Here is a 40,629-nt window from a genome sequence, read left to right as displayed (position 1 = left end):
GGGGGGCGGGGGGGCGGCACCACACGGGGGGGGGGCGCGGCAACTTACCCCCCCCCCGCGGGCGGTCGCCGCGACCTCCGCGCGCCCCCGCCCGGCGAGTGCGGCGACGAGCCGCCACCCCCACACCGGAGCCGGGTCCGGGCCCAGCACCGGGCACCGGGCCGCCCAACCCACCCGGGGCCGGAGGCCGCGGGGCGGGAGGCCGCGGGGCTGGAGGCCTGGCCGGAGCCCGGCGACCAGGGCCGTATCAGCCGGCGGGTCCTCAGACGCGCGCGCCCCGCGTCGGAGGGGGTCCGAGCGGGGCGGGCGCGTGCGGGGGGGGCCGCGATATCCGGTGGCGGCGGGTGCCGTCGGCGTGGGAGGCTTCCCGCACACCGAAGGGGTGTAGCTCAGATGGCCAGAGCGCCGGTCTCCAAAACCGGATGCCGCAGGTTCGACTCCTGTCACCCCTGCCAGCGGCGCGCCGGCGCCGGATCCTCAGACGGATCCGCGCCAGCCGCCCGTCTGCAGGCCGCCGCGGTCCTCGATGAACGTCTTGAACCGTTCGAGGTCGCCGGCCACCTTGCGCTTGACGAAGCCGAGCTTGTCCCCCGCCTGTTCGGTCAGGCCCTCGGGGGCGAAGTCCATCTGGAGCATGACCTTCGTCCGGGTCGCGTCGAGGCGGTGGAACGTGACGACGCCCGCCTGGCGGGCCTCGCCCTCGACCGTCGTCCACGCGACGCGTTCGTCCGGGATCTGCTCGGTGATGACGGCGTCGAACTCGCGCCGCACCCCGCCGATCTCCGTGACCCAGTGGGTGAGCGTGTCCGTGCGCTGCTCGATCCGCTCCACGCCGTCCATGAAGCGCGGGAACGTCTCGAACTGGGTCCACTGGTCGTACGCGGCGCGCACCGGGACCTCGACCTCGACCGACTCCTCCACCTTGGACATGGCGACACCTTTCTCTCGTGCTGCGGCTGTGCGTGATGTGCGTACGTACGTGATGCGCGTACGTACGTGATGCGCGTACGTACGTGATGCGCGTACGTACGTGATGCGCGTACGTACGTGATGCGCGTGCCGGGCGGGGCCGGCGGCCGGTCAGACGCCGCCCATGCCGCCCGGGAAGGGCCACGACGTGCGGTAGTACTGGCCGACCTCCTCGCGGTACTGCCGGTCCGCGAGGTGCTTGTCGGAGACGAACTCGGGCGAGTCCTTGACCTGTTCCTTCGTCAGGGCGAGGTGGAGGGTCTGCTCCTCCAGGTCGACGCGGGTCACCGCCCGCGCCGGGATCAGGACCTCCTTGCCGAAGATCCAGACGCCCGTGTCGACGACGAGATAGGAGTCGTCGACCTCGTCGGAGTGCTTGTCCACCTTGCCGATGTGCCCGTCGGCGGCTTCGACCCGCCACCCGGTGAGGTCGGTCCCCGCCAGGTGGCCGGACTCGGTGCTGAAGGACCACAGATGGTCGGTCATCGCTGTCACTCACTCCTCTGTCGCTGGTTCACGGGGGGGGCGCGGCGCCGGACGTGCGGGCCGCGTCAGAGCAGGTCACGACGGTCGTCGTCGGTGACCGTCGGCGCCACCGGCGGGACCACCATCCGGCGCCGGCGCAGCACACTCGTGTAGACGGCGGTCCCGAGCAGGCCGACGGCCATCAGGATCAGGCCGACCAGATCGAGGTCGACGGCTTCGATTTCCCAGTCGGCGGCGAACGTGAGGATCGCGCCGACGGCGATCATGATGATGAACAGTCCCAGACCCATGGTTGGTTGCTCCTCCCCTGCGGGTTGGACACTGTCCGCGTACCCGGGACCTACGGGGTCATTCCGCCTCATTCCTCTTTACTGCGGGGCAAGTTGACGGACCGGCGGGTGTCTCCGGACCGGGGGCCGTCGTGTTCGGGCGGGGTGGGGGCGACCGTGGGGCTGCCCGGGGCCGGGGAGCCGGTCGCGGGGCCCGACGGGGCGGGCGGGGCGGTGGACGGGGCCTGGGGCGCGGTCCGCGGGCGCTCGTCCGGTTCCTCCGTGCCGGGCTGCCGCGGCGGCGTCGGGGCGACCGTGGGGCTGTGCCGCGGCGGGCGGGGGCTGTCGGGTCCGGACGTCTCGTGGTGTCGCGTGTCGTCGTCGCTCATGCGGGTCCGCGTGCCCTTCGCCCCGGACGGCAAACCGGGCATCCGGGACGGTCCGGCGGCCCCGGGGCCCGTACCGGCGCATGATGGGAGGGGTCGCCGGGCTCGGCCGGCGACCGGCGGCGAAGGGCGGTGCCGGTGGAAGGCGACACCTTGGGCGAGGTCCTGGCGGACGTCCTGGCCGCGTCCCACCGGCTGGCGCCCCGCGCGATCCCGCTGCTGGTGGCGGACGCCGGACGGCGGCTGGGGCTCTCCGGGGCGCGGGTCTACTTGGCCGACCTCCAGCAGCGGGCCCTGGTGGCGCTGCCGCCGCCCGAGCAGGCCTCCCGGCTCGTGGCGGGCGCCGGGGCCGTGGAGCTGGAGACGCTGCCCGTCGACACGTCGCTCGCGGGACTCGCGTACCGCACCGAGTCGGTGCGGCTGGGCCGGCCGGACGCCGACGGCGGCGAACGCACGGGCTGGATCCCGGTGGTGGACGGCGTCGGCCGGCTGGGGGTCCTGCGGGTCACCGCGCCGGACCTCGACGCGCCGCTCCTGCGCCGGAGCGAGGCCCTGGCCGGTCTGACCGCCCTGGTCCTCGCGACCAAGCAGCCGTTCGGCGACGTCCTGGCCGCGACGACCCGCACCCGGCCGATGAGCCTCCAGGCGGAGCTGCTGTGGGCGTTCATGCCGCCGCGGACCATCGGCACGGCGGCGGTGACGTCCAGCGCCGTCCTGGAACCCGCGTACGACATCGGCGGCGACGCGTACGACCACAGCCTGGCCGGGGACGTGCTGCACCTGACGCTGCTGGACGCCATGGGCCACGACCTCGCGTCGGGCGGGTGCAGCGCCGCGGCGCTGGCGGCCTGCCGGTCCACCCGGCGGGCCGGCGGCGGACTCGGCGACATCGCGGCGGAGATCGACCGCACGCTGGAGCGCTGGATCCCGGAACGACTGCTGACCTGCGTGATCGCCGACCTCGACACCGCCACCGGCCGGCTGGCCTGGATCAACTGCGGGCATCCCGCGCCGCTGCTGATCCGCGACCGGGGCATCGTGACCGGCGCCCTCGACACCGACCCGCACCCGCCGCTCGGCCTGGCCGGCCACGGCGTCGGTCCGCCGCCCGTCCACACGGCCCAGCTGGAACCGGGCGACCGGGTGCTGCTGTACACCGACGGCGTCACCGACGCGCGCTCCGCCGCCGGGGAGCTGTTCGGGGAGCGGCGCCTGGCCGACATCGTGGTCCGCGCCCTGACCGAGGGCCTTCCCGCGCCCGAGGCGCTGCGGCGCCTGATCCAGCACCTCCTCGTGCACCAGGACCAGCGCCTCGGCGACGACGCCACGATCCTCCTCGCCGCCTGGCACCCCGACTCCCGGTGACGTCAGGCCCCGGGCCGCCGGCCGTCGTGCCGCCGCGTCCTCACTCCGGGGTGAGCGGCGGTACGCGTTCGGCCGGGGGCGGGGGGCCGGGCGGGGTGCCGTCGCCGAACGGCCGGCCGCCGAGGGCGTCGCGGTGGTGCGGGATGAGCCAGCCCCGGAGGTCGGGGCCGGCGGGGACGATCCCGGTCGGGTTGATGTCGTGGTGGACGACGTAGTAGTGCGCCTTGATCTGCGCGAAGTCGATCGTGTCCCCGAACCCGGGCGTCTGGAACAGGTCCCGCGCGTACGCCCACAGGGCCGGCATCTCGGTCAGCTTCCGGCGGTTGCACTTGAAGTGGCCGTGGTAGACGGCGTCGAAGCGGACGAGGGTCGGGAACAGCCGGACGTCGGCCTCGGTGAGCGTGTCGCCGACCAGGTACCGCCTGCGCGTCAGGCGCTCCTCCAGCCGGTCGAGCCGGTCCCACAGCCTGCGGTACGCCTCGTCGTAGGCCGCCTGGGTGCGGGCGAAGCCGCACCGGTAGACGCCGTCGTTGACGTCCCGGTACACCGCGCCGGCCACCTCGTCGATCTCGTCGCGCCACCGTTCGGGATACAGCTCCGGGGCGCCGTCGCGCTGATGGGCGGTCCACTCGGAGCCGAGGTCGAGGGTGATCTGCTCGAAGTCGTTGGTGACCACCCGGCCGGTCGGCACGTCGACGATCGCGGGCACGGTGACGCCCTTCGCGTACCCGGGTGAGCGGGCCTCGTACGCCTCCCTCAGCCAGGTGATCCCGAGGACCGGGTCCCGGCCGCCGGGGTCGCGGTGGAAACACCAGCTGCGCTCGTCGTGCAGGGGCCCGGCGACGCCCATCGGCAGGACGTCCTCCAGGCCCATGAGGCGCCGCACGATCGCGCTGCGGTTCGCCCACGGGCAGGCGCGGGCGATGATCAGGCGGTAGCGGCCGGGTTCCACGGGGAAGCCGTCCCGCCCGTCGGCGGTGATCCGGGTCGTGAGGTACGTGCGGTCGCGCTCGTACGCGCCCTCGCCGCTCATCGCTCCGCGCCCTCCTCGCCTCTTCCGGGGCCCTCCGGCGCGGCGGGTGACCAGCGGGCGCTCACCCGTCCGCTGCCGGGGGCCAGCCCTTCCCAGCCGCCGGGCAGCTCGATCACCACCACGCCCGAGGTCGGGAACCCGTCCCGCACCTGCTCCAGCAGGTCCGGAGGGCCGCTCCCGCACAGGCCGGCGGCCAGCTCGTGGATGCCGGGGTTGTGGCCGACGAGGGCGACGGCGCGCAGGCCGCGGCCCCGCTCCCGCTCCCGCAGGACGGACACCAGCTCCGCCGGCGGAGTCTTGTAGAGGCGCGGGTCATGGTCGGCGGGCGGCGGGTCGTCCAGCTCGAACGCGGCGAGCTCCCAGGTCTCGCGGGTCCTGCGGGACGGCGAGCAGAGCACGAGGCCGAGGTCCGTCGCGTACCCGGACTCCGCGAGCCACCGTCCGGTCCGGGGCGCTTCCCGGCGGCCGCGCATGCCGAGCGCGCGGTCGAAGTCGTCGATCCGCGGGTCCTTGCGCACGGCCTTCGCGTGCCGCACCAGCACCAGCCGAACCCCGTCGCCTCCCGGCACCGCCCGCGAGGGCCCGGACTCCTCCGCCATGGCGCGCTCCTTCCACCCGCGTACGACCCGCCTCGCCGGGCCCGCGTACGGCCCGTCTCCGCTCCGGGACCTGCGCCTACCCCGTCCGGCCGCCGGCACGCGCCGCGGGTCCGGGGCCGGGGACCGCGGCTGTTCAGCCCCCGTAATGGACGGTACATTTGCGGTCTCAAGTTCCGCGTTCTGAAACAGGGGAGGGCCGGGCCGCACGGCTCCGCCGGGTGGGCGCAGCCTTCGGTGAGAGGTCCCTCCGGAGAAGGGAATCCGATGAGCCCCACCCTGGCCGACGAGATCCGAGGCCGGCTCGGAGAGCTGAGTCCGGCGGAGCGGAAGGTCGCCCGGGTGCTCCTGGCGGGGTATCCCGCCGCCGTGTTCGAGACCGTCGCGACGATCGCGGAACGGGCCGGGGTGTCGGCGCCCACCGTGCTCCGCTGTGCCGGGCGGCTCGGGTACCGGGGCTTCCCCGACCTCCAGGCGGCCCTCCGCGCGGAGCTCGACGCGCGCAACGCCTCGCCCATCACCCTCTACACGGCGGCCGAGCCCGCGCGGCGGGAGCCGGACGCCGCCCCGCCGGACGCCTCCGCGACCTCGCTCGGCGCGCGGGCCGCCCTGGTGCGGCAGGCGGTCGCGCAGACCTTCGACGAGGTGGCGCCGCACGAGTTCGAGGACGCGGTGGCGCTCCTCGCCGACCCCCGGCGCCGGGTCCACCTGGCGGGCGGGCGCTTCACGCACCTGCTCGCCGAATATCTGGGCCTGCACCTGATGCAGTTCCGGGACCAGGTGGGCCTGGTGCCCCACAAGGACGTGGAGCGCACGTCGTTCCTCACCCAGCTCGCCCGGCGGGACGTCACCGTCCTCTTCGACTACCGGCGTTACGAGGCGGACAAGACCCTCATCGCCGAACTGGCCCGGGAGCGCGGCGGCAAGGTCGTCGTCTTCACCGATCCGTGGCTCTCCCCCGCCGCCGCCCACGCGGACGTCGTGCTCACCACACAGGTCTCCTCCGACTCCCCGTACGACAGCCTGACCCCTGCCATGGCGGTCGTCGAGTCGCTGGTCGCCGCCGTCCTCGACCGGATCGGCGGCGACGGCCACGAGCGGATGAAGGAGGCCGAGCGGGTGGCCCGGCGCACCGGGCTGCTGTGAGGCGGGGCCGCGCGGCGGCCCACGGGGTCAGGGCGCGGGCGCGATGTCGATCCGCAGGCCGAGGAGGGTGCCGGGGCCGCCGGCGCCGTCGGTGTACGCGGCGAAGCCGGGTGCCTTGGTGAAGGTCACCGTGAACCGGGGTCCGGTCTCGTAGGTCGTCGCGGTCGCGCTGCGCTGCGCGCGGGTGGCGGCGAGCGCGCGGGCGGTGGTGCGGAAGGCGTACGGGACGCCGTCCGGGTTCGCGGTGGAGTGGAAGACGTCGCCGTTGGCCGGCACGGGCGTCGTGGCGGTGGGGGTGAGGGGCCGCTTGCCGGGGGCGACGCGCGGGGTCCAGGTGCGGGCGTCGTACCGGTCGCCGTCGGTGAGGTGGCTGTACCGGGCGCGGCGCAGGGTCCAGCCGTGCGCGGAGTTCCGCGCGCGGGCGTCGCGGAGGTCGAGGACGGTGACGCCGTTCGGGCCGAGGACGGTCAGGTGCTCGTGCGGGGTGCCGGGCCGGTCGACGATCAGGGCGGTGTTCTCCTCCAGGCCGTAGACGCGGTCGTGGCCGGTGTCGGCGGCGAGGCGCAGGGCGCGGCCCTCGCGGCCGTAGGCGCCGGTGTGGGTGTCGACGAGTCCGGAGCGGAGGAAGCCGAAGCCGCCGTGCGGGAGGTGGCCGAGGCGGGTCGGGTCGTCGAAGTAGCCGGGGGCGCTGCCGTCCCTGAGTCCTTCGTACGACTCGCCGCCGGTGACCATGTGGGGGCCGGAGGCGATCTGGGCGCCGGCGGAGGACCCGGCGACGACGGCTCCGTCCGCGAGCTTGGCGCGGATGGCGGCGAGGACCCTGGAGTCCTTGCGTCCGTCGCCGCGCAGGAGGGTGGTGACGTAGCGGTACTGGTCGCCGCCGCCGAAGAAGAAGCCGGTCATGGATTCGACCTGGGCGACGACGGCGTCGGAGTCGGCGTCGGCGACGTGGTCGATGTCGAGGGGGATCCACTGGGCGTCGGCGGCGCCGTGCCGCTTGAACACGCCGGCGTAGTAGGCGCCGTTGCAGGCGGAGTTGCTGCACCGGTCGGGGTCGCCCGCGTGCGGGTCCTGGCTCTCGGGGACGGAGGCGGCGGTGATGACGCCGATGCGGGCCTCCGGGCCGCCGGCGCGCTCGATGATCTCGCCGTAGACCCGGGTGTTGTTCTCCTTCAGCGCTCCGCCGACGAGCACGAGGGAGCCCGTACGGGCCCGGTCCGGGCCGGGTCCGGCGTGGGCGGCGGAGGCGGCCGTGGCGCCGGACGCGGCGGTGAGGAGGGCGACGGCGAGGGCGCCGGCAAGGACGGTGCGGCGGGCGGGGTCGGGCGGAACGCGCATGGGTGCCTCCGGTCGGGAGAGGGGCGGTGGGGTTCTTCTGCCTGCCGGGCGGACCGGACCCGTACCGGTCCGCCCGGCTCGGCCGTTGCCGGGCGGGGGGACAGCGCCCCCGCGCTCCGGGGCCGTTCAGCCGCTGCCGGCCTCCCCGAGGGAGGCGATCAGGTCGGCGAGGAGGGCGACGCGCTGGGGGACGCTGGTGACGTCGAGCCACTCCTGGGGGGTGTGGTCGGCGCCTCCGACGGGTCCCAGGCCGTCGAGGACGGGGACTCCCGCGCCGGCGATGAGGTTGGCGTCGCCGACTCCGCCGGTGGCGGCGGCGCCCAGCTCGATGCCGGCCGCGTGCGCGGCCCGGCACGCGTGGTCGAACATGCGCCGGGAGGCGGGGGTGTCCTCCATGGGCGGGCAGAGGTCGAGCTGTTCGACCTCGACGGTGACACCGGGGACGCCGGGATGACCGGCGGCTTCGCGGATGGCGCGGGTGACGCGCTGGATGTCGGCCGTCGTGGCGGCGCGGACCTCGATGCGCAGTTCCGCCTGGGGACAGACGATGTTGGCGCGCGTTCCCGCCCGCACGACGCCGACGTTGACCGTCACGTCGTCCCAGTGCCCGTTGAGGGCCTGGAGGGCGACGGTGAGGTGGGCGGCGGCGAGCGCCGCGTTCGCGCCGCGCTCCGGTTCGATGCCGGCGTGGGCGGCCCGGCCGGTGACGGTGAGGCGGAAGTCGGCGACGCCCTTGCGGGCGATGACGAGGTCGCCGTTCTCCCGGGCGCATTCGAGACCGAGTCCGTAGTGCACGCCGGCGGCCGTCGCCTCGATCAGCGGCCGGCTGGCGGGCGAGCCGATCTCCTCGTCGGGGGTGGCGAGCACGACCAGCTCGTCGTACGCGTCGACGCCGCACTCCCCCAGGATCTCCAGGGCGGTGAGCCCGGCGAGCAGGCCGCCCTTGTCGTCGCTGACGCCGGGACCGTACGCCGTGGAGCCCTCGATCCGGAAGGGGCGGGCGGCGGCGGTGCCGTCCTCGAAGACGGTGTCCATGTGGCCGGCGAGGAGGACCCTGCGGCCGCCCTCCGCCTCGGGAAGTCCGCCGCGCTTCCGGCCGACGAGCGCGTCGCCGGTCCGCTGCCCGTCGGGCCCGGCCGGGAAGCGGACGCGTTCCACGTCGAAGCCGAGCCGTACGAGCCGGCGCTCGATCCAGTCGGCGACCCGGTCGACGCCGTCGGCGCTGTAGGAGCCGGAGTCGAGGGAGACGAGCTCCGCCAGGTCGCGCAGGTAGCCGGCGCGGCGGGCGCGGGCCAGGCCGAGGAGGTCGCCGAGCCGGTCCTGGCGGCGGGTGGGGGTGCTCACAGGACCTTCGACAGGAAGGCGCGGGTGCGCTCCTGCTCCGGCTCGACGAGCACGCGGCGGGGGTCGCCCTCCTCCACGACGACTCCTTCGTCCATGAAGACGGCGGTGTCGCCGACCTCGCGGGCGAAGCCGATCTCGTGGGTGACGACGACCATGGTCATGCCGTCCGCGGCGAGCTGCCGCATCACGTCCAGGACGTCGCCGACGAGTTCGGGGTCGAGGGCGGAGGTGGGCTCGTCGAAGAGCATCAGCTTGGGCTTCATGGCGAGCGCGCGGGCGATGGCGACGCGCTGCTGCTGGCCGCCGGAGAGCTGGGCCGGGTAGTGGCCGGCGCGGTCGCCGAGCCCGACGCGCGCGAGCAGGTCGTGAGCGTGGGCGCGCGCTTCCGTGCGGGGGACGCCGGCGACCTTGACGGGGGCCTCCATCACGTTCTCGACGGCCGTCATGTGGGGGAAGAGGTTGAACCGCTGGAAGACCATGCCGATGTCGCGGCGGCGGTCGGCGACCTCGCGCTCGCGCAGCTCGTGGAGCCTGTCGCCCTGCCGGCGGTAGCCGACGAGTTCGCCGTCGACGGTGAGCAGGCCGCCGTCGACCTTCTCCAGGTGGTTGATGCAGCGCAGGAACGTCGACTTGCCCGATCCGGACGGGCCGAGGAGGCAGCAGACCTGGCCGCGTTCGACGGTGAGGTCGATGCCCTTGAGGACCTCCAGCTTCCCGAAGTGCTTGCGGACGCCTTCGGCGCGCACCATGGGGGTGCTCATCGGCTCTGCTCCTTGCTGTTCTTGCCGAACCGCTCCGCGGTGCCGCCGAGGAGGCGCCGGAACGGCGAGACGTGCCCGGCGCGGGTGGTGCCGCGTCCGTACCGCCGCTCCAGCCACGCCTGCGGCACGCCGAGGAGGGTGACGAGGGCCAGGTACCAGATGCTGGCGACCACCAGCATGGGGATGACCTGGTAGTTCTGGGCGTACACGTCCTGGATGTTGGACATCAGGTCGTGGGCGGAGATGACCGAGACCAGCGCGGTCATCTTGAGCATGTTGATGGTCTCGTTGCCCATCGGCGGGATGATGACCCGCATGGCCTGCGGCAGCACGATCCGGCGCATGGTGAGCGCGGGCCGCATGCCCAGCGAGTGCGCGGCCTCCGTCTGGCCGGGGTCGACGGACTGGATGCCGGCGCGGACGATCTCGGAGGCGTACGCGGCCTCGTTGAGTCCGAGGGCGAGGAGGGCCGCGACCGCGGGCGTCAGCAGGGTGTTGGTCTCGGCCTGGAAGAACGTGACGTCGGTGAAGGGGATGCCGATCTTCACGTACGTGTACAGGGCGGCGGCGTAGCCCCAGAAGATGATCTGGACGAGCAGCGGGGTGCCGCGGAAGACCCAGACGAACGCGTTGGCCAGGCCGTACAGCACGGGGCTGGACGAGAGCCGCATGACGGCGATCAGCGTGCCGAGGCCCAGACCGAGGAGCATGGCGGCGGCGGTGAGCCAGAGGGTCGTCGCGAGACCGTCGAAGATGAGGTCGGCGAAGAGGTAGTCGCCGACGACGTCCCAGCGGAGGTTGTCGTTCTTGGCGAGGGAGCCGATCAGTCCGACGAGGGCCAGCACGGCGGCGATGGCCGCGATCCAGCGCGCGTAGTTGCGGACGGGGACGATCTCGAGTTCCCCGGTCAGGGGCTGCTCGGGGGCGGTGGGGCTCGGGAGGAGCTTGGCGGTGCCGGGCATCTCTAGTCCACCGCCGCGTTCTTGGTGGCTTCCTCGACGGCGATGGAGGCGACGCCGTACTTGCCGTACACGGCGGCGACCGTGCCGTCGTCGATGAGCTCCTGGAGCGCCTTCTGGATCGCGTCGGTCAGCTGCGGGAGGTCCTTGCTGACGGCGATGCCGTTCGGGGAGGCGTTGTAGCCGCCCGGGGCGGCGGGGTCCTCGGCGAGGTCGAACGCCTTGCCGTCGTCGGCGGTCTTGGCGACCCAGCCGGCGGCGGGCTTGGTGAGGACCTGGGCGACGACCTTGCCGGAGCGCAGGGCGAGCTGGGCGTCGGAGTCCTTGGGGAAGGTCTGGATGTCGATCTTCCCCTTGCCGGACTTCTCGCAGGCGGCCTGGTGCTCCTTGAGGAGGTCGAGCTGGTTGGTCGCGGTCTGGACGGCGACCTTCCGCCCGCACAGGTCGTCGAGGGTGGTCACCTTCGCCGGGTTGCCCTCGGCGACCAGGATGCCGGAGCCGGACCGGGAGTAGTCGACGAAGTCGACGACCTGCTGCCGTTCCTTGTTGTCGGTGATGGCGGACATGGCGACGTCGAACTTGCCGGCCTGGATGGCGGGGACGATGCCGTCGAACTTCTGCGGGGTGAAGGCGAACCGCACGCCGAGCTTCGCGCCCAGCGCCTGGCCGAGGTCGTAGTCCAGTCCGGTGAGGGCGGGTTCGCCCTCCTTCACGAACATCTCGAACGGCGGGTACGGGACGTCGGTCGCGACGCGGACCGCACCGGCCTTCCTGATCTTCTCCGGGAGCAGGTCGTGCAGCTTCTGGTCCTTGACGATCTCCGCGCCGGCGATGACGACCTTGCCGGAGGGGGCTGCGGCGTCGTCGCCTCCGCAGGCGGACAGCGACGCGAACAGGGCCGCCGCGACGGCGGCGGCCGTGGTGGGGCGTGCGATACGAGCGTTCATCGCGTGGAACCTCTCGGTGATTTCCTGCCGACGGAATCGGGCCGTCAGACACAGCAGAGAAGTTACATATGCAGGTTCGAACTGGCTAGATGTAAGTCCCATTACGTTCACGTAACACGCCCCTCACCTCCCTCACATGCGCAGTATCGACAGGTTCGCACCACTCAGGAGAGGCACCTTCGCAGGAATCATCGCCGTAACGGCCTTACATCTTCCGCTTCTCCGGACGTACTTGTATGTTCCGCAACCAGCCCCACTCCGGGGCCGCCGTCCACCCCCTGGGAGCGCAGATGCCACCTCGTTCGCTCAGAGTCACCTCGGCCGCCGTCGGCCTCGCCGCCCTCACCACCGCGCTGGTCGCGCATCAGCCCGCGCACGCGGCGGCCGACCGGATACGCCTCGGCAGCGCCTCCGACGTGAGCCGCGGTGCGTGGAACGGCCCGGCGTTCACGATGAACGGCGCCGGCGGCGTGGTCACCGCCTCGATGACCCGCGCGCTCGACGCCATCAGGGGCGGTACCGGAACGCTCGACGTGGTCGTCCTGGCCGGCTCGGCCCCCACGTCGGGCAGCAAGACGCCCGAGTGCGACGCCGTCATGGGGCTGACCGGGGTCAACTCCTGTACGACCTGGACGCTCACGACCGCGAGCGACGGAAACAACAGCCAGGTCAACACCGACATCCGCAACGCCGAGTTCGTCTACTTCGCCGGCGGCGACCAGTGCCGCTACGCCGCCTGGAAGGGCACCGCCCTGGAGGCGTCCGTCGAGTCGGTCGTGGCCAAGGGCGGCGGCTCCGGCGGTGGCAGCGCGGGCCACCACATCAACAGCCCGATCGTCTACGACGCCTGCAACGGCAGCGTCACCAGCGCGGAAGCCCTCGCCAACCCCTACGACCGGTACGTCAGCTTCACCACCGGCATGTTCGCGTGGGCGCACTACGGAGGCGTCGTCAACGACTCCCACTTCGTGGCCCGCGACCGCATGGGCCGCACGATGGCGTTCCTCGCCCGGGCCGTGAAGGACGGGCTCGCGCCCGGCGGCGCCGCCTGGGGCGTCGGGGTGGAGGAGGGCGGCGGCTCGCTGTTCGTGGACCGCGACGGCCTGGCGACCTCGTACGGCAAGGACGCGTACGTCGTCCTCGCCGACCACCAGCCGGAACAGGCGGTCGACCGGAAGCCCCTCACCTACAGCGGCTTCAAGATCTGGCGCCTGGCCCCCGGCTCCACCTTCGACTTCAAGAACCGTCCCACCTGCGGCTACTACCTCCGCAGCGTGACGAACGGCGTCGCCGACGCCCACCTCTACAGCGGTACGCCGGTGACCGACTGCGGCGGCCAAGGCGGCGGGGCCACGCTCGCCGAGAGCGAGCCCAACGACACCCGCGACACCGCCGACGACGCCACCGCCCTGGCCTCTCCCGGCACTCTGACCGGCGCCATGAAGTCGGCCACCGACCGCGACTACTTCAAGGTCTCCCTGAACACCGGACAGACCGTCACGGTGAACTGCGCCGTCCCCTCCGCCTACGACGCCGACCTGTACTGGCTCGACTCCGCGGGCACCACCCTGGAACGCTCCGTCAACGACGGCGCCGGCACCGACGAGTCGCTGTCCTTCACCAGGACCGCCGCCGGCGCCGGCACCTACTACCTCGACATGGAGGCGTACAGCGGCTCCGGGAGCACGCCCTACAGCTGCGCCGTCGCCAGGAGCTGACCCGGCCCCGACCCCGGTCAGAGGGCGGCGACGATCTCCTCCACGCGGTCCTTGGCGTCGCCGAAGAGCATCGCGGTGTTCTCGCGGAAGAAGAGGGGGTTCTGGACGCCCGCGTAGCCGGAGGCCATCGAGCGTTTGAAGACGATCACCCGGTCGGCCTCCCAGACGGTGAGGACCGGCATGCCGGCCAGGGGGCTGGCGGGGTCCTCGGCGCCGGCCGGGTTGACGGTGTCGTTGGCGCCGATGACGAGGACGACGTCGGTGTCGGCGAAGTCCCCGTTGATCTCGTCCATCTCCAGGACGATGTCGTACGGCACCTTCGCCTCGGCCAGCAGCACGTTCATGTGGCCGGGCAGTCGGCCGGCGACCGGGTGGATGCCGAAGCGGACGTCGACGCCCCGCGCGCGGAGCTTCGCGGTGAGCTCGGCGACCGGGTACTGCGCCTGGGCGACGGCCATGCCGTAACCGGGGGTGATGATCACCGACCGGGCGGCGCCGAGGAGTTCGGCGGCGCCCTGGACGGTGATCTCCTGGTGCTCGCCGTGGTCCGCCGCCGAACCGGCCGGCGCCTCGACGCCGAAGCCGCCGGCGATGACCGAGAGGAAGGAGCGGTTCATCGCCCGGCACATGAGGTACGACAGGTAGGCGCCGGAGGAGCCGACGAGGGCGCCGGTGACGATCAGCAGGTCGTTGCCGAGGAGGAAGCCGGAGGCCGCCGCCGCCCAGCCGGAGTAGCTGTTGAGCATGGAGACGACGACGGGCATGTCGCCGCCGCCGATGGAGGCGACCAGGTGCCAGCCGAGCGCCAGCGCGAGGACGGTCGCCGCGGCGAGCGGCCAGAGCGCGGGCGCGGCGGTGAAGCGGACGGCCAGCGCGGCGAGGACGACGAGCGCGCCGAGGTTGAGGACGTTCTTGCCGGGGAGTGTCAGGGGCCGGGAGGCGACGCGGCCGGCGAGCTTGAGGTAGGCGACGACCGAGCCGGTGAAGGTGACCGCGCCGATGAAGACGCCGATGACGACCTCGGCGTGGTGGATGCCGAGGGTGCCGAGCGCGTCGAGGGCGGCGGCCTCGGGGCCGCCGGGGTGGTGCTCGACCTCCAGGTAACCGTTCCAGCCGACGAGGACGGCGGCGAGGCCGACGAAGGAGTGGAGCAGCGCGATCAGTTCGGGCATGCCCGTCATCTCGACGCCCCGGGCGCGCCCGAGGCCGATGAGGGCGCCGGCCAGCATGGCGGCGGCGAGCAGGCCGGCGGCGCCGGCGCCGATGCCCCGGTCGGCGGCGAGGACGACGGTGGCGGCGAGGGCGACGCCCATGCCGAGCATGCCGAAGGCGTTGCCGAGCCGGGCCGACTCGTGCCGGGAGAGTCCGGCGAGGGCGAGGACGAACAGCAGCGCGGCGACGAGGTAGGCCGCCTGGGCGGCGTGGGTGGCGGTCATGTCAGCTCCTGTGGAACATGCGGAGCATGCGGTGGGTCACCGCGAAGCCGCCGAAGACGTTGATGCTCGCCAGCAGGATCGCGGCGGCCGACAGCACGGTGACGGCGGTGCCGCCGTGGCCGATCTGGAGCAGGGCGCCGACGACGATGATCCCGGAGATCGCGTTGGTCACCGACATCAGCGGGGTGTGCAGCGCGTGGTGGACGTGCCCGATGACGTAGTAGCCGATGACGACGGCGAGGACGAAGACGGTGACGTGCGGCAGGAGCGCGGCCGGGGCGAAGCCGACGGCGAGGAGGAGCGCGAGGGCGCCGAGGGCCACGCCGGCGAAGCGGCGGGCCTGTGACGCCGGTTCCCTCGCCGGCGGGACGGGCGGCGGGGGCGGGGCGGGAGGGGCGGCGGGGGCGGCGGAGACCTCGACGGGCGGCGGTGGCCAGCACGCTTCGCCGTCGCGGACGACGGTGACCGAGCGCTGCACGGGGTCGTCGGCGTCGAGGACGAGGACGCCGTCCTTGCCGGGGGTGAGGAGCGTCAGGAAGTTGACGAGGTTGGTGCCGTACAGCTGGGACGCCTGGGCGGGGAGGCGGCCGGCGAGGTCGGTGTAGCCGAGGATGACGACGCCGTTCGGGGTGACGGTGCGCTCCCCCGGTACGGTGCCGGCGACGTTGCCGCCGTTGGCGGCGGCCAGGTCGACGATCACCGAGCCCGGTTTCATGGCCGCGACCGTCTCCGCCGTGATCAGCCGGGGCGCGGGGCGGCCGGGGATCAGGGCGGTGGTGACGACGATGTCGGCCTCGCGGCACTCGGCGGCGTAGAGGGCGGCCTCGCGGGCCTTGTAGGCGTCGCCCATCTCCTTGGCGTAGCCGGTCCTGGAGACCTCCGCCTCCGGGGACTCGATGGCCAGGTACTCGCCGCCGAGCGAGCGGACCTGGTCGGCGACCTCGGGGCGCGGGTCGGTGGCGCGGACGACGGCGCCGAGCGCGCCGGCGGTGCCGATGGCGGCGAGTCCGGCGACGCCGGCGCCCGCGACGAGGACGCGGGCCGGGGGCACCTTGCCGGCAGCGGTGACCTGGCCGGTGAAGAAGCGGCCGAACTCGTGGGCGGCCTCGATCACGGCCCGGTAGCCGGCGATGTTGGCCATGGAGGACAGCACGTCCATGGACTGCGCCCGGCTGATCCGCGGCACCGCGTCGAGGGAGAGGACGGTGAGGGGCCGCCGGGCCAGCTCCTCCGCGACGGCCGGGTCGGAGGCGGGCGCGAACAGGGCGATCACGATGGCCCCGGGCCGCATCCGGTCCAGCCGGTGGGCGCCGGGGGCGTTCACGCCGAGCACCACGTCGGCCGTCTCCGCGTCGCCGGTCCGCGCCCCTGCCTCCTCGTACGCGCCGTCGGGGAAGCCCGCCGCGGTGCCCGCGCCCGGGTCGACCACGACCTCGTACCCGAGCCCGCGGAGCTTGCGCACGGTGGCGGGCGTCGCGGCCACGCGCCGCTCCCCGTCCCGTTCCTCCCTGAGGACTCCGACAATCACCGCACCCCTCCGTTCGCCGCTGACGCCCCCACCTTGGCCTTCCCGCGCCCCTCCGTGAAGAAGGCTCGCGCGGCGCGTTCGCATGGCCGGCCGTCCGATCGCCCGGCGGCCCTGTCCGCAACCCCCCCTGACGGGTGTTCACATATATGAATATCGGGAGTGCGCGGGCTAGGGTGGGCGCGCGGCCGGCGGTGTCCGGCCGGCGTTTCGGACGGACGATCTGACCAGGCGGTGCGCATGACCCTCTTCGACCTGCCCCTCGACCGGCTCCGCGCGTACCGCAGCGCGTCGGTGGAGCCCGAGGACTTCGACGCGTTCTGGGACAAGACGCTCGGCGAGGCGCGGGAGCACGACCTGGGTGCGCGGTTCGCGCGGGTGGCGACGGGGCTCACGACGGTGGAGACGTACGACGTCACCTTCGCCGGGTTCGGCGGGCAGCCGGTGAAGGGCTGGTTCGTCCTGCCCGCCGGGGCCGCCGAACCGGTGCCGCTCGTCGTGGAGTTCCTGGGGTACGGCGGCGGGCGCGGCCTGCCGCACCGTCACCTGCTGTGGGCGTCAGCCGGGTTCGGGCACTTCGTGATGGACACCCGCGGGCAGGGCAGCGGCTGGGCGCCGGGCGACACCGCCGACCCGGTGGGCAGCGCGCCCGCGTTCCCGGGGTTCATGACGCGGGGCGTGGAGGCCCCGGAGACGTACTACTACCGGCGGCTGTTCACGGACGCGGTGCGGGCGGTGGAGGCGGCGCGGTCGCATCCGCTGACGGACGCGGCCCGCACGGCGGTCACCGGGATCAGCCAGGGCGGCGGCATCACGCTGGCCGTCTCCGGTCTGGTGCGGGACCTGGCGGCGGTGGCGCCGGACGTGCCGTTCCTGTGCGACTTCCCGCGCGCGACGACGGTCACCGACCGGATGCCGTACCGCGAGATCGGCAACTACCTGAAGACGCACCGGGGCCGGGGCGAGCAGGTGCGCCGGACCCTCTCGTACTTCGACGGGGTGCACTTCGCGGCCCGGGCGTCCGCGCCGGCGCTGTTCTCGACCGCGCTGGAGGACCTGACCTGTCCGCCGTCGACGGTGTTCGCCGCGTTCAACGCGTACGCGCACGAGGACAAGGCGATCGAGGTGTACGACTTCAACGACCACGAGGGCGGCGAGGCGTTCCAGCAGGCGGCGCAGCTGCGCTGGCTGCCGGAGCGGCTGCGCGCCCGATAGCCCGGTCCTTGGTCTGGACCTGTCAGGTCAGGGGCGTCAAGCTGGGCTCATGGACTTGGAGTTGCGGCACCTGAAGACGGTCCGGGCCATCGCCGAGGCCGGCAGCCTCACCCGCGCGGCCACCGCCCTCGGACTGGCCCAGCCCGCCCTGAGCGCCCAGCTGAAGCGGATCGAACGGGCCCTGGGCGGCGCGCTGTTCACGCGCGGCCGGGACGGGGTGCGGGCCACCGCGCTGGGCGACCTGGTGCTCGACCGGGCCCGGGTGGTGCTGCCCGCCGTCTGCGGACTCCAGGAGGAGGCCGTGCGGTTCGCGCGGGACGGCGCCGCCGGGCACCGGCTCGGCGGGACCCACGGGCCGCTGCTCGGCGGCCTCGTGGACCGGCTCGCGCGGGCCGATCCGGACGCCGAGGTGACCACGTACACCTCCTGGTCGGAGCGGGAGGTGGCGCGCGGGGTCGTCGCCGGGCGGCTCGACTTCGCGCTCGTCGGCGTCTGCGGCGAGAGCTCCCCGCCGGAGGCCGGCCGGCTCGCCTGGACGGAGGTGGCCCGCGACCCGGTGTACGTGATGCTGGCGACCGGCCACCCGCTCGCCGCCCGGCCGCACGTGGGGCTGGCCGAACTCGCCGCCGAGGAGTGGACGGACGTGCCGGGCGACGGCTGCTTCGGCGACTGCTTCGCCGCCGCGTGCGTGCGGGCCGGCTTCACCCCGGCCCGGGTGTACGAGACGGACACCGCGTCCTGCGTCCACCTGGTCCAGGTGGGCCGGGCCGTGGGCCTGTGCCGGGCCACCTTCCCGGCCACGCCCGGCATCGTGACCCGCCCGCTGACCGGCGCCCCGCTCCTGTGGCGCCACCTCCTGGGCTGGCACCCCGAGGGCCGCGCCGCCGCCCGCGCCGCCGCCGTCCTCGCGCACGCGCGCGACGCCCACGCGGAGGCGCTGGCGCGCAGCGCGGGCCGCGCCGCCCCGACGGGCGCGGCCCCCTGAGGGACGGGGGCTTCCGGTGCGTGCCGGACCCCCGCGGGTCCATAACACGGGGGAGAGGGTCGGACGGAGGCTCCCCGCTCCCCCGGGGCCGTTCCTACGGTTCTCCGCAGATCCCCCACCGAGAACCGAGGAGACTCCCCATGCTCCGACGACACGCCCGCGCGGCGTGTACCGCGCTGGCCGCCGCCGGGATGGTGCTGGCCGGCCTCCAGGCCGGGTCCGCCACCGCCGCGCAGCCCTCCCCCGGGACCGCCCCGGCCGCGCAGAGCGCCGCCCGCGCGCTCGGCGCCGCCGACGCGCCGCCCGAGCTGCTCGCCGCGATGGGCCGCGACCTGGGCCTGACCCGGGCGCAGGCCGAGCGCCGACTCGTGAACGAGGCCGAGGCGGGCGCGACCGCGGCCCGGCTCCGTGACCGGCTGGGCGGCACCTTCGCCGGCGCCTGGGTCGAGGGCGCCGAGTCCGGCACCCTGACCGTGGCCACCACCCGCGCCGCCGACGCCGCCGCGATCCGGGAGGCCGGGGCGACGGCCCGGCTGGTCCGGCACGACCTCGCCGCCCTGGAGCGGGCGAAGGAGTCGCTGGACCGGGCGGCGGGCGCGGAGACGCCGGTCCGGTACGTGGACGTGCGGGCGAACACGCTCGTCGTCGAGGAGACCCGGGCCGGGGCCGCGGCGCGGCTCGCGGCCGGCACCGGGGTGGCGCGGGAGCTGGTGCGGGTGGTGCGGTCCGCCGAGGCGCCGCGCCCGCTGTACGACATCCGGGGCGGTGACGCGTACTACATGGGCGGCGGCGGGCGCTGCTCGGTCGGCTTCGCGGTGACCCGGGGCACCACGCAGGGCTTCGCGACGGCGGGCCACTGCGGCCGGGCCGGGCAGGCCACCAGCGGCTACAACCAGGTCGCGCAGGGCACCTTCCAGGCGTCGGTGTTCCCGGGCAGCGACATGGCGTGGGTGGCGGCCAACAGCAGCTGGACGTCGGTCCCGTACGTGAAGGGCGCGGGCGGCGCGAACGTGCAGGTGACGGGTTCCGTGCTGCAGCCGGTGGGTGCTTCCGTCTGCCGGTCCGGGTCCACCACGGGCTGGCACTGCGGGACGATCCAGCAGCACAACACGAGCGTCACCTACCCGGAGGGCACGATCACCGGCGTGACCCGGACGACCGTGTGCGCCGAGCCCGGCGACTCGGGCGGCTCGTACATCTCCGGCAGCCAGGCGCAGGGCGTGACGTCGGGCGGCTCCGGCAACTGCTCCAGCGGCGGCACCACGTACTTCCAGCCGCTGAACCCGATCCTGTCGGCGTACGGGCTGACGCTGAAGACCAGCACCGACCCGGGCCCGGGCCCCGGTCCGGGCGAGCCGGAGCCGGGCGGCACGTGGAAGGCGGGCACGGTCTACGCGGCCGGCGCCACGGTCACCTACGGCGGCTCGACCTACCGCTGCCTCCAGGGCCACCAGGCGCAGGCGGGCTGGGAGCCGCCGAACGTGCCGGCGCTCTGGCAGCGCGTCTGACCACGGGGGAAGCCCGCGGCGCCACCCGCCCCTGCCGGGGGCGGGTGGCGCCGCGGTCTGTGCGCCGGTACGCCGGTCCGGGAGCCTCGTGGCCCGAACACCGTGACGGGGATGCGGTGTTCAGCGGCGGGGGCGGCCTTCCAGGGCCGCCGCGTAGGCGTCGTCGGGGTCGAGGTGGCGGAGTTCCTCGGCGATCAGCTCGGCGGTGGTGCGGACCTTGAGCGCCATGACGCGGCTCGGCTGGCCGGGGATGGCGAGGTGGGCGACCGGGCCCTCGGGGCGGTCGATGCGGATCTCGCCCTGGGGGGTGCCCATCCGGACGGCGGTGACGACGGGGCCCTCGGAGACGATCCGTTCGACCGGGACGCCGAGGCGGACCTCGAACCAGCGGGCCAGGAGTTCGGCGCTGGGGTTGTCCTCCTCGGCCTCCACCGCGGCGGAGACGACGTCCGTCCCGGCCTGGTCGAGGGCGGCGGCCAGCATGGAGCGCCAGGGCGTGAGCCGGGTCCAGGCGAGGTCGGTGTCGCCAGGGGCGTACGCGGCGGCGCGGGCGGCCAGCGCGCCGAGCGGGTCCTCGACGGCGTACGCGTCGGTGATGCGGCGCTGGGCGAGGGCGCCGAGCGGGTCCTTGGCGGGGACGGCGGGCGCGTCCACCGGCCACCACACGACGGCGGGGGCGTCCGGCAGCAGCAGCGGCAGCACCACGGAGTCGGCGCGGGCGCCGAGTTCGCCGTGCAGGCGCAGCATCACCGTCTCGCCGGAGCCGGCGTCGGAGCCGACGCGGACCTCGGCGTCGAGCCGGGTGACCTGGCGCTCGCGCGGGGAGAGCGCCCGGCGGCGGATGACCACGAGGGTGCGCGAGGGGTGTTCCTTCGACGCCTCGTTGGCGGCGCGCACGGCGTCGTAGGCGTTCTCCTCGTCGGTGACGATCACCAGGGTGAGGACGACGCCGACGGCGGGGGTGCCGACGGCCCTGCGGCCCTCCAGGATCGCCTTGTTGACCGCGCTGGAGTTGGTGTCCGTGAGATCGATCTTCATTGCCCGGAGCCCGTCCCTTCCTCTGCGGCGAGCCTAACGCCCCGCACGCGCGCGCGTGCGCCGGTGGGGGCGTGCGGCAGTCAGTGGGCGTCGGGTTCCGCGGTGCCGTCGCCCTCGGGGGCCAGGTCGGCCTCGGTGGCGGCGGCCGTGGCGGCCTGGCCCTGCGCGCGGCGGCCGACGACGGCCGCGGCGGCGAGCGCGGCGCCGAGGAAGGCGGTGGCCACCACCCAGGGCCGGTCGAGGACGTGCCCGGTGACGTGGTCGAGGGAATAGCGGCCGGGGCCGGTGATGCCGATGGCGGCGGCGGTGAAGCCGAGGAAGGCCGGGTACTCGTAGCCGCCGCCCTGGGCGAAGAAGCCGGCCGGGGCGTGCACGGAGACGGCGCCCGCCATGGCGCCGGCGGCCGCCGCGCCGGCGGCGGGGGTGGCGAGCCCGAGGGCGAGCAGCGCGCCGCCGCCGGCCTCGCCGAGGCCCGCGGCGACGGCGGACTGGCGGCCGGGGCGGAAGCCCATGGCCTCCATCGCGTGGGTGGTGCCCTCGATCCCTCCGCCGCCGAACCAGCCGAGGAGCTTCTGGGTGCCGTGCGCGGCGAGCACGGCGCCGGTGCCGACCCGCAGCACGAGCAGCCCGAGGTCGCGTCGGTTGGGGTGGGCCATGACGTTCTCCAGGTGCGGGAGGGGACGCGTACGCCTCCACTGTCGGCGCGCGAGCGGGTCTCCGCCGCCCGGAAGACCGCCCTGATGCTCCGTCCGTGTCACGTTTTGCGGCGTTTGCCGGGCGTTGCTTGACTGGGGTGTCCGGCACGGCCGGCTCAGGAAGGGAGAACGGACCTCATGGCGCGGACCGATGAGAGGACCCATGCGGAGCACGGGAGGGCCGGGGAGCACGAGGTGCCGCCCGGGCCGCTGACGATGCTCGCCGGGGCGGCCTGGCAGGCGCTGCTGCTCGCCGGGGTGGTGGCCCTGGTCCTCGGAGTGCTGGTGCTGGTGTGGCCGGGGGCGTCGCTGGTGGCGGCGGGGGTGCTCTTCGGGCTGTATCTGCTCGTCAGCGGGGTGCTGCAGCTGGTCGCCGCGTTCGGTACGCACGCGACGGCCGCGCTGCGCGTAATGGCGTTCATCAGCGGCGCCCTGTCGATCCTGCTGGGCCTGTTCTGCTTCCGGGGCGCGACGCAGTCGATCCTGCTGCTGGCGCTGTGGATCGGCATCGGCTGGCTGTTCCGGGGCATCACGCAGGCCGTGGCGGCGGCCTCGGACCCGGCGATGCCGGCCCGGGGGTGGCAGGGGTTCCTCGGCGCCGTCAGCGCGGTCGCCGGGGTGGTGCTGATCGTGTCGCCGCTGGAGTCGGTGGCGGTGCTGACGCTGCTGGGCGGGATCTGGCTGATCGCGGTCGGCGCGGCGGAGATCGTGACCGCGCTCCAGGTGCGCTCGCGGGCCCGGCACCTGCCTCCGGGCGCCTGATCCGCCCCGGGAGGTCCCGCTCGTCCGGTCCGCCGTCCGCCCGATCTCCGGGCGGGCGGCGGACCGGCGTGATCCGTGCGCTAGATTTTGCCGGTCCATGACCGTCGATCGCTCGCGATCACCACTCTCCGGAGCCGGCTTCCCATGACCGACATCGTCAACGGCCTCGGCCGTGCCACCGCCTACGGCGCCCTCGGCGTGGTCCTGCTGATCCTCGGCATCGTCCTGGTGGACATCCTGACCCCCGGCAAGCTCGGCCGGCAGATATGGGAGGACCGCAACCGCAACGCGGCCGTCCTGCTCAGCTCCGCGCTGCTCGGCATCGGCGGGATCGTCTTCACGTCGATCTGGACCACCTACGACAACTTCGGCAAGGGCCTGGTGTCGACGGCCGCGTTCGGTCTGCTCGGCCTGGTCATGATGGCCGTCGCCTTCCTGGTGGTGGACCTGGTGACGCCGGGCAAGCTGGGGGCCACGCTGGTGGACCCGGAGCCGCACCCGGCGGTGTGGGTGACCGCCTCCTGCAACATCGCCGTCTCCGCGATCGTGTCCGCCTCGATCGCCTGACCGCGCGCGCCGCTCCGCCCGGCCCGGTGTCCGTCCGCTCAGGACGGGCCCGGGCCGGCGGCCGTTCCGGCGGCGGGTTCCGCCTCCAGGAAGCGGCGCCCGCGCGGCCCCTTGTAGAGCAGGGCCTCCCAGCCGAGCCGGCCCAGGACCTCGGCACAGGCGGTGAGCGCCTCGGTCTCCTGTCCCGCGGCCCCGGAGCCGGGCGGGCCCAGCCACTCGACCACGGCGGTGGCGGGCCGCTCCCCCGCCCGCACCCGGTAGCCGGTCGCGACGCGCGCGCCGGCGGCGTCCACGGCCGACGGGGTGATCCCGCCCGCCTCCAGGGCGAGCGCCACGGCGCGCACCGGACGGCGCCGCTCCCAGAGGGCGGGGACGGCTTCGGCGGCGGCGCCCGGCGGGCCGGTGAGCCGCCGGATCTGCCGGAGTCCTTCGAGCGCGGAGCGGACCTCGCGGGAGCGCTGCTCGGGATCGCCGGCGAGCGGCGGTCCGTCGCCGGTCGCCGCCTCGAACGCCCCCTCGCCGGCCGGGCCGGCGGTCACAGCAGCCGCCGGATCTCGCCGCGCACCCGGTAGAAGCCGCCGGCCGCGGGGTGCAGGGCCTCGACGACGAACCGGGCGCCGGGTTCGCGGATGGCGCGGGGGAACTGCACGTTCCACGACGGCTCGAAGCCGGGGCTGACGACCCGGACCCGGCTCCGGCCGCCCTCCCGGGCGCACTCGACCACGATGGAGCCGGCCGGGGCGTCGGCCACCGACGCGACCGAGGCGACGGCGGACGCGGTGGTGGCGGGGGTGTACGTGGGCAGCGCGGCGGCCAGTTTGACGTCCCGGACGACGGGGACGCTGCCCTGCTGGGCGGCCTCGATCGCCGCCTCGCTCGCGTCGACGCAGACCAGCGAGCCGTCGGTGGTGACCAGGTACAGCCGCTCGTCGCGGTACTGCATGGAGAGCGCCGATCCGGCGCCGGTGCCGAGCTTCCAGAGCCGGGTGCCGTCCTCGGCGAAGCAGTAGACGGAGGAGGACGAGTCGCCGGCGAAGACGAACCGGCCGCCGGGCGAGGTGGCGCAGGAGTACACGACCGCGTCGCAGCCGTAGACGGCCTCGACGCGGCCGTCGCGCTTGGCGAGCCGCTGCACCTTGCGGTGGCCGGTGCCGGCGTACACGGAGGCGTCCTCCTGCCAGCCGAAGAGCACCGCTCCCTCGGTGCCGGTGTGCCACAGCTCGCCGGTGCCGTCGGCGGCGTAGGCGGTGACGCCGGAGGTGTCGCCGTAGTAGACGGCGCGGCCGTCGGCCCGGACCATCCAGGCGTGCTCGCCGCGGCCGGAGCGCGCCCACTGGTGCTCGTCCTCGTGGTCGATGACGGTGAGCCGGCCGGAGCGGTCGGCGACGTCCAGGACGCCCTCGTGGATGTCGAGCCAGAAGATGTCGACGTCGGAGGTGATGTCGTAGGCGGCGAACGGCAGCTTGGAGGAGAGGTCGTAGACCTTGCCGTCGTCGCAGCCGGCGTAGATCCAGAAGTCGTCGGCGACCAGGCACTTCACGCCGTCGGGGAGGCTGAACCGGGCCAGCACCTCGCCGCCGTGCGCCAGCGTGTAGACGTCGCCGGCCTGGTTGCCCACCCAGATCCGGTCCTCGTCGACGTGGATGCCGAAGGCGGCGGAGCCGGTGCGGAAGCGCCACAGGACGGGGGCGACGGCCCGGGCGGTGGAGGGCGCCGAGCTGACCGCGCGGCGGGTGACCGGCCGGGCGGCGCGCTGTCCGGGGACCGCGGGCGCGTAGCCCTTGCGGACCTTCTCGCCGATCTTCTTCGCCGCGGCGGCCCGCGCCTTCTCGGCGGTCGCGAACGCGGAGCGCTGGGTCTGGCCGGCCGCGCCGATCCGGCCGTAACGAACCGACACCTCCAGTCCGTCGACCGTCACTTCGTAGAACTTGTGGGCACCGCCGCCGTCCTGCGACAGCTCCAGATAGGTCGTCGTCATGATCCGAACGTTAGGCGCCGCCACTGACAACGGCCTCCGGTGAAGCCGTGGCCGGGGGACCAAGGTCCCGGCGATTCAGGACCATTGTCCCGGCATTCCGGACATACACCCCTGTGACGATGGAGCACGAAGATCATCCGACGTGCCGTCACCTCCGGTGCGGCCGAAAGGGCCTCATGACCGAGCCATCCCCACGGGCCCTGCCCGTCCGCGTGCGCCGGCACCCGGACGGCATAGCGATGGACGACCTCTTCCGGTCGGACCCCAGCCCCGCACACCCCCACGCCTCCCCCGCCGACACCGGCCGCACCGCGGACGCGCCGGCCCGGCCCCCCGAGGACGCCGCCCGGCCCGCCGCACCGGCGGCCCACCCCCTCGCCGGCGGCGCCCCGTCCCGCCGGCACCCGCCCGCCGACGCCGGACTCACCGAACGCCCCGGCCCCGCCGCCCCCGGCTGGCTCGCCGTCCTCACCGGCACCGCCGCCGTCGGCAGCGCCGCCGCCCTCCTCTGGCGGGCCCGCCCGCTGCGCACCGCCCACCTCCTGCCCTGGGAGTGGGCCGCCCTCGCGGGTCTGGGCGCGCTGGCCGTGGTCTGCTTCGGCGGCCTCACGCGCGGGCGTACCGGCTCCGCGTGGGTGCTCTCCCTGTTCGGCCGCTACCGGGGCAGCGTGCGCCGCACCGGCCTGGTCTGGATCAGTCCCTTCGTGCTGCGGCGCCGGGTCGACGTACGGCTGCGGCACTGGCGCAGCGAGCCCATCGCGGCCGTGGACGCGGAGGGTTCGGCGCTGCGGGTGGTGGTGCTCGTGGTGTGGTCGGTGCGCGACACGGCCCGCGCGCTGTACGCCGTCGACGACCACCTCGGCTATCTGCGGGAGCAGGTGGAGGCCGCCACCGCGCGCGTGCTGTCCCAGCTGCCCGCCGACGCCTTCCAGGCCGGGTCGCCGACGCTGCGGGACGCGGAGGCGGTCGGCGACGCGCTGACCCGGCTGCTGGCGGCCGAGTGCCGGCCGGTCGGCGTCGCCGTCTTCTCGGCCCAGCCCACCCGGATCGCGTACGCGCCCGAGGTCGCCGCCGCGATGCACCGCCGGCAGCTCGCCGTGCTGGACGCCCGGCACCGGGAGTCGGTGCTCACCGGCGTCATCGACGCCGTGGACGAGACGGTGACGCGGCTGACCTCGCGCGGGCTCGTCGAGCTGGACGACTTCGAACGGCAGGCCCTGGTCAAGGACCTGACCGTCGCCTTCTGCACCCGGCGGGGCGAGCTGCCCCGCCCCGACGAGGAGTGACCGTGGAGAAGACCACCGCCAAGACCGGCCTGGAGACGCCCGGCTTCACCGACGAGACGCCCGAGGACTGCGCCTGCCCCGGCTGTGCGGCGGGCGCGCTCGCGGCCCGGCTGGAGGCCGCGCGGGCGGCGCACTCCGTGACGTCCCTGCACGGGGTGCGCCGCGCGGTGGTCGCGGCGGCCGGGCTGGTCGCCCTGACCGCCGCGGGCACCGGCACGGCCGCCGCCGAACCGGCCCCGGCGCACGCCGGCTGGGACGGCTCGCGCTACTGGTTCCGCAACGCCGCCGGCGAGTGGCGCTGGACCAGCCACCAGGCCGTCTACCTCCAGCGCACCGGCGGCGCGGACGCGACCGCCGCGCCCGGGGGCCGGTCCCGGGAGCCGGTCTTCCGGGGACGGCAGGGCTGGGACGCAGTCGACCGCGTGTACTGGTTCCGCTCCGGCGGGCACTGGTACTGGACCTCGCACCGCTGGAAGTACGAGCAGCGCACCGACGGTTCCGGCACGGCCCCGGCGGAGCGCCCGCGGCCCGCGCCGGGCGGCGGGACGACGGCGCGCGGCTGGACGGCGCCGGTGGAGTCGTACGTCTTCACCGGCTTCTACGGGCAGCGCGGTTCCTGGTCGCGGGGCTACCACACGGGCCAGGACTTCGCGGTGCCGACGGGGACGCCGGTGCGGGCGGTGGGGCCGGGCAGGGTGGTCCGCGCGGGGTACGCGGGCGCGTACGGCTACGAGGTGGTGCTCCGTCATCCGGACGGCCGCTACACCCAGTACGCGCACCTGTCCCGGATCGACGTGTCCGCCGGGCAGAGCGTGTCGGGCGGGCAGCGGATCGCGCGGTCGGGGGCGACGGGCCGGGTGACGGGTCCGCACCTGCACTTCGAGGTGCGGACGGGCCCGTCGTTCGGCGCGGACGTCGATCCGCTGCGGTATCTGCGCGGGCACGGCGTCCGGATCTGAACCCCCCGGCGCCGGGGCCGGTCAGCCGGTGACGCGTGCGATCCAGGCGGTGACGTCGGCGACGACCTCGGCGCGGTTGGTCTCGTTGAGGACCTCGTGGCGGGCGCCCTCGTAGCGGTGGTAGACGAGGTCGGTGAGGCCGGCCTCCCGGTAGCGGGACACGAGCAGGTCGGTGTGGGCGAGGCCGCCGTTGAGCGGATCGCGGTCGCCGACGAAGAGGGCGACGGGCAGGTCCGGCGGGATGCCGGAGGGGGCGGCGAGCCGGCCGGCGGCGTCCGCCATGAGGGCGAGTCCCTGGAGGTCGAGGCCGAAGCCGCACAGCGGGTCGGCGAGGTACGCGTCGACCTGCCGCTCGTCGCGGCTGAGCCAGTCGGCCTCGGTGCGGTTGGGGGCGAAGGGCGCGTTGAAGGGGCCGAAGGGCCCGGCCGCGGAGCGGGGGGCCTCGGCGAGGGCGCGCAGGAGGGCGTCGACGGCGGTGGTGCCGGAGAGGGCCACCCCGTCGGCCAGTTCCGCGTGGTCGAGGAGGTACTGCTGGGCGGCGAACGAGCCCATGCTGTGCCCGAACAGCACGACGGGGGCGCCCGGATGGCGCTCGCGGACGATGCGGGTGAGGGCGGCGAGGTCGGCGACGAGCAGGTTCCAGCCGTCGGCGCCGAGGTGGCCGGGCCCGGCGTGCATCGACCGCCCGTGGCCGCGGTGGTCGGCGGCGTACACGGCGTGCCCCCGGGCGGCCAGGTGCTCCGCGAACGGGGCGTAGCGCAGGCCGTGTTCGCCCATGCCGTGCGCGATCTGCACGACCCCGCGCACGGGCCCCTCGGGGAGCCACGTGTGGACGTGGACGCGGACGCCGTCCCGGGAGGTGAAGGTGACCATGGCGCGCTCCGGCTCCTCAGTCCGCTGGGGGGAAGGTCACGCCACCGTACGCGCCGTCCGGCGTCGCCGGACAAGGCCCGGGCGGCGTGACCCCCGTCTCAACCGCCCGTCGGAGCGGCGCTCTTCGGTTCCTCCTCGCCGGTGACGCGGCCCTTTGCGGGGCGCGCGGCACGGTGCCCGGCGGGCCGGGCACCGGCGTGGGTGACCGTCGCGGAGGTGAGGGCGTCTCCGCGCCGGAGCCCTTCGTCGGCCAGGGGCGGTCGAGACGGGGGCGTGGACGGCACCGCCCCGCGGATCCGGATCAGGCGAGGCGCTTTAGGAGTTCGGCGGCGAGCGGGGCCGAGGAGGCCGGGTTCTGGCCGGTGACCAGGTTGCGGTCGACGACGACGTGCGGGGCCCACGGTTCACCGGCCTGGACGTCGACGCCGGCCTCGCGGAGCCGGGTCTCCAGGAGCCACGCGGCGCGGTCGGCGAAGCCGGCCTGGGTCTCCTCGGCGTCGGTGAAGGCGGCGACGCGGTAGCCGGCGAAGGCGTTGGCGCCGTCCTCGCGCGCGGCGGCGAGCAGGGCGGCCGGGCCGTGGCAGACCACGCCGAGCGGCTTGCCGGAGTCGAGCGCGTCGATCAGCAGGCGCCCGGAGACGGCGTCGACGGCCAGGTCCTCCATCGGGCCGTGGCCGCCGGGGTAGAAGACGGCGTCGTAGTCGGCGAGGTCGGCGTCCTCCAGGCGGATCGGCGTGCGCAGCCCGGTGAAGGCGTCGAGGGCGGCGGCGACACGGGCGGCGCCTTCGGGGCCGCCGTTGGCCTCGGGGGCGAGGCTGCCCCGGTCGACGGTGGGAACGACACCGCCGGGGGTGGCGACCACGACCTCGTGGCCCGCGGCGGTGAACGCCTCGTGGGGCACGGCGGCCTCCTCCGCCCAGAAGCCGGTGGGGTGTTCGGTGCCGTCGGCGAGGGTCCAGTGGTCGGCGCCGGTCAGCACGAAAAGGATCTTCGACATGGTCTGCGGGGCCTCTCGGTCGCGATGGGTGCGGGTCGCCGCTCCGCGTCCGCGGGGACGCCGGGCGGCGATGGCTCGACCGTAGGCGCCCGGACCCATGGGAATCCAATAGGCTCGGGCATGTGGACGATAGGAATGCCGATGGGACGCCGGGGGCAGCGGCGGGCCCCGGAGCAGCGGCCGGGCCGCCGGATCTGAACCTGCTGCGGACGTTCCTCGCCGTGTACCGCGCCGGCGCCTTCACGGCGGGCGCCCGCGTCCTGGGCCTGTCGCAGCCGACGGTGACCGCGCAGATCCGGGCGCTGGAGCGCCGGCTGGGGCGGGAGCTGTTCGAACGGCTGCCGCGCGGGGTGGCGCCAACGCCGTTCGCCGACGACCTGGCGGCGCGGGTCTCGGGGCCGCTGGACGCGCTGGGCGCCGTCGCCGTCGCGGCGGCCGGCGCACCCGGCGAGGAAGGGCCCGCGGACCCGGTGCACCTGGCGGGCCCGGCCGAGTACCTGTCGCACACCGTGCTGCCGACCCTGGCGCCGCTGGTGGAGCGGGGCGTCCGGCTGCGGATCGCGTTCGGCCTCACCGACGGTCTGCTCGACGAGCTGCGGGCGGGACGGCACGACCTGGTGGTGTCGACGGTCCGGCCCCGCGGCCGGAGCCTCGCCTGGATGCCGCTCGCCGACGAGGAGTTCGTGCTGGTCGGCGCCCCGGTGTGGGCGGAGCGGATCGGCGGGCGCGTCGCCGTGGAAGGCCCGGCGGTGCTGCGCGGCGTGCCGCTCGTCGCGTACGCCGAGGACCTGCCGATCCTGCGCCGGTACTGGCGGCACGTCTTCGGACGGCGTCTGACGGACGGTCCGGCGGTGACCGTGCCGGACCTGCGGGCGGTGCGGGCGGCGGTGGCGGGCGGCGCCGGGGTGAGCGTGCTGCCCCGCTACCTGTGCGCGGCGGAGCTGGCCTCGGGCGCGCTCGTCCCCCTGCACCTGCCGGAGGACCCGCCGATCAACACGGGGTTCCTGGTGCAGCGCCCGGGCCCGCCCGCCCCTCCCCACGTGGCGCTGGTCCGGGACCATCTGGTGCGGTCGGCTCGGGAGGCGGGGTAGGTGGGGCGGTCCCCCGGCGGGCGTCAGTAGGTGACGGTGACGCGGCGGGCGGGGCCGTCGACGCGGATCGTGCCGCCGTACGGGATCACCACCTGCGGGTCGGTGTGGCCGAGGTCCACGTCGAGGACGGCCAGGGTGTCGGGGGCGTACGCGTCGAGCGCGCGGAGCACGGCGGCGCGCTGGGCCTCCCGGTAGGCGGCGCGGGCGGGCGGGTCGAGCGGGCGGTCGAAGGACCAGGCGCGGGCGCGGCCCATGAGGAGCGCGGAGAAGCGGGCGAGGAGGCCCCGCTCCCCCATCGCGCGGAGGATCCGGAACACCTCGTCGGCGGACGGCAGCAGCTCCGAGGTCTCCAGGAACAGCACCCCGCCCTCGTACGCCTCCGGCTCCGCGATCTCCCGTCCGGCCATGAGGAGCTGGGCCACGACCTCCAGGCAGCCGCCCCAGGAGCGGCCCTCGGCGACCCGCTCGGCCCGGTGCCAGTGCCAGGGTCCCGCGGGCTCCATCACCGGCGCGGAGTCGAAGGTGCGGGGGTCCTCCCAGGGGCGTTCGACGTCGTTGGTGTCGGTCGGGGCCGGCAGTTCGTACGGGCCGGAGCCGAACAGCGCGGCCCGCACGGACGCGTCGGTGACGGGGTGGACGGCGCCGGGGCGGCCGAACTGGGTCATCACGGAGGCGCCGTGGTAGCCGACGACTCCGAGGTTCCACAGCCGCATGAGCAGGTTGGTGTTGTCGCTGAAGCCGAAGAACGGCTTGGGGTGCGCGCGGATCAGCGCGTCGTCGAGGTGCGGGAGGAGGGTGATCTGGTCGTCGCCGCCGATGCTGGCGACGATCGCCTTCACGGAGGGGTCGGCGAAGGCCGCGTGCAGATCGGCGGCGCGGTCCCGCGCGGACGCGCCGAGCTTCCGGGTGGTCGGGTACTCGACGGGCACGAGGCCGTACTGCTCCGACAGGCGCCGCAGGCCCCACTCGAAGGGCAGCGGCAGCACGTCGGGGAGTCCGGCGGCGGGCGACAGCACGGCGACCCGGTCTCCGGGGCGCGGCTTGGGCGGGATGACGATGTCCGGCATCCCCGCACCCTAGCCGGGGGTCCGCCGCCGTCACCTGCGGTTTTCGGTCCGGTGGACCGGCGTTCAGCGGGTGTGGGCGAGGGGGTCGGCGAGGACGTCACGCAGGACGAGGGCGGCGGCGCCGCGGGCGGCGTCGGCGGCCGGGGAGGCGGCGCGCAGCCGGGGGGCGCCGGCCGGCCAGAGGCCGGAGACGACCCGTTCGGCGAGTTCGGCGGTGACGGCCGGGGCCAGCCAGGGCATCAGCCGGGGGTAGACGCCGCCGAGGACGACGGCCTCGGGGTCGAGGAGGTTGACCGCTCCGGAGAGGGCGCGGCCGAGCATCCGGCCGGCCTCGGCGAGGGCCGCGAGGGCCCGCGGGTCGGCGCGCCCGGCGCGGGCGGCGAGGTCGTCGACGTCGGCGGCGTCCGCCGCGCGCAGCAGCGCGGCCTGTCCGGCGTACTGCTCCAGGCAGCCCCGGGAGCCGCAGCGGCAGCGGGGGCCGCCGGCGTCGACGACGAGGTGGCCGATCTCGCCGGCGAAGCCGTGGGCGCCGCGCAGGAGTTCGCCGTGGACGACGACGGCGCCGCCGACGCCGGTCTCGCCGGTGAGGTGGAGGAAGGTGCGGGGCGTGCCGTCGCCGCCGAAGCGGAGTTCGGCGAGGGCCGCCATGTTGGCCTCGTTGTCGGAGGCGACGGGGAGTCCGGCGGCGGCGGGGCGGGCGGCGGCGAGGGCGTCGCCGAAGAGGCGTTCGGCGGGGGTGTCGTGCCAGCCGAGGTTGGGGGCCTGGCGGACGGTGCCGCCGGAGACCAGGCCGGGCAGGGCGAGCGCGGCGCCCGCCGGGCTCAGGCCCAGCGCCTCGGCCTCGGCGAGCGCGTCGGCGGTGACGCCCGCGGCGCGGGCGAGGACCTCGGGGGCGGCGGCGCGGTTGTCGACGCGCACCGTGCGGCGGATCCGGTCGGTGCCGGTGAGGTCCACCAGGCAGACGGAGACGTAGGCGACGTTGATCTCGACGCCGAGGCCGGCGGGGCCGGTGCCGGCCGGTTTGAGGACGGTGCCGGGGCGGCCCGCCTGGCCGCTGAAGGTCTTGCCGGACTCGACCAGGAACCCGAGGTCGAGCAGCTGCTCCACGAGCGAGGAGACCGCGGGCCGGGTGAGGCCGACGCGGGCGGCGACGGCCGCCCGGGTGGTCTCGCCGGCGTCGTGGACGGTCCTGAGGACGAGGCTCAGGTTGTGCCGGCGCACGCCCGACTTGTCGGCCTTGGGTTCCGTGGGCTGGTTCATGGTGAGCGTGAGCCTAGTCGCCCCTTTCGCTCGGGCGGAAACGCCCCTTCGGCGGCCCCGCGCGCGGGAGCAGGGCCCGGGAGGCGGACCCGGGAGGCGGGCGGATCGGCGCCGCGGACCGGGGCAGTAGGCTCGGCGGGGCCGGGACCGGAGCAGAGGAGCGACAGAGTGTTCGTGAAGGTGTGCGGGCTCGCCACGACCGCCGACATCGACGTGGCCGCCGAGGCGGGCGCCGACTCGGTGGGCCTGGTGATCAGCGGGACCAGCGTCCGCGGGCTCGACCGGGACCGGGTGCCGGCGCTCGTCGCGCACGTGCCGGACGGCGTGGTCTCGGTCCTCGTCGTCAACGACACCCCGGCCGCCGAGGCCGCCCGGATCGCCGCCGACCTCGGCTTCGACGCGCTCCAGCTGCACGGCCGGGCCTACGGGCGCGCCGAGTTCGAGGCGGCCGCCGCGGTCTTCCCGCACCTGTGGCGGGCGACCGCCCTCGCCGACGGGCCCGACACCCGCGTCGGCGCCCTGGGCGAGGAGATCCTGCTGCTCGACTCGCCGAAGGCGGGCTCCGGTGCGCGCTGGGACCTGTCCCTCCTGGACGCGGCCCGCCCGGAGGGCCGCTGGCTGCTCGCCGGCGGCCTCGCCCCCGGGAACGTCGCCGAGGCCGTCGCCGCCGCCCGCCCGTGGGGCGTCGACGTGTCCAGCGGCGTCGAGTCGGCGCCCGGCGTGAAGGACCACGCCCTGGTCCGCGCCTTCGTCGCGGCGGCGAAGTCGGCGTCGCCCGCCCGGCCGTAGGACGTCTCCGCACGTCACCGGGCGGGGAGCAGGGCGCGCCGGCGGCCGTCGCGCGCCGCGCCCGCGCCTATCGCCGCAGCTCGGTTCAGCTCAGCAGCGTGGGCCCCGCCGCCCCCAGCACCTGCTCGATCCGTCCCCACGTCTCGTCGTCGCGGGTGACGGCCGGCAGGGTCTCTCCCGCGCCCGTGCCCCAGGCCGTCGCGATCGTGACCGGGTCCTCGCCGGTGGCGGCGCCGGCGGCGAGCGCGGCGGCGCCGAGGGCGACGAGTTCGGTGGCGGCGGGGAGGACGAGGGGGCGGCCGGAGAGGCGGCGGACGGTGTCCGTCCAGGTCCGCCCGCGGGCGCCGCCGCCGATGAGGCGGAGCGGGCGGTCGCGGACGGCCGGGTCGGCGGGGTCGAGGCCGCAGGCGGCGAGGAGGCCGTCGAGGGCCCGCAGCAGGGTGAAGGCGGCGCCCTCGTACGCGGCGCCGAGGACCGCGCGCGGGTCGGTGGTGTGGCGCAGGCCGGTGACGAGGCCGGAGGCGGCCGGCAGGTCGGGGGTGCGTTCGCCGTCCAGGTACGGGAGGACGACGGTCCCGCCGCCGGGGAGGGCGTCCTCGCGGTCGAGGCCGAGGAGGCCGGCGAACCGGTCGACGGCGAGCGTGCAGTTGAGGGTGCAGCCCAGGGGCAGCCGGGTGCCGTCGGTGGCGGCGAAGCCGGCGAGGGCCGGGTCGGCGGGGCGGGCGCGGGTGGCGGCGTAGACGGTGCCGGAGGTGCCGAGGCTGACGACGGGGTGGTCGAGGAGGCCGGCGGCGCCGAGGCCGAGGCCGACGGCGGCGGCCATGTTGTCGCCGGTGCCGGCGGCGACCGTGACCGTGCGGGGCAGGCCGAGCGCGTCGGCGGCGGCCGCGGTGAGGGTGCCGGCGCGGGTGGCGCCGGTCGGGGCGAGCGCGGGCAGCCGCGCCGGGTCGAGGCCGAGGAGGTCCAGGATCCCGGGGTCGTAGGTGCCGTCGGCGGGGGCGTACCAGCAGGTGCCGGAGGCGTCGCCGGGGTCGGTGACGGCCTCGCCGGAGAGGCGTTCGGTGAGGAGGTCGTGCGGGAGGCGGACGGCGGCGGTGGCCTCGGCGTGGTGGGGTTCGTGCTCGCGGAGCCACTGCCACTTGGCGGCGGTCATGGAGGCGACGGGCACCGATCCGGTGCGGTCGAGCCAAGCCCGCGGGCCGCCGAGGCGGTCGGTGAGGGCGGCGGCCTGGGGCGCGGAGCGGGTGTCGTTCCAGAGGAGGGCGGGGCGCAGCGGCCGGTGGTCGGCGCCGAGGGCGACGAGGCCGTGCTGCTGGCCGGCGACGGCGACGGCGGTGACCGCGCCGGGGGCGGTCCCGGCTTCGCGGACGGCGGCGCGGACGGCGGTGACGAGTGCGGTCCACCACTCCTCGGGGTCGCTCTCGCGGGCGCCGCCGGTGCCGGTGACGGTGTGCGGGGCGCGGCCGAGGCCCAGCACCTCCCCGGTGGCGGTGTCGACGGCGACGGCCTTGGCGGACTGGGTGGAGCTGTCCACGCCGATCACGACGGAGCGGTTGACGGGCACGTCCTCGCCTCTTCTCTCGGGTCTGCTGCTCGTGGGGTCTGGCGTCCGGGGGCGCCCTGGCGTATTAGTTATCGCAGAAAACAAATCCGGCCGCCAGCGTCGCGCCCGCATCCGCCGGCCCCGTGAAGGAGAAGGACCCCACCATGACCGAGCGTTTCTCCCCCACCCCCGAGGACCGTTTCACCTTCGGCCTGTGGACCGTCGGCTGGCAGGGCCGCGACCCCTTCGGCGAGGCGACCCGGCCCGCGCTCGACCCGGTCGAGTCGGTCGAGCGGCTGGCGGAGCTGGGGGCGTACGGCGTCACCTTCCACGACGACGACCTCATCCCCTTCGGTGCGCCGCAGGCGGAGCGCGACGCCGTCGTGAAGCGGTTCCGGGACGCGCTCGACCGCACCGGCCTCCAGGTCCCCATGGCCACCACCAACCTCTTCACCCACCCGGTCTTCAAGGACGGCGGCTTCACCGCCAACGACCGGGACGTCCGCCGCTTCGCCCTGCGCAAGACGATCCGCAACATCGACCTCGCCGCCGAGCTCGGCGCGCGGGTGTACGTCGCCTGGGGCGGGCGCGAGGGCGCCGAGTCGGGCGCGGCGAAGGACGTGCGGGTGGCCCTGGACCGGATGAAGGAGGCGTTCGACCTGCTCGGCCAGTACGTAACCGAGCAGGGCTACGACCTCCGGTTCGCGATCGAGCCGAAGCCGAACGAGCCGCGCGGCGACATCCTGCTGCCCACCATCGGCCACGCCCTCGCCTTCATCGAGCGGCTGGAGCGCCCGGAGCTGGTGGGCGTCAACCCGGAGACCGGTCACGAGCAGATGGCCGGGCTGAACTTCCCGCACGGCATCGCGCAGGCGCTGTGGGCGGGCAAGCTGTTCCACATCGACCTCAACGGCCAGTCCGGCATCAAGTACGACCAGGACTTCCGGTTCGGCGCCGGGGACCTGCGGCAGGCGTTCTGGCTGGTCGACCTGCTGGAGTCGGCGGGTTACGAGGGCCCGCGCCACTTCGACTTCAAGCCGGTGCGCACGGACGGCTTCGACGGCGTCTGGGAGTCGGCGAAGAACTGCATGCGGAACTACCTGATCCTCAAGGAGCGGGCGGCGGCGTTCCGCGCCGACCCGGAGGTCGTCGCCGCCCTCGCCGCGTCCCGGCTGCCGGAGCTGGCCGTGCCCACCGCCGCCGACGGCCTGGCCGGGCTGCTGGCCGACCCGACCGCGTACGAGACCTTCGACGCGGACGCCGTCGCCGCGCGCTCGATGGCCTTCGAGCGGCTGGACCAGCTGGCCCTGGAGCACCTGCTCGGCGTGCGGCGCTGAGCGGCGCACCCCGGACGCGCGGAGGCCCCGGGGCCGGGAGGTCGTCCCGGGCCCGGGGCCCGCGGGGGTGCGGCGGGGTGGGCGGTCAGGCGGAGGCGCGGACCACCAGTTCCGTGGGGAGGATGACGGTGGCCGGGTCCTCGCCCGCGATCCGGGCGAGGAGGGTGCGGACCATCTCGGCGCTGATCCGGTCCCAGGGCTGGCGGATGGTGGTGAGCGGCGGCTGGGAGGCGTGCGCGGCCGGGGAGTCGTCGAAGCCGCCGACGGCGATGTCCTCGGGGACCCGCTTGCCGGCGCGGGCGAGGGTGTCGAGGACGCCCTGGGCCATGAGGTCGGAGGCGACGAAGACGGCGTCGGTGTCGGGGGCCCGCTCCAGCAGGACGCGGGCGGCCTCGGCGCCGCTGGCGCGGCTGTAGTCGCCGGTGACGATCCGGTCCTCGTCGACGGGGAGGCCGCAGGCGGCGAGGGTCTCGCGGTAGCCGGCGAGCCGTTCGACGCCGCCGGGGGTGTCGAGCGGGCCGGTGACGGTGGCGATGCGGCGCCGTCCGGTGGCGTACAGGTGGCGGACCATCTCGCGGGCGCCGTCGCGGTCGTCGGCGGCGACGTACCCGATGCGGGTGGTCTGGCCGAGCGGTTTGCCGCAGGCGACGACGGGCACGCCGGCCTCGTGCAGCCGGGCGACGACGGGGTCGCCGGAGTGGCTGGAGACGAGGAGGACGCCGTCGACGTGGCCGGCCTCGATGTAGCGGAGGTTGCGGCGGCGCTCGTCCTCGGTGCCCGCGATCATCAGGATCAGCGGGATGTCGCGGTCGGCGAGGGCCTGGGTGCAGGCGCGCAGGAGGACGTTGAAGTTGGGGTCCTCGAAGAAGCGCTCCTGCGGCTCGGTGAGCAGGAAGGCGACGGAGTCGGACCTGCCGGTGATCAGCGAGCGGGCGTGCCGGTTGACGACGTACCCCGTTCTGCGGATCGCGGCGTCGACGGCCGCCTTGGCCGCGGGGCTGACGTAGTGGCCGCCGTTGAGGACGCGGGAGACGGTGCCGCGCGAGACGCCGGCCTCGCGGGCGACGTCGTGGATCGTGACGGGGCGGCGCCTGCTCGCTGCTGTGCTCATGCTGTGTGTTTCCCCTCGTTCCCCGGTGTTCAGGACTTTACGGCGCCCGACAGCAGGTCGAGGCTCCAGAACCGCTGGATGACGAGGAACAGGGCGATCAGCGGGACGATCGCGAGCAGCGCGCCGGTGATGACGAGGGTGTAGAGGGCGGGCTGGCTGGCGCCCTGCTTGAGGAGGGTGAACAGGCCGACGGTCATGGGGAACTTCTCGTCGTCGCCGAGCATGATGAACGGCAGCAGGAAGTTGTTCCAGATGGCGGTGAACTGGAAGAGGAAGATGGTCACCAGGCCGGGGCCGAGCATCGGGACGGCGATCCGGCTGAAGATCCGCCACTCCCCCGCGCCGTCCATGCGGCCCGCCTCCACGAGTTCCCTCGGGATGGCGGCCTCGGCGTAGACGCGGCCGAGGTAGACGCCGTACGGGGAGAGGATCAGCGGCAGCAGCACGGAGAGGTGACTGTCCGTCAGGTCTGCTTCGGCCATCAGCAGGTACTGCGGGATGGCGAGGATGACCGGCGGCATGAGGACGCCGGTGAGCATGACGTTGAAGAAGAGCTCGCGGCCGCGGAAGCGGTAGACGGCGAGGGCGTAGCCGGCGAAGGCGGAGACCACCGTGGACAGGGCGGCGCCGAGGCCGGCGTAGAGGACGGAATTGCCCATCCAGCGCCAGTAGATGCCGTCGCGGTAGGCGGTGAGGTCGGTGAGGTTGTCGCCGAGGCCGCTGCCGGGGAGGAAGCTGAAGGTGGAGAACAGCTCGTCGTCGGCCTTGGTGGCGGCGACGACGACCCAGGCGACGGGGAGCAGGCAGTAGAGGGCGCCGAGGACGAGCGCGGCGGTGGGCAGCAGGGCGGTGCGGCGGGGGCGTGGCGGGGCCTGCGGGACGCCGGGGGTGGTACCGGCGGCGGGGGCCGCCTTGCGGAGCGTCGGGGAGGCGGGTCCGGTCATCGGCCGGCTCCTTGTGCGGTGCGGCGGTGGGAGATCCGGAGGAGGGCGAAGGAGAGCGCGAAGGTGGCGAGGGCGAGGACGACGGCCGTGGCGGAGGCCGCGTGGATGTTGCCGCCGGTGAACGCGTCGTTGAAGACCTTCATCAGGGGGCTCCAGGTGGAGGGGATGCCGTTGGTGAGCGGCCGGAGCGTGGTGGGCTCGTTGAACACCTGCAGGGTGGCGATGATCGAGAAGAAGAAGGTGAGGACCAGGGAGGGCGCGACCATCGGGATCTTGATGCGGAGCGCGATCTGGAGCTCGGAGCAGCCGTCGAGCTTGGCGGCCTCGAAGACCTCGGCGGGCAGGGAGCGCAGCGAGGTGTAGATGACGATCATGTTGAAGCCGGTGCCGCCCCAGACGGCGATGTTGGACATCGCGAGGTAGAGCGGGCCGCCGTCCATGAGGTCGGGCCGCGGGAGGCCGGCCTTCTCCAGGAGGTGGTGGAGGGGGCTGACGTCGGGCAGGTAGAGGAAGCCCCAGAGGACGGCGGCGATGACGCCGGGGACGGCGTACGGGAGGAAGATCGCGAGCCGGGCGAAGGAGCGGCCCCGGACGCGCTCGGAGTCGAGCAGGAGCGCGAAGAGGAGGGCGAGGCCGAGCATGACGGGGACGACGAGGGCGCCGTAGCCGAGGACGCGCAGGGCGCTGGCGAGGAACTCGCCGTCGGTGAGGGCGGAGGCGTAGTTCTCCAGGCCGGCCCAGACCTCGGACTTGGCGCCCTTGCCGAGGCCGTTGCCCTTGATCCGGGTCTTGTGGAGGCTGAGCCAGACGGCGTAGCCGATGGGCAGCGCGAAGAAGAGGACGAAGAGGACGGCGGCCGGGAGGAGGAAGAGGTAGGGGGCGCTTCGTGCTCGCCTGCGGGTGGCGGTGGGCGACGGGTGGGCGTACGGGGCCGCCTCGGCCCCGTACGGCCGGCGCACGCCCTTGGGGGGCTGCGTCACTTGGCGACCTCGAAGCCCTGCTCGGCGAGGTCGTTCACGGTGGTCTCCTGGAGCGCGGTGAGGGCGGTACCGAAGGCGGCCTTGGTCCTGGCCTTGGCGGCCTTGCCGAACTCGTCCTTGAAGGCGGTGTAGGCGACGTTGACGTTGGGGCCCCAGGCGGCGGGGGCGGTGGTCTTCGCGATCTCCGCGGCCTTGGCGTAGAAGTCGGGCTGGTTGGCGAAGTAGGCGGGGGCCTGGGCGAGGGCGCCGCTGGTCTGGGCGGCGGTGGCGGCGGGGTAGATGCCGCTCTCCTTGACGAGGGCGGCGAGCGCCTTGGGGTCGGTGTTCAGCCAGGTGGCGAACTTCGCGGCGGCTTCCTTGTGCGGCGAGTCGGCGGTGACGGCGGTGGAGGAGCCGCCCCAGCTGCCGGTGGCGTTCTCGCCCTCGCTCCACTGCGGGAGGGGGGCCATGGCCCACTTGCCCTGGGTGGCGGGGGCGGCGGTGCCGAGGGTGCCGGGGGCCCAGACGGCGGAGACCCAGGCGATCTGCTCGCCGGTGTTGAGGGCGTTGTTCCAGGCGGGGGTGTACATCGGCTGGTTGTCGATGGCGCCCTCCTCGACGAGGCCGCCCCAGAAGTCGCCGACCTTGCGGGTGGCGGCGTCGTCGATGCCGACCTTCCAGGTGTCGCCCTCGAAGGTCCACCACTTCGCGCCGGCCTGCTGGGCGAGGCCGGCGAAGAGGCCGGAGTCGTTGGCGGAGAAGGTGGTCAGGGACTTCTCCGGGTCCTTCTTCTTCAGCGCGCGGGCGGTGTCGGCGAACTCGTCCCAGGTGGTGGGGACGGTGAGGCCGTACTTCCGGAACAGGTCCTCGCGGTAGAAGAACATCAGCGGGCCGGAGTCCTGCGGCAGGGCGTAGACGGCGTCGCCGCCGAAGGTGGTCTGCTGCCAGACGCCGGGCGCGAAGTGCTTCTCGGCGCCCTCGACCTGGCCGGCGATGTCGGCGAGGGCGTCGTTGCTGACGAGGGTGGGCAGGGCCTGGTACTCGGCCTGGACGAGGTCCGGGCCCTTGTGCGCCTTGGCCGCCGTGATGATCTTCGTGACGAGGTCGTCGCCGGACGCCTGCTTCTGGACGGTGACCTGGATGTCGGGGTGTTCGGCGTTCCAGAGGGCGGCGACCTTGTCCATGCCGGGCGCCCAGGCCCAGTAGGTGAGCTTGACCGGGCCGGAGGCGGCGCCCGTCCCGTCGCCGGAGCCGGAGTCGGATCCACAGGCGGTGAGCGCGGTGGCGCCGAGGAGGGCGGCGGTGGCGGCGGCGAGGCTGCGGCGCGTGAGCTGGGGCATGGGTGGTTCTCCCTGACCGAAAGGGGCCTCTCCCTCGGACGGGGAGG

General features: G+C 74.9%; 37 protein-coding genes, 1 tRNA gene and 1 pseudogene. 14 read left to right on the top strand and 25 right to left on the bottom strand.

Translation table 11 applies throughout. The annotated features are described in order from the left end of the window. The first annotated feature begins 378 nt into the window (after positions 1–378). Positions 379–455, top strand: a tRNA-Trp gene (locus tag ACFVQZ_RS28840). Between the two features lie 22 nt (positions 456–477). Here the strand turns inward: ACFVQZ_RS28840 and ACFVQZ_RS28835 are convergent. The 3 genes from ACFVQZ_RS28835 to ACFVQZ_RS28825 form a co-directional block, all read right to left on the bottom strand. Then, on the bottom strand, positions 478–930 hold the full coding sequence (locus ACFVQZ_RS28835; RefSeq protein WP_030498506.1) for an SRPBCC family protein: 453 nt from the start codon (positions 928–930) through the stop codon (positions 478–480). Positions 931–1,080: 150 nt separating this feature from the next. Then, entirely contained in the window at positions 1,081–1,455 is a 375-nt protein-coding gene (locus ACFVQZ_RS28830) for a PRC-barrel domain containing protein (protein ID WP_030498505.1), read from the bottom strand. A 65-nt stretch (positions 1,456–1,520) separates the two neighbouring features. After that, positions 1,521–1,745 carry a DUF6458 family protein gene (locus ACFVQZ_RS28825; protein WP_030498504.1) on the bottom strand — a complete coding sequence of 75 codons (225 nt, stop codon included), beginning with the start codon at positions 1,743–1,745 and terminating at the stop codon, positions 1,521–1,523. Positions 1,746–2,248: 503 nt separating this feature from the next. On the opposite strand from ACFVQZ_RS28825, the gene ACFVQZ_RS28820 reads away from it, so the two are divergent. Further along, positions 2,249–3,475 (top strand): PP2C family protein-serine/threonine phosphatase, encoded by a 1,227-nt coding sequence (locus ACFVQZ_RS28820; protein ID WP_321193532.1) that lies wholly within the window; start codon positions 2,249–2,251, stop codon positions 3,473–3,475. A 40-nt stretch (positions 3,476–3,515) separates the two neighbouring features. Here ACFVQZ_RS28820 and ACFVQZ_RS28815 read toward each other — a convergent pair whose 3' ends face one another. Together ACFVQZ_RS28815 and ACFVQZ_RS28810 are read right to left on the bottom strand one after the other, a co-directional pair. After that, complete coding sequence (locus ACFVQZ_RS28815) at positions 3,516–4,508, bottom strand: glutathione S-transferase C-terminal domain-containing protein (protein ID WP_030498502.1); 993 nt, start codon at positions 4,506–4,508, stop codon at positions 3,516–3,518. Further along, positions 4,505–5,107 carry a SixA phosphatase family protein gene (locus tag ACFVQZ_RS28810; RefSeq protein ID WP_383627500.1) on the bottom strand — a complete coding sequence of 201 codons (603 nt, stop codon included), beginning with the start codon at positions 5,105–5,107 and terminating at the stop codon, positions 4,505–4,507. The genes ACFVQZ_RS28815 and ACFVQZ_RS28810 overlap by 4 nt, the downstream gene beginning before the upstream one ends. A 264-nt stretch (positions 5,108–5,371) precedes the next feature. Here ACFVQZ_RS28810 and ACFVQZ_RS28805 point away from each other — a divergent pair, with 264 nt between their 5' ends. After that, positions 5,372–6,250: a MurR/RpiR family transcriptional regulator gene (locus ACFVQZ_RS28805; protein ID WP_030498500.1), complete on the top strand. Its 879-nt coding sequence runs from the start codon at positions 5,372–5,374 to the stop codon at positions 6,248–6,250. 27 nt (positions 6,251–6,277) lie between these two features. Here the strand turns inward: ACFVQZ_RS28805 and ACFVQZ_RS28800 are convergent, their stop codons facing one another. The 5 genes from ACFVQZ_RS28800 to ACFVQZ_RS28780 form a co-directional block, all read right to left on the bottom strand. Next, complete coding sequence (locus ACFVQZ_RS28800) at positions 6,278–7,588, bottom strand: cyanophycinase (RefSeq protein WP_383627497.1); 1,311 nt, start codon at positions 7,586–7,588, stop codon at positions 6,278–6,280. A 126-nt stretch (positions 7,589–7,714) separates the two neighbouring features. After that, on the bottom strand, positions 7,715–8,932 hold the full coding sequence (locus ACFVQZ_RS28795; protein WP_383627494.1) for a M20 family metallopeptidase: 1,218 nt from the start codon (positions 8,930–8,932) through the stop codon (positions 7,715–7,717). After that, positions 8,929–9,693 carry an amino acid ABC transporter ATP-binding protein gene (locus ACFVQZ_RS28790; protein WP_030498497.1) on the bottom strand — a complete coding sequence of 255 codons (765 nt, stop codon included), beginning with the start codon at positions 9,691–9,693 and terminating at the stop codon, positions 8,929–8,931. Before ACFVQZ_RS28790 ends, ACFVQZ_RS28795 begins: the two co-directional genes overlap by 4 nt. Further along, on the bottom strand, positions 9,690–10,655 hold the full coding sequence (locus ACFVQZ_RS28785; protein WP_383627490.1) for an amino acid ABC transporter permease: 966 nt from the start codon (positions 10,653–10,655) through the stop codon (positions 9,690–9,692). Before ACFVQZ_RS28785 ends, ACFVQZ_RS28790 begins: the two co-directional genes overlap by 4 nt. Positions 10,656–10,657: 2 nt before the next feature. Then, positions 10,658–11,599: an ABC transporter substrate-binding protein gene (locus ACFVQZ_RS28780; protein WP_383627487.1), complete on the bottom strand. Its 942-nt coding sequence runs from the start codon at positions 11,597–11,599 to the stop codon at positions 10,658–10,660. Positions 11,600–11,889: 290 nt separating this feature from the next. On the opposite strand from ACFVQZ_RS28780, the gene ACFVQZ_RS28775 reads away from it, so the two are divergent. Next, entirely contained in the window at positions 11,890–13,317 is a 1,428-nt protein-coding gene (locus ACFVQZ_RS28775; RefSeq protein WP_321193531.1) for a pre-peptidase C-terminal domain-containing protein, read from the top strand. Positions 13,318–13,334: 17 nt separating this feature from the next. Here the strand turns inward: ACFVQZ_RS28775 and pntB are convergent, their stop codons facing one another. Both pntB and ACFVQZ_RS28765 read right to left on the bottom strand, forming a co-directional pair. Beyond that, on the bottom strand, positions 13,335–14,753 hold the full coding sequence (pntB, locus tag ACFVQZ_RS28770; RefSeq protein ID WP_383627484.1) for a Re/Si-specific NAD(P)(+) transhydrogenase subunit beta: 1,419 nt from the start codon (positions 14,751–14,753) through the stop codon (positions 13,335–13,337). 1 nt (position 14,754) lies between these two features. Continuing rightward, positions 14,755–16,281 carry a Re/Si-specific NAD(P)(+) transhydrogenase subunit alpha gene (locus ACFVQZ_RS28765; RefSeq protein WP_383627481.1) on the bottom strand — a complete coding sequence of 509 codons (1,527 nt, stop codon included), beginning with the start codon at positions 16,279–16,281 and terminating at the stop codon, positions 14,755–14,757. 237 nt (positions 16,282–16,518) lie between these two features. On the opposite strand from ACFVQZ_RS28765, the gene ACFVQZ_RS28760 reads away from it, so the two are divergent. The 3 genes from ACFVQZ_RS28760 (at position 16,519) to ACFVQZ_RS28750 (ending at position 19,986) form a co-directional block, all read left to right on the top strand. After that, a complete protein-coding gene (locus ACFVQZ_RS28760) occupies positions 16,519–17,493 on the top strand; it encodes an acetylxylan esterase (protein ID WP_383627479.1) in 975 nt (324 codons plus the stop codon). A 49-nt stretch (positions 17,494–17,542) separates the two neighbouring features. Further along, a complete protein-coding gene (locus tag ACFVQZ_RS28755) occupies positions 17,543–18,478 on the top strand; it encodes a LysR family transcriptional regulator (protein ID WP_030498661.1) in 936 nt (311 codons plus the stop codon). A gap of 140 nt (positions 18,479–18,618) precedes the next feature. Beyond that, a complete protein-coding gene (locus tag ACFVQZ_RS28750) occupies positions 18,619–19,986 on the top strand; it encodes a carbohydrate-binding protein (RefSeq protein ID WP_030498660.1) in 1,368 nt (455 codons plus the stop codon). Between the two features lie 120 nt (positions 19,987–20,106). On the opposite strand, the gene opcA is transcribed toward ACFVQZ_RS28750, so the two are convergent. Beyond that, positions 20,107–21,024, bottom strand: coding sequence for a glucose-6-phosphate dehydrogenase assembly protein OpcA (gene opcA / locus ACFVQZ_RS28745; RefSeq protein ID WP_030498659.1), 918 nt, complete (start codon positions 21,022–21,024; stop codon positions 20,107–20,109). A gap of 80 nt (positions 21,025–21,104) precedes the next feature. Next, positions 21,105–21,680 (bottom strand): DoxX family membrane protein, encoded by a 576-nt coding sequence (locus ACFVQZ_RS28740; RefSeq protein WP_030498658.1) that lies wholly within the window; start codon positions 21,678–21,680, stop codon positions 21,105–21,107. A gap of 177 nt (positions 21,681–21,857) precedes the next feature. Between ACFVQZ_RS28740 and ACFVQZ_RS28735 the strand changes: the two genes are divergently transcribed. After that, positions 21,858–22,481 (top strand): HdeD family acid-resistance protein, encoded by a 624-nt coding sequence (locus ACFVQZ_RS28735; RefSeq protein WP_383627475.1) that lies wholly within the window; start codon positions 21,858–21,860, stop codon positions 22,479–22,481. A 144-nt stretch (positions 22,482–22,625) separates the two neighbouring features. Then, entirely contained in the window at positions 22,626–23,048 is a 423-nt protein-coding gene (locus tag ACFVQZ_RS28730; RefSeq protein WP_030498656.1) for a DUF350 domain-containing protein, read from the top strand. Between the two features lie 38 nt (positions 23,049–23,086). Here ACFVQZ_RS28730 and ACFVQZ_RS28725 read toward each other — a convergent pair whose 3' ends face one another. Both ACFVQZ_RS28725 and ACFVQZ_RS28720 read right to left on the bottom strand, forming a co-directional pair. Then, on the bottom strand, positions 23,087–23,587 hold the full coding sequence (locus tag ACFVQZ_RS28725) for a hypothetical protein (RefSeq protein WP_383627472.1): 501 nt from the start codon (positions 23,585–23,587) through the stop codon (positions 23,087–23,089). Next, the gene (locus ACFVQZ_RS28720) at positions 23,584–25,026 is read right to left on the bottom strand and encodes a WGR domain-containing protein (RefSeq protein WP_030498654.1); all 1,443 of its coding nucleotides are present in this window, start codon (positions 25,024–25,026) and stop codon (positions 23,584–23,586) included. The genes ACFVQZ_RS28725 and ACFVQZ_RS28720 overlap by 4 nt, the downstream gene beginning before the upstream one ends. Positions 25,027–25,202: 176 nt before the next feature. On the opposite strand from ACFVQZ_RS28720, the gene ACFVQZ_RS28715 reads away from it, so the two are divergent. Next, positions 25,203–26,312, top strand: coding sequence for an SPFH domain-containing protein (locus ACFVQZ_RS28715; RefSeq protein WP_383627469.1), 1,110 nt, complete (start codon positions 25,203–25,205; stop codon positions 26,310–26,312). Between the two features lie 599 nt (positions 26,313–26,911). After that, positions 26,912–27,271 (top strand): annotated as a pseudogene (locus ACFVQZ_RS28710) (M23 family metallopeptidase); the annotation flags it as partial. A 21-nt stretch (positions 27,272–27,292) separates the two neighbouring features. Here the strand turns inward: ACFVQZ_RS28710 and ACFVQZ_RS28705 are convergent. Both ACFVQZ_RS28705 and ACFVQZ_RS28700 read right to left on the bottom strand, forming a co-directional pair. After that, a complete protein-coding gene (locus tag ACFVQZ_RS28705; RefSeq protein ID WP_383627466.1) occupies positions 27,293–28,144 on the bottom strand; it encodes an alpha/beta hydrolase in 852 nt (283 codons plus the stop codon). Positions 28,145–28,445: 301 nt separating this feature from the next. Then, positions 28,446–29,141 (bottom strand): type 1 glutamine amidotransferase domain-containing protein, encoded by a 696-nt coding sequence (locus ACFVQZ_RS28700; RefSeq protein ID WP_383627463.1) that lies wholly within the window; start codon positions 29,139–29,141, stop codon positions 28,446–28,448. A 122-nt stretch (positions 29,142–29,263) separates the two neighbouring features. Here ACFVQZ_RS28700 and ACFVQZ_RS28695 point away from each other — a divergent pair, with 122 nt between their 5' ends. Next, positions 29,264–30,232, top strand: a complete 969-nt coding sequence (locus tag ACFVQZ_RS28695; RefSeq protein WP_383627460.1) for a LysR family transcriptional regulator — start codon at positions 29,264–29,266, stop codon at positions 30,230–30,232. A gap of 23 nt (positions 30,233–30,255) precedes the next feature. Here the strand turns inward: ACFVQZ_RS28695 and ACFVQZ_RS28690 are convergent, their stop codons facing one another. Beyond that, a complete protein-coding gene (locus tag ACFVQZ_RS28690; protein ID WP_383627457.1) occupies positions 30,256–31,299 on the bottom strand; it encodes a S66 peptidase family protein in 1,044 nt (347 codons plus the stop codon). 63 nt (positions 31,300–31,362) lie between these two features. Beyond that, positions 31,363–32,559 carry an ROK family transcriptional regulator gene (locus tag ACFVQZ_RS28685; RefSeq protein ID WP_030497352.1) on the bottom strand — a complete coding sequence of 399 codons (1,197 nt, stop codon included), beginning with the start codon at positions 32,557–32,559 and terminating at the stop codon, positions 31,363–31,365. Positions 32,560–32,727: 168 nt separating this feature from the next. Between ACFVQZ_RS28685 and ACFVQZ_RS28680 the strand changes: the two genes are divergently transcribed. Then, on the top strand, positions 32,728–33,348 hold the full coding sequence (locus ACFVQZ_RS28680; protein WP_030497353.1) for a phosphoribosylanthranilate isomerase: 621 nt from the start codon (positions 32,728–32,730) through the stop codon (positions 33,346–33,348). An 85-nt stretch (positions 33,349–33,433) separates the two neighbouring features. Here the strand turns inward: ACFVQZ_RS28680 and xylB are convergent, their stop codons facing one another. Beyond that, positions 33,434–34,912: a xylulokinase gene (xylB, locus tag ACFVQZ_RS28675; protein WP_383627453.1), complete on the bottom strand. Its 1,479-nt coding sequence runs from the start codon at positions 34,910–34,912 to the stop codon at positions 33,434–33,436. A gap of 143 nt (positions 34,913–35,055) precedes the next feature. Between xylB and xylA the strand changes: the two genes are divergently transcribed. Beyond that, positions 35,056–36,228 carry a xylose isomerase gene (xylA, locus tag ACFVQZ_RS28670; protein WP_030497355.1) on the top strand — a complete coding sequence of 391 codons (1,173 nt, stop codon included), beginning with the start codon at positions 35,056–35,058 and terminating at the stop codon, positions 36,226–36,228. A gap of 85 nt (positions 36,229–36,313) precedes the next feature. On the opposite strand, the gene ACFVQZ_RS28665 is transcribed toward xylA, so the two are convergent. The 4 genes from ACFVQZ_RS28665 to ACFVQZ_RS28650 are packed head-to-tail and all read right to left on the bottom strand — an operon-like array spanning position 36,314 to position 40,582. Further along, positions 36,314–37,339, bottom strand: coding sequence for a LacI family DNA-binding transcriptional regulator (locus tag ACFVQZ_RS28665; RefSeq protein ID WP_383627450.1), 1,026 nt, complete (start codon positions 37,337–37,339; stop codon positions 36,314–36,316). A 29-nt stretch (positions 37,340–37,368) separates the two neighbouring features. Beyond that, positions 37,369–38,283, bottom strand: coding sequence for a carbohydrate ABC transporter permease (locus ACFVQZ_RS28660; RefSeq protein ID WP_030497357.1), 915 nt, complete (start codon positions 38,281–38,283; stop codon positions 37,369–37,371). After that, positions 38,280–39,263, bottom strand: a complete 984-nt coding sequence (locus ACFVQZ_RS28655; protein ID WP_030497358.1) for a carbohydrate ABC transporter permease — start codon at positions 39,261–39,263, stop codon at positions 38,280–38,282. The genes ACFVQZ_RS28660 and ACFVQZ_RS28655 overlap by 4 nt, the downstream gene beginning before the upstream one ends. Further along, on the bottom strand, positions 39,260–40,582 hold the full coding sequence (locus ACFVQZ_RS28650) for an ABC transporter substrate-binding protein (RefSeq protein WP_383627447.1): 1,323 nt from the start codon (positions 40,580–40,582) through the stop codon (positions 39,260–39,262). Before ACFVQZ_RS28650 ends, ACFVQZ_RS28655 begins: the two co-directional genes overlap by 4 nt. Positions 40,583–40,629: the final 47 nt, after the last annotated feature.

This window comes from Streptomyces sp. NPDC057854 (assembly GCF_042797055.1).
In the GTDB taxonomy this organism is placed as follows: domain Bacteria; phylum Actinomycetota; class Actinomycetes; order Streptomycetales; family Streptomycetaceae; genus Streptomyces.
The sequence above is the reverse complement of the archived record's forward strand: the minus strand, read 5'-3'. Positions and strand labels throughout refer to the sequence as shown.

Excerpts from the sequence above, each read along its gene's own strand:
- ACFVQZ_RS28835 (WP_030498506.1), bottom strand. The coding sequence starts at position 930 with ATGTCCAAGGTGGAGGAGTCGGTCGAGGTCGAGGTCCCGGTGCGCGCC.
- ACFVQZ_RS28830 (WP_030498505.1), bottom strand. The coding sequence starts at position 1,455 with ATGACCGACCATCTGTGGTCCTTCAGCACCGAGTCCGGCCACCTGGCG.
- ACFVQZ_RS28825 (WP_030498504.1), bottom strand. The coding sequence starts at position 1,745 with ATGGGTCTGGGACTGTTCATCATCATGATCGCCGTCGGCGCGATCCTC.
- ACFVQZ_RS28815 (WP_030498502.1), bottom strand. The coding sequence starts at position 4,508 with ATGAGCGGCGAGGGCGCGTACGAGCGCGACCGCACGTACCTCACGACC.
- ACFVQZ_RS28810 (WP_383627500.1), bottom strand. The coding sequence starts at position 5,107 with ATGGCGGAGGAGTCCGGGCCCTCGCGGGCGGTGCCGGGAGGCGACGGG.
- ACFVQZ_RS28805 (WP_030498500.1), top strand. The coding sequence starts at position 5,372 with ATGAGCCCCACCCTGGCCGACGAGATCCGAGGCCGGCTCGGAGAGCTG.
- ACFVQZ_RS28800 (WP_383627497.1), bottom strand. The coding sequence starts at position 7,588 with ATGCGCGTTCCGCCCGACCCCGCCCGCCGCACCGTCCTTGCCGGCGCC.
- ACFVQZ_RS28790 (WP_030498497.1), bottom strand. The coding sequence starts at position 9,693 with ATGAGCACCCCCATGGTGCGCGCCGAAGGCGTCCGCAAGCACTTCGGG.
- ACFVQZ_RS28785 (WP_383627490.1), bottom strand. The coding sequence starts at position 10,655 with ATGCCCGGCACCGCCAAGCTCCTCCCGAGCCCCACCGCCCCCGAGCAG.
- ACFVQZ_RS28780 (WP_383627487.1), bottom strand. The coding sequence starts at position 11,599 with ATGAACGCTCGTATCGCACGCCCCACCACGGCCGCCGCCGTCGCGGCG.
- ACFVQZ_RS28775 (WP_321193531.1), top strand. The coding sequence starts at position 11,890 with ATGCCACCTCGTTCGCTCAGAGTCACCTCGGCCGCCGTCGGCCTCGCC.
- pntB (WP_383627484.1), bottom strand. The coding sequence starts at position 14,753 with ATGACCGCCACCCACGCCGCCCAGGCGGCCTACCTCGTCGCCGCGCTG.
- ACFVQZ_RS28760 (WP_383627479.1), top strand. The coding sequence starts at position 16,519 with ATGACCCTCTTCGACCTGCCCCTCGACCGGCTCCGCGCGTACCGCAGC.
- ACFVQZ_RS28755 (WP_030498661.1), top strand. The coding sequence starts at position 17,543 with ATGGACTTGGAGTTGCGGCACCTGAAGACGGTCCGGGCCATCGCCGAG.
- ACFVQZ_RS28750 (WP_030498660.1), top strand. The coding sequence starts at position 18,619 with ATGCTCCGACGACACGCCCGCGCGGCGTGTACCGCGCTGGCCGCCGCC.
- opcA (WP_030498659.1), bottom strand. The coding sequence starts at position 21,024 with ATGAAGATCGATCTCACGGACACCAACTCCAGCGCGGTCAACAAGGCG.
- ACFVQZ_RS28740 (WP_030498658.1), bottom strand. The coding sequence starts at position 21,680 with ATGGCCCACCCCAACCGACGCGACCTCGGGCTGCTCGTGCTGCGGGTC.
- ACFVQZ_RS28735 (WP_383627475.1), top strand. The coding sequence starts at position 21,858 with ATGGCGCGGACCGATGAGAGGACCCATGCGGAGCACGGGAGGGCCGGG.
- ACFVQZ_RS28730 (WP_030498656.1), top strand. The coding sequence starts at position 22,626 with ATGACCGACATCGTCAACGGCCTCGGCCGTGCCACCGCCTACGGCGCC.
- ACFVQZ_RS28720 (WP_030498654.1), bottom strand. The coding sequence starts at position 25,026 with ATGACGACGACCTATCTGGAGCTGTCGCAGGACGGCGGCGGTGCCCAC.
- ACFVQZ_RS28715 (WP_383627469.1), top strand. The coding sequence starts at position 25,203 with ATGACCGAGCCATCCCCACGGGCCCTGCCCGTCCGCGTGCGCCGGCAC.
- ACFVQZ_RS28705 (WP_383627466.1), bottom strand. The coding sequence starts at position 28,144 with ATGGTCACCTTCACCTCCCGGGACGGCGTCCGCGTCCACGTCCACACG.
- ACFVQZ_RS28700 (WP_383627463.1), bottom strand. The coding sequence starts at position 29,141 with ATGTCGAAGATCCTTTTCGTGCTGACCGGCGCCGACCACTGGACCCTC.
- ACFVQZ_RS28690 (WP_383627457.1), bottom strand. The coding sequence starts at position 31,299 with ATGCCGGACATCGTCATCCCGCCCAAGCCGCGCCCCGGAGACCGGGTC.
- ACFVQZ_RS28685 (WP_030497352.1), bottom strand. The coding sequence starts at position 32,559 with ATGAACCAGCCCACGGAACCCAAGGCCGACAAGTCGGGCGTGCGCCGG.
- xylA (WP_030497355.1), top strand. The coding sequence starts at position 35,056 with ATGACCGAGCGTTTCTCCCCCACCCCCGAGGACCGTTTCACCTTCGGC.
- ACFVQZ_RS28665 (WP_383627450.1), bottom strand. The coding sequence starts at position 37,339 with ATGAGCACAGCAGCGAGCAGGCGCCGCCCCGTCACGATCCACGACGTC.
- ACFVQZ_RS28660 (WP_030497357.1), bottom strand. The coding sequence starts at position 38,283 with ATGACCGGACCCGCCTCCCCGACGCTCCGCAAGGCGGCCCCCGCCGCC.
- ACFVQZ_RS28650 (WP_383627447.1), bottom strand. The coding sequence starts at position 40,582 with ATGCCCCAGCTCACGCGCCGCAGCCTCGCCGCCGCCACCGCCGCCCTC.